The organism is Diaphorobacter sp. LI3, assembly GCF_022807955.1.
GTDB lineage: Bacteria > Pseudomonadota > Gammaproteobacteria > Burkholderiales > Burkholderiaceae_C > Diaphorobacter > Diaphorobacter nitroreducens.
This window is the reverse complement of the sequence record NZ_CP094346.1, coordinates 444,903-499,631: the sequence shown is the minus strand read 5'-3', so window position 1 is coordinate 499,631 and position 54,729 is coordinate 444,903. Positions and strand designations below refer to the sequence as shown.

General features: G+C 66.2%; 57 protein-coding genes, 1 tRNA gene, 2 pseudogenes and 1 other annotated feature (1 of these 61 cut by a window edge). Of the genes and pseudogenes, 16 read left to right on the top strand and 44 right to left on the bottom strand.

Features of this window, described 5'->3' with window-relative positions; all coding sequences use genetic code 11:
• Positions 1-123: 123 nt before the first annotated feature.
• Positions 124-693: pseudogene (gene istB / locus MRB47_RS02430) on the top strand (IS21-like element helper ATPase IstB); the annotation flags it as partial.
• 88 nt (positions 694-781) lie between these two features.
• On the opposite strand, the pseudogene MRB47_RS19920 reads toward istB, so the two are convergent.
• The 29 genes and pseudogenes from MRB47_RS19920 to MRB47_RS02280 all read right to left on the bottom strand — a co-directional run.
• Positions 782-1,048, bottom strand: a pseudogene (locus tag MRB47_RS19920) (heavy metal-binding domain-containing protein); the annotation flags it as partial.
• 180 nt (positions 1,049-1,228) lie between these two features.
• Positions 1,229-1,732 carry a c-type cytochrome gene (locus MRB47_RS02415; protein ID WP_066691679.1) on the bottom strand — a complete coding sequence of 168 codons (504 nt, stop codon included), beginning with the start codon at positions 1,730-1,732 and terminating at the stop codon, positions 1,229-1,231.
• Positions 1,729-2,169 (bottom strand): hypothetical protein, encoded by a 441-nt coding sequence (locus tag MRB47_RS02410; protein WP_252101799.1) that lies wholly within the window; start codon positions 2,167-2,169, stop codon positions 1,729-1,731. Before MRB47_RS02410 ends, MRB47_RS02415 begins: the two co-directional genes overlap by 4 nt.
• Before the next feature lie 122 nt (positions 2,170-2,291).
• Positions 2,292-3,523, bottom strand: a protein-coding gene (locus MRB47_RS02405) for an IS3 family transposase (RefSeq protein ID WP_411275686.1) whose coding sequence is annotated in 2 segments (ribosomal slippage) — positions 2,292-3,232 and positions 3,232-3,523 — 1,233 coding nt in all. Because the reading frame shifts where the segments join, the coding sequence is not laid out codon by codon here.
• Positions 3,129-3,245, bottom strand: a sequence feature (AL1L pseudoknot). It overlaps the preceding gene by 117 nt.
• 546 nt (positions 3,524-4,069) lie before the next feature.
• A tRNA-Met gene (locus MRB47_RS02400) sits at positions 4,070-4,146 on the bottom strand.
• Between the two features lie 24 nt (positions 4,147-4,170).
• Positions 4,171-4,560: a 50S ribosomal protein L17 gene (gene rplQ, locus MRB47_RS02395; protein WP_011803868.1), complete on the bottom strand. Its 390-nt coding sequence runs from the start codon at positions 4,558-4,560 to the stop codon at positions 4,171-4,173.
• 89 nt (positions 4,561-4,649) lie between these two features.
• Entirely contained in the window at positions 4,650-5,642 is a 993-nt protein-coding gene (locus tag MRB47_RS02390; RefSeq protein WP_011803867.1) for a DNA-directed RNA polymerase subunit alpha, read from the bottom strand.
• A gap of 111 nt (positions 5,643-5,753) precedes the next feature.
• Positions 5,754-6,377 (bottom strand): 30S ribosomal protein S4, encoded by a 624-nt coding sequence (rpsD, locus tag MRB47_RS02385; protein WP_012655444.1) that lies wholly within the window; start codon positions 6,375-6,377, stop codon positions 5,754-5,756.
• Between the two features lie 88 nt (positions 6,378-6,465).
• The gene (gene rpsK, locus MRB47_RS02380; protein ID WP_011803865.1) at positions 6,466-6,870 is read right to left on the bottom strand and encodes a 30S ribosomal protein S11; all 405 of its coding nucleotides are present in this window, start codon (positions 6,868-6,870) and stop codon (positions 6,466-6,468) included.
• A gap of 17 nt (positions 6,871-6,887) precedes the next feature.
• Positions 6,888-7,253: a 30S ribosomal protein S13 gene (rpsM, locus tag MRB47_RS02375; RefSeq protein ID WP_011803864.1), complete on the bottom strand. Its 366-nt coding sequence runs from the start codon at positions 7,251-7,253 to the stop codon at positions 6,888-6,890.
• A 23-nt stretch (positions 7,254-7,276) separates the two neighbouring features.
• Positions 7,277-7,390, bottom strand: a complete 114-nt coding sequence (gene rpmJ, locus MRB47_RS02370) for a 50S ribosomal protein L36 (RefSeq protein ID WP_003050535.1) — start codon at positions 7,388-7,390, stop codon at positions 7,277-7,279.
• A 144-nt stretch (positions 7,391-7,534) separates the two neighbouring features.
• Positions 7,535-8,854: a preprotein translocase subunit SecY gene (secY, locus tag MRB47_RS02365; RefSeq protein ID WP_011803863.1), complete on the bottom strand. Its 1,320-nt coding sequence runs from the start codon at positions 8,852-8,854 to the stop codon at positions 7,535-7,537.
• A gap of 23 nt (positions 8,855-8,877) precedes the next feature.
• Positions 8,878-9,309 carry a 50S ribosomal protein L15 gene (rplO, locus tag MRB47_RS02360; RefSeq protein WP_011803862.1) on the bottom strand — a complete coding sequence of 144 codons (432 nt, stop codon included), beginning with the start codon at positions 9,307-9,309 and terminating at the stop codon, positions 8,878-8,880.
• Between the two features lie 10 nt (positions 9,310-9,319).
• On the bottom strand, positions 9,320-9,502 hold the full coding sequence (gene rpmD / locus MRB47_RS02355; protein ID WP_012655443.1) for a 50S ribosomal protein L30: 183 nt from the start codon (positions 9,500-9,502) through the stop codon (positions 9,320-9,322).
• Positions 9,503-9,516: 14 nt separating this feature from the next.
• Complete coding sequence (gene rpsE / locus MRB47_RS02350) at positions 9,517-10,038, bottom strand: 30S ribosomal protein S5 (RefSeq protein ID WP_011803860.1); 522 nt, start codon at positions 10,036-10,038, stop codon at positions 9,517-9,519.
• A 17-nt stretch (positions 10,039-10,055) separates the two neighbouring features.
• On the bottom strand, positions 10,056-10,421 hold the full coding sequence (rplR, locus tag MRB47_RS02345) for a 50S ribosomal protein L18 (RefSeq protein ID WP_011803859.1): 366 nt from the start codon (positions 10,419-10,421) through the stop codon (positions 10,056-10,058).
• An 11-nt stretch (positions 10,422-10,432) separates the two neighbouring features.
• Positions 10,433-10,966, bottom strand: a complete 534-nt coding sequence (rplF, locus tag MRB47_RS02340) for a 50S ribosomal protein L6 (RefSeq protein WP_252101798.1) — start codon at positions 10,964-10,966, stop codon at positions 10,433-10,435.
• Positions 10,967-10,990: 24 nt separating this feature from the next.
• The gene (rpsH, locus tag MRB47_RS02335; protein WP_011803857.1) at positions 10,991-11,386 is read right to left on the bottom strand and encodes a 30S ribosomal protein S8; all 396 of its coding nucleotides are present in this window, start codon (positions 11,384-11,386) and stop codon (positions 10,991-10,993) included.
• Between the two features lie 20 nt (positions 11,387-11,406).
• Positions 11,407-11,712 carry a 30S ribosomal protein S14 gene (gene rpsN, locus MRB47_RS02330; protein ID WP_011803856.1) on the bottom strand — a complete coding sequence of 102 codons (306 nt, stop codon included), beginning with the start codon at positions 11,710-11,712 and terminating at the stop codon, positions 11,407-11,409.
• 9 nt (positions 11,713-11,721) lie between these two features.
• Positions 11,722-12,261 (bottom strand): 50S ribosomal protein L5, encoded by a 540-nt coding sequence (gene rplE, locus MRB47_RS02325; RefSeq protein WP_011803855.1) that lies wholly within the window; start codon positions 12,259-12,261, stop codon positions 11,722-11,724.
• A gap of 9 nt (positions 12,262-12,270) precedes the next feature.
• The gene (gene rplX / locus MRB47_RS02320) at positions 12,271-12,591 is read right to left on the bottom strand and encodes a 50S ribosomal protein L24 (protein WP_011803854.1); all 321 of its coding nucleotides are present in this window, start codon (positions 12,589-12,591) and stop codon (positions 12,271-12,273) included.
• A gap of 10 nt (positions 12,592-12,601) precedes the next feature.
• On the bottom strand, positions 12,602-12,970 hold the full coding sequence (gene rplN / locus MRB47_RS02315; RefSeq protein ID WP_011803853.1) for a 50S ribosomal protein L14: 369 nt from the start codon (positions 12,968-12,970) through the stop codon (positions 12,602-12,604).
• Between the two features lie 191 nt (positions 12,971-13,161).
• The gene (locus MRB47_RS02310) at positions 13,162-14,760 is read right to left on the bottom strand and encodes a glycerol-3-phosphate dehydrogenase/oxidase (protein ID WP_252101797.1); all 1,599 of its coding nucleotides are present in this window, start codon (positions 14,758-14,760) and stop codon (positions 13,162-13,164) included.
• Between the two features lie 101 nt (positions 14,761-14,861).
• Positions 14,862-16,595, bottom strand: coding sequence for an ABC transporter substrate-binding protein (locus tag MRB47_RS02305; RefSeq protein WP_123674860.1), 1,734 nt, complete (start codon positions 16,593-16,595; stop codon positions 14,862-14,864).
• A 174-nt stretch (positions 16,596-16,769) separates the two neighbouring features.
• Positions 16,770-17,078: a DUF2160 domain-containing protein gene (locus MRB47_RS02300; protein WP_252101796.1), complete on the bottom strand. Its 309-nt coding sequence runs from the start codon at positions 17,076-17,078 to the stop codon at positions 16,770-16,772.
• A 149-nt stretch (positions 17,079-17,227) separates the two neighbouring features.
• A complete protein-coding gene (locus tag MRB47_RS02295; protein WP_012655440.1) occupies positions 17,228-18,040 on the bottom strand; it encodes a carbohydrate ABC transporter permease in 813 nt (270 codons plus the stop codon).
• Complete coding sequence (locus MRB47_RS02290) at positions 18,033-18,929, bottom strand: carbohydrate ABC transporter permease (RefSeq protein WP_252101795.1); 897 nt, start codon at positions 18,927-18,929, stop codon at positions 18,033-18,035. Before MRB47_RS02290 ends, MRB47_RS02295 begins: the two co-directional genes overlap by 8 nt.
• Before the next feature lie 141 nt (positions 18,930-19,070).
• Entirely contained in the window at positions 19,071-20,141 is a 1,071-nt protein-coding gene (locus tag MRB47_RS02285; RefSeq protein WP_012655437.1) for an ABC transporter ATP-binding protein, read from the bottom strand.
• Position 20,142: 1 nt separating this feature from the next.
• On the bottom strand, positions 20,143-21,237 hold the full coding sequence (locus tag MRB47_RS02280) for an ABC transporter ATP-binding protein (protein WP_252101794.1): 1,095 nt from the start codon (positions 21,235-21,237) through the stop codon (positions 20,143-20,145).
• A 195-nt stretch (positions 21,238-21,432) separates the two neighbouring features.
• Between MRB47_RS02280 and MRB47_RS02275 the strand changes: the two genes are divergently transcribed.
• From MRB47_RS02275 to proC, 3 genes are all read left to right on the top strand, one after another.
• Complete coding sequence (locus MRB47_RS02275; RefSeq protein WP_041838933.1) at positions 21,433-22,200, top strand: DeoR/GlpR family DNA-binding transcription regulator; 768 nt, start codon at positions 21,433-21,435, stop codon at positions 22,198-22,200.
• Between the two features lie 49 nt (positions 22,201-22,249).
• Positions 22,250-23,746 carry a glycerol kinase GlpK gene (glpK, locus tag MRB47_RS02270; RefSeq protein ID WP_088887784.1) on the top strand — a complete coding sequence of 499 codons (1,497 nt, stop codon included), beginning with the start codon at positions 22,250-22,252 and terminating at the stop codon, positions 23,744-23,746.
• 165 nt (positions 23,747-23,911) lie between these two features.
• Complete coding sequence (gene proC, locus MRB47_RS02265; RefSeq protein WP_041836159.1) at positions 23,912-24,742, top strand: pyrroline-5-carboxylate reductase; 831 nt, start codon at positions 23,912-23,914, stop codon at positions 24,740-24,742.
• 54 nt (positions 24,743-24,796) lie between these two features.
• Here proC and ubiA read toward each other — a convergent pair whose 3' ends face one another.
• Both ubiA and MRB47_RS02255 read right to left on the bottom strand, forming a co-directional pair.
• On the bottom strand, positions 24,797-25,669 hold the full coding sequence (gene ubiA, locus MRB47_RS02260; protein WP_252101793.1) for a 4-hydroxybenzoate octaprenyltransferase: 873 nt from the start codon (positions 25,667-25,669) through the stop codon (positions 24,797-24,799).
• Positions 25,670-25,863: 194 nt separating this feature from the next.
• Positions 25,864-27,402: a CYTH and CHAD domain-containing protein gene (locus tag MRB47_RS02255; protein WP_252101792.1), complete on the bottom strand. Its 1,539-nt coding sequence runs from the start codon at positions 27,400-27,402 to the stop codon at positions 25,864-25,866.
• A gap of 230 nt (positions 27,403-27,632) precedes the next feature.
• On the opposite strand from MRB47_RS02255, the gene MRB47_RS02250 reads away from it, so the two are divergent.
• The gene (locus MRB47_RS02250; RefSeq protein WP_011804582.1) at positions 27,633-28,595 is read left to right on the top strand and encodes an IS110 family transposase; all 963 of its coding nucleotides are present in this window, start codon (positions 27,633-27,635) and stop codon (positions 28,593-28,595) included.
• Positions 28,596-28,611: 16 nt separating this feature from the next.
• On the opposite strand, the gene MRB47_RS02245 is transcribed toward MRB47_RS02250, so the two are convergent.
• From MRB47_RS02245 to recG, 3 genes are all read right to left on the bottom strand, one after another.
• Positions 28,612-29,130: a Dps family protein gene (locus tag MRB47_RS02245; RefSeq protein WP_011803840.1), complete on the bottom strand. Its 519-nt coding sequence runs from the start codon at positions 29,128-29,130 to the stop codon at positions 28,612-28,614.
• A gap of 77 nt (positions 29,131-29,207) precedes the next feature.
• Positions 29,208-30,173 carry a LysR substrate-binding domain-containing protein gene (locus MRB47_RS02240; RefSeq protein ID WP_252101791.1) on the bottom strand — a complete coding sequence of 322 codons (966 nt, stop codon included), beginning with the start codon at positions 30,171-30,173 and terminating at the stop codon, positions 29,208-29,210.
• A gap of 68 nt (positions 30,174-30,241) precedes the next feature.
• Positions 30,242-32,413 (bottom strand): ATP-dependent DNA helicase RecG, encoded by a 2,172-nt coding sequence (recG, locus tag MRB47_RS02235; RefSeq protein ID WP_252101790.1) that lies wholly within the window; start codon positions 32,411-32,413, stop codon positions 30,242-30,244.
• Positions 32,414-32,471: 58 nt separating this feature from the next.
• Here recG and MRB47_RS02230 point away from each other — a divergent pair, with 58 nt between their 5' ends.
• The 3 genes from MRB47_RS02230 to MRB47_RS02220 all read left to right on the top strand — a co-directional run bounded on the left by MRB47_RS02230 (position 32,472) and on the right by MRB47_RS02220 (position 35,822).
• Complete coding sequence (locus MRB47_RS02230; RefSeq protein ID WP_252101789.1) at positions 32,472-33,734, top strand: HD-GYP domain-containing protein; 1,263 nt, start codon at positions 32,472-32,474, stop codon at positions 33,732-33,734.
• Between the two features lie 103 nt (positions 33,735-33,837).
• Positions 33,838-34,938, top strand: a complete 1,101-nt coding sequence (gene queA / locus MRB47_RS02225; protein WP_252101788.1) for a tRNA preQ1(34) S-adenosylmethionine ribosyltransferase-isomerase QueA — start codon at positions 33,838-33,840, stop codon at positions 34,936-34,938.
• The gene (locus MRB47_RS02220; RefSeq protein ID WP_252101787.1) at positions 34,935-35,822 is read left to right on the top strand and encodes a DMT family transporter; all 888 of its coding nucleotides are present in this window, start codon (positions 34,935-34,937) and stop codon (positions 35,820-35,822) included. Before queA ends, MRB47_RS02220 begins: the two co-directional genes overlap by 4 nt.
• On the opposite strand, the gene MRB47_RS02215 is transcribed toward MRB47_RS02220, so the two are convergent.
• The 8 genes from MRB47_RS02215 to trpE form a co-directional block, all read right to left on the bottom strand.
• Entirely contained in the window at positions 35,823-36,536 is a 714-nt protein-coding gene (locus tag MRB47_RS02215) for a uracil-DNA glycosylase (protein ID WP_103738512.1), read from the bottom strand. It abuts the gene before it with no gap.
• 54 nt (positions 36,537-36,590) lie between these two features.
• Positions 36,591-39,263 (bottom strand): diguanylate cyclase domain-containing protein, encoded by a 2,673-nt coding sequence (locus tag MRB47_RS02210; RefSeq protein WP_252101786.1) that lies wholly within the window; start codon positions 39,261-39,263, stop codon positions 36,591-36,593.
• A gap of 138 nt (positions 39,264-39,401) precedes the next feature.
• Positions 39,402-40,202, bottom strand: coding sequence for an indole-3-glycerol phosphate synthase TrpC (gene trpC, locus MRB47_RS02205; RefSeq protein ID WP_252101785.1), 801 nt, complete (start codon positions 40,200-40,202; stop codon positions 39,402-39,404).
• A 70-nt stretch (positions 40,203-40,272) separates the two neighbouring features.
• A complete protein-coding gene (locus tag MRB47_RS02200; RefSeq protein WP_162844513.1) occupies positions 40,273-40,446 on the bottom strand; it encodes a hypothetical protein in 174 nt (57 codons plus the stop codon).
• Between the two features lie 10 nt (positions 40,447-40,456).
• Positions 40,457-41,491: an anthranilate phosphoribosyltransferase gene (gene trpD / locus MRB47_RS02195; RefSeq protein ID WP_011803832.1), complete on the bottom strand. Its 1,035-nt coding sequence runs from the start codon at positions 41,489-41,491 to the stop codon at positions 40,457-40,459.
• Between the two features lie 97 nt (positions 41,492-41,588).
• Entirely contained in the window at positions 41,589-42,161 is a 573-nt protein-coding gene (locus MRB47_RS02190) for an aminodeoxychorismate/anthranilate synthase component II (RefSeq protein WP_252101784.1), read from the bottom strand.
• On the bottom strand, positions 42,158-42,502 hold the full coding sequence (locus tag MRB47_RS02185) for a chorismate mutase (protein WP_011803830.1): 345 nt from the start codon (positions 42,500-42,502) through the stop codon (positions 42,158-42,160). Before MRB47_RS02185 ends, MRB47_RS02190 begins: the two co-directional genes overlap by 4 nt.
• On the bottom strand, positions 42,499-43,998 hold the full coding sequence (gene trpE, locus MRB47_RS02180) for an anthranilate synthase component I (protein ID WP_252101783.1): 1,500 nt from the start codon (positions 43,996-43,998) through the stop codon (positions 42,499-42,501). Before trpE ends, MRB47_RS02185 begins: the two co-directional genes overlap by 4 nt.
• 356 nt (positions 43,999-44,354) lie before the next feature.
• On the opposite strand from trpE, the gene MRB47_RS02175 reads away from it, so the two are divergent.
• Both MRB47_RS02175 and MRB47_RS02170 read left to right on the top strand, forming a co-directional pair.
• Positions 44,355-44,957 (top strand): chalcone isomerase family protein, encoded by a 603-nt coding sequence (locus MRB47_RS02175; protein ID WP_011803828.1) that lies wholly within the window; start codon positions 44,355-44,357, stop codon positions 44,955-44,957.
• Between the two features lie 122 nt (positions 44,958-45,079).
• Entirely contained in the window at positions 45,080-46,843 is a 1,764-nt protein-coding gene (locus tag MRB47_RS02170; RefSeq protein ID WP_252101782.1) for a methyl-accepting chemotaxis protein, read from the top strand.
• 51 nt (positions 46,844-46,894) lie between these two features.
• On the opposite strand, the gene gph is transcribed toward MRB47_RS02170, so the two are convergent.
• Positions 46,895-47,620: a phosphoglycolate phosphatase gene (gene gph, locus MRB47_RS02165; RefSeq protein ID WP_252101781.1), complete on the bottom strand. Its 726-nt coding sequence runs from the start codon at positions 47,618-47,620 to the stop codon at positions 46,895-46,897.
• Between the two features lie 166 nt (positions 47,621-47,786).
• On the opposite strand from gph, the gene MRB47_RS02160 reads away from it, so the two are divergent.
• Positions 47,787-48,152 carry a hypothetical protein gene (locus tag MRB47_RS02160; RefSeq protein WP_252101780.1) on the top strand — a complete coding sequence of 122 codons (366 nt, stop codon included), beginning with the start codon at positions 47,787-47,789 and terminating at the stop codon, positions 48,150-48,152.
• Positions 48,153-48,192: 40 nt separating this feature from the next.
• Here MRB47_RS02160 and rpe read toward each other — a convergent pair whose 3' ends face one another.
• Positions 48,193-48,873 (bottom strand): ribulose-phosphate 3-epimerase, encoded by a 681-nt coding sequence (gene rpe / locus MRB47_RS02155; protein WP_011803824.1) that lies wholly within the window; start codon positions 48,871-48,873, stop codon positions 48,193-48,195.
• A 121-nt stretch (positions 48,874-48,994) separates the two neighbouring features.
• Between rpe and apaG the strand changes: the two genes are divergently transcribed.
• From apaG to thiL, 5 genes are all read left to right on the top strand, one after another.
• Positions 48,995-49,402, top strand: coding sequence for a Co2+/Mg2+ efflux protein ApaG (apaG, locus tag MRB47_RS02150; RefSeq protein ID WP_012655416.1), 408 nt, complete (start codon positions 48,995-48,997; stop codon positions 49,400-49,402).
• Entirely contained in the window at positions 49,399-51,381 is a 1,983-nt protein-coding gene (locus MRB47_RS02145) for a site-specific recombinase (protein WP_252101779.1), read from the top strand. The genes apaG and MRB47_RS02145 overlap by 4 nt, the downstream gene beginning before the upstream one ends.
• 181 nt (positions 51,382-51,562) lie before the next feature.
• Positions 51,563-52,828 carry a cation:proton antiporter gene (locus MRB47_RS02140; RefSeq protein WP_011803821.1) on the top strand — a complete coding sequence of 422 codons (1,266 nt, stop codon included), beginning with the start codon at positions 51,563-51,565 and terminating at the stop codon, positions 52,826-52,828.
• Positions 52,818-53,942, top strand: a complete 1,125-nt coding sequence (locus MRB47_RS02135; protein ID WP_012655413.1) for a YbdK family carboxylate-amine ligase — start codon at positions 52,818-52,820, stop codon at positions 53,940-53,942. Before MRB47_RS02140 ends, MRB47_RS02135 begins: the two co-directional genes overlap by 11 nt.
• A gap of 15 nt (positions 53,943-53,957) precedes the next feature.
• On the top strand, positions 53,958-54,729 hold the 5' portion of the coding sequence (gene thiL, locus MRB47_RS02130) for a thiamine-phosphate kinase (protein WP_252101778.1). 203 nt of this gene lie beyond the right edge of the window; 772 of the gene's 975 nt are visible here — the first part of the coding sequence; it begins with the start codon at positions 53,958-53,960; its stop codon lies beyond the right edge, outside the window.

Genomic DNA, 54,729 nt, shown 5'->3' with positions numbered 1-54,729 from the left:
GGCGGACACTTCGGCTACGATTTGAGCGTCACTCAGGACACCCGCGCAACGTGTCCGCCATCGCCTGGAACGCTGTCCGCGATGGGAATGGAATCACTGTCCGCCATCAGTGGAATGCGCACCTTGGTGCGCCAACTGCACACCCTTGGCTTCGTGGACTCGGCCCATAACGTGGTGCTGGTGGGTGGCCCCGGCACAGGCAAGACCCACCTGGCCACCAGCCTGGGGATCGAGGCCATCCGCCTGCATGGCAAGCGGGTGCGCTTCTTCTCCACGGTGGAGCTGGTCAACGCCCTGGAACTGGAGAAGGCGCAGAACAAGTCCGGGCAGTTGGCACACCGGTTGATGTACGTCGATCTGGTGATCCTGGATGAACTGGGCTACCTGCCGTTCACGCAGTCGGGCGGCGCGATGCTGTTCCACCTGCTGTCCAAACTCTACGAGAGAACGAGCGTGGTGATCACAACAAACCTGACCTTCTCGGAATGGAGCAGCGTCTTCGGCGACGCCAAGATGACCACCGCATTGCTCGACCGCCTCACGCACCATTGCCATATCGTGGAGACGGGCAACGAGAGCTGGCGATTCAAGCATTCCAGTGCCGCTGGCGCGGCACCACCAAAGCAACGCAGCAAAGCTCAGAAAGGAGATCGAAAAACAGCAGACCCGATAGACTTATCCACAACCGTGTAGCCAGAACATCCATCAACCCAGTGGCTCAGTATTCGACGTGATCACTGGCTCAGTTGTGCTGATGAATCAACACCTGGTCTTCCAACACCAGGTTCATTTGGCACTTGGGGCAGCGCCCCGGGTGATCCTGGCGCACTTCAGGGAGCATGGGGCACACATAGAGCGCGCCGGCATTTTATGTACCGACCGGTGCCTCGCTCACCCTATAGCGCACAGGGTCTGCAATGAACTTGTCGCGGCAGTGCGTGCTGCAAAAGCGGTAGTGATGATCGTCATGCATGGCCTGATGAGGCGATTGGGAGGTCACGCTCATACCGCATACAGGATCCTTCAAGTCGTCCGCCTTCGGTGAGATGTCGTCAAGGGCAGCCGACTGGCCCCCGAGGGCTGGTGATGTGGGTGATGGGTGATGGGTGATGGTTCATGTCAATGCCTTTCAAGACGCTTGTTCTATTTTTTGCCTTCCCATGATGTCAAGGTCAAGTCTTTCATCATGTTGAAGCGATTCAGTCTGCTTCTGCCGTCGTCCCGACAGCTAGCGAGGCAGGGACTTGCGGTATTGGGCGTTGATCTCGTCATGGCGCTGCTGTACCTCCAGCGGCCATTGCGCTTTGATCCAGGACAGCACGGCCACGATCTCGTCATCGCTCAACACGCCGTCGTAGACCGGCATGGCGGTGCGATAGTCAGGCTGGTCGATGAGCTTGGCAAGGCCATGCTTGGTGATGGCAAAAAGTTGCGCATCAGGATGGTGCCAGGTGTGGCCGCTGGGATCGTGCGGCGGCGCAGGAAGCAAGCCATCCGATCCGCGATCACGCCAGTTGGGCTGGCCTTCGCCCTTGGTGCCGTGGCAGGCGACACAGTTCTGAGCGTATATGCGAGCGCCTACTTGCAAGACCTGAGGATCATCAGGACGCAAGGTATGCGTCAACGCTGCCTCCCGCCTGCCACCGGCACTCAAGAAGAAATAGAGGATTCCAGCCACCACGAGCAAGACCAATCCCCCTCCCACGCCAAGGACAAGTGGTCTCAATTTCATTTCAAATTCTCCGACGCCACGCCTGCGGTCATCGACCGATAGAATGGCGCACGCGCTATCGTAAAAAAAGATTCGTCGCGCGCATTCGGGCTCCGCGCAGGCGAATCGCTGAGTGCCCGCAGATCCCCTATCTGCCCACTTTTTGCATCATGGTCAAACTCGGTCTTCTCTAGGGCGAACCCCACTTCGATGTGGGAAAGACGATCAAAAAGCGCCATGTTTTGGTGATTTTCCACACGTTCAAACAAGAGTACTTCGATCGGGCGCCACATCGCCACCCAGCCAACAATCAACAGCCCTTCCCTGATGGCCGTAAGCACCTGGCTGTTGCCAGGATTACCCAATAAGGCCCGTACAAGCAGCGTCGTACCCAGAACGGCGAGTCCCGTTAACAGGAAGTGCCCTGTCGCATCCTTCGTCGATACCGGCGCCTGCACTGCGCATATTGCGCTTGAAAGTGCGCATGGATCGCTCCTGCAATTTCCACCTCGTACTCTCTGATCGACGTCGGGACATGAACTGAATCGCCCCGGGATTCGCGGAGGCTGTTTGGTTTAAGTCAGGCCACCACCTCGGTGTTCTGACTGGCGAGTTGCCGGTAGTAGTTTGCCTCAGCCTCTGCAGGCGGGATATACCCGATGGGTTCGAGCAGGCGATGATGGTTGAACCACGACACCCATTCGAGCGTTGCGAACTCCACGGCCTCCTTGGTTTTCCATGGCGCTCGGCGGTGAATCAGCTCGGCCTTGTAGAGGCCGTTGATGGTCTCGGCTAGGGCGTTGTCATAGCTGTCGCCCTTGCTGCCCACAGACGGCTCGATGCCGGCTTCTGCCAGTCGTTCGGTGTAGCGAATGCTGACGTACTGCGACCCTCTGTCCGAATGACAAACAAGGCTTCCATCGCGCTCCGGCTGCCGGGCATATAGAGCCTGCTCCAGCGCGTCGAGTACGAAGTCCGTTCGCATCGAACTGCTCACTCGCCAGCCGACGATGCGCCTGGCAAACACATCGATGACGAAGGCCACGTACAGCCAGCCCTGCCAGGTCGAGACGTACGTGAAATCGCTGACCCACAACTGGTTCGGCCGCTCGGCATGGAACTGCCGATTCACTCGGTCCAGCGGACATGGCGCCCTGGCATCGCCAATCGTGGTGCGCACGACCTTGCCGCGCATCACGCCGCGCAGGCCCAGGCGGCGCATCAATCGCTCGACCGTGCAGCGGGCCACGGTCACGCCTTCGCGAGTCAGTTGCCGCCACACCTTGTCGGCACCGTAGACCTGCATGTTGGCCTGCCAGACGCGCTGAATCTCCGGGACCAGCACATCATCGCGCTGAGCCCGGATGCAGCGTTTGTGAGGCTCACGCAGCAGCGCCGCATGCCTTCGATATGCCGACGGGGCGACCTGCAAGACCTTGCAGAGCGGCTCGACCCCGAAGGCATCGCGATGCTTGTCGATGAAATCCTTCAGGACTTGAGCCGGCGGTCGAGCTCCGCCTGGGCGAAAAACGCGCTGGCCAGCTTCAATATCTCGTTGGCCCGGCGCAGCTCCTTGACCTCGCGCTCCAGCTCCTTCATCCGCTGGGCCTCACTGGTCGTGATGCCTTCACGCACGCCAGTGTCGACCTCGACGCGTTTGACCCATTCGTACAGCGTCTGCGGCACGCATCCAATCTTCGGCGCGATGGACTCGATGGCCGCCCACAGCGACGGGTACTCCCCCCGGTGTTCCTGCACCATCCTCACCGCCCGCTCACGCACCTCGGGTGAGAACTTGTTCGACTTGCTCATGGCTCAATCCTCTCAGAGTGTTGAGCCTCCTCAAAACCCGGGGCGATTCAATTGGCGTCCCTACCCGCTGAATTGGTTGACCTGATCCGCATGGATCTTTCCGCTGAATCGAACGCCATACCGGGCGTCCCTTAGTCGGGACTCTACAAAATTGCCGACCAGATCCTGGCCACGGTCAAGGCGCTGCTAGAAGCCTAGGGGTTTTGGCTGAAGGCGAGCACTGTGGTGAGGGCCATGCTGATTGCAGTACCCGGTTCAACCAAGAAGTGGCGAGCGCTACTCCAAGATGCTCCAGCGTGAGAACTGCAACCAGGAGTGGCTTTGAATCGCCCAGCCGCCGGCTGCACCACAAGTGTGAATGTTCGAGACCAGCCTTGAAGAGTCAGTCACTAAAGTAAAATGTGCCAAATCTACCCAATGGTCGCAATAGAGATTGGCTGAATCCGCGTGGGCACAACGCGGGCACAGAGTGGGCACAACTTGGGCACAAACAAAAACGCCCACTGAAAAGTGGGCGTTTACTGTTAGCGAGAACCGCTATTTTGTTGGTTGCGCGAGAAGGATTTGAACCTCCGACCTTTGGGTTATGAGCCCAACGAGCTACCAGACTGCTCCATCGCGCGGTAGACAGAAATTATAACCTATATTTAAGCTTCCGTGGAAGAAACTTCAGGCGTCTCAGCACGATCCACCAGTTCGACGTACGCCATAGGCGCGTTGTCGCCCACCCGGAAACCCATCTTCAGAATACGGGTGTAGCCGCCGGGGCGCGTCTTGAAACGCGGACCCAGGTCGTTGAACAGCTTCGTCACGCTGTCACGATCACGCAGGCGATTGAAAGCCAGGCGGCGATTCGCAACGGAATCTTCCTTGGCCAGGGTGATCATGGGCTCGATCACGCGGCGCAGTTCCTTGGCCTTGGGCAAGGTGGTCTTGATGGCCTCATGCTCGATGAGCGAGTTCATCATGTTCTGCAGCATCGCGAGGCGGTGCGAGCTGGTGCGATTGAGTTTACGGAGACCGTGTCCGTGGCGCATGGTGCTTTCCTTTGATGTAATTAAATCGGGCAGCCGTGTCAGGTACTGCCCGAGGCACTGGCTCTTTTCAAAGAGCCCAAAATTATAACTTAACGCTTGTCGAGCCCTGCCGGAGGCCAGTTCTCGAGCTTCATACCGAGGGTCAGGCCGCGCGAAGCGAGCACTTCCTTGATCTCGTTGAGCGACTTGCGACCCAGGTTCGGCGTCTTCAGCAGTTCATTCTCGGTTCGCTGAATCAGATCACCGATGTAATAGATGTTCTCCGCCTTGAGGCAGTTGGCGGAGCGAACGGTGAGTTCCAGTTCGTCCACAGGACGCAGCAGGATCGGATCGAAGGTTGCAGCGCCACGAGAGCTTGCCGGCGCATCGAAAGCTGCCAACTCACCGCCTTCCAGCTGCGCGAACACTGCCAGTTGTTCCACCAGAATCTTGGCGGAAGCGCGGACCGCGTCCTCGGCAGTAATTGCGCCGTTGGTTTCGATCTCAACGACGAGCTTGTCCAGGTCCGTGCGCTGTTCCACACGCGCGCTCTCAACGGTGTAGCTCACGCGTTTCACCGGCGAGAAGGAGGCATCCAGCACGATACGGCCAATGGACTTCGTCGCCTCGTCCGCGTAGCGGCGCAGGTTGCCGGGCACGTAGCCGCGGCCCTTCTCCACCTTGATCTGCATGTCCAGCTTGCCGCCCGCAGACAGCGTGGCAATGACGTGCTCGGGGTTCACGATTTCAACGTCGTGCGGCGTCTGGATGTCGCGCGCCGTGACGACGCCTTCGCCATCCTTGCGCAGGCTCAGCGTGACTTCGTCACGGTTGTGCAGCTTGAACACCACCCCCTTGAGGTTCAGCAGGATGTTGACCACATCCTCCTGAACGCCGTCAATGGACGAGTATTCGTGCAAGACACCGGCAATCGTCACCTCCGTTGCTGCGTAACCCACCATGGAAGAGAGCAGTACACGGCGAATGGCATTGCCCAGCGTGTGCCCGTAACCGCGCTCAAAAGGCTCCAACGCCACCTTGGCACGGTTGGGGCCAAGTTGCTCGACATTGATTGCCTTGGGTTTCAGCAAATTGGTTTGCATGCAGACTTCCTCTCAATACCCCCAGCTCGTTACACCGGTAAGGCTGGTGAAGCGCCTAAACCGCGATGCCTCGCGGTTCAGGGACGATTTCGGCTAACTTAAAGCTATGGTTTAACGCGAGTACAACTCAACGATCAGGGATTCGTTAATGTCTGCACCGAACTCATCGCGATCCGGGACCTTCTTGAAGGTACCTTCTACCTTGTCGGCATTCACTTCGACCCAAACGGGCATGCCCACCTGCTGCGCCAATTGCAAGGCCTCAACAATACGTGCCTGCTTCTTGGATTTTTCGCGTACCGCAACCACGTCGCCGGCCTTGACCAGATAGGATGCGATGTTGACGCTTTGACCATTCACAGTGATGGCCTTGTGGGACACGAGCTGACGCGCTTCGGCACGGGTCGAGCCGAAGCCCATGCGGTACACCACGTTATCCAGGCGGCACTCGAGCAGACCGAGCAAATTAGCGCCCGTATTGCCCTTGAGGCGTTCAGCGGCCTCGAAATAGCGGCGGAATTGCTTTTCCAGCACGCCATACATGCGCTTGACTTTCTGCTTTTCGCGCAGTTGCAGACCATAGTCTGACGTGCGTGCGCCAGAAGTACGGCCATGCTGGCCTGGCTTCGAATCAAACTTGGCCTTGTCCGCGATAGAGCGGCGTGCGCTCTTCAGGAACAGGTCGGTGCCTTCGCGGCGGGAGAGTTTGGCCTTAGGGCCGAGATAACGTGCCACTTTTTATATCCTTGAATCGACTGCCGCAGCGGACTGCGGGAGCCACCATCGCGCCAGGCGATCGGTGGCGGTGGGCTTATGAAACCAATTAAATACGGCGACGTTTCTGGGGACGGCAACCGTTGTGGGGCACAGGCGTCACATCCGAGATGGAGGTGATGCGGATGCCGAGAGCGCCCAGCGCGCGCACCGAGGATTCGCGGCCAGGACCGGGACCCTTGATTTCGACATCGAGGTTCTTGATGCCTTGTTCAATGGCTGCGCGACCGGCCACTTCCGATGCCACCTGAGCAGCAAAAGGAGTCGACTTGCGCGAACCCTTGAAACCCTGGCCACCAGAAGACGCCCAGGACAGAGCATTGCCTTGGCGATCGGTGATCGTAATGATCGTGTTGTTGAAGGAGGCGTGCACGTGGGCGATGCCGTCCGAAATGTTCTTGCGAACCTTCTTGCGCACACGTTGCGCGGCGTTATTGGCAGGAGATTTAGCCATAGTGATCTTTCAGAATCTTACTTCTTCAGTGCCGCTGCACCCTTGCGCGGGCCCTTGCGGGTACGTGCGTTGGTGCGCGTGCGCTGACCACGCATCGGCAGACCGCGACGATGACGGAAACCGCGATAGCAACCAATGTCCATCAGTCGCTTGATGTTCATCGTGGTCTCACGGCGCAGGTCACCTTCGATGGTGAACTGAGCGATCTGGTCGCGAATCTTCTCCAGATCGGCATCGGTCAATTCCTTGACCTTCTTGGAATAAGCAATTCCGCATGCCTCGCAAATCTTGCGAGCACGGGTACGCCCGATCCCGTAGATGGCCGTCAGGCCAATCTCGGTGTGCTGATGGGGCGGGATATTGATACCAGCAATACGTGCCATGTTCGTCCTCTAATACTTCCCAATCAACCTTGGCGCTGCTTGTGGCGCTGATCCGTACAGATCACGCGCACAACGCCCTTGCGGCGGATGATTTTGCAGTTACGGCAAATTTTCTTGACCGAAGCCGAAACCCTCATTGCATTCTCCTAAACTTGTCCAATCGTTCCGGCCCAGTGCGCGGAACACAAAATAAGTGCCCGCGATGGATCGAAGGGCATCAATAAGCCGTTGCTTCTTGGCGAACCCGCGACTATAGCGCATTCGCCCAAGGCACACGGACATCAGGTACCTAATGTCGTCTTGAAGTTAGCCTTCTTCAGCAGCGATTCGTACTGCTGCGACATCATGTAGTTCTGTACCTGAGCCATGAAGTCCATCGTCACGACAACGATGATCAGCAACGACGTACCACCAAAATAGAACGGCACGTTGTACTTCAGGATCAGGAACTCGGGCAGCAAACACACGAAGGTGATGTAAACAGCCCCGGCCAGCGTCAGCCGCACCAGGATCTTGTCGATGTAGCGCGCGGTATGTTCACCCGGGCGGATGCCTGGAATGAATGCTCCGCTCTTCTTCAGGTTGTCTGCCGTTTCGCGGCTGTTGAAAACCAGAGCCGTGTAGAAGAAACAGAAGAAGATGATCGCCGCGGCGTAGAACATCACATAGACCGGCTGGCCAGGCGTCAGTGCCGCAGAAATATCACGCAACCACCGCATCGACTCTCCCGCGCTGAACCAATTCACAATGGTTGCAGGCAGCAGGATGATGGAAGATGCAAAGATTGGAGGAATCACACCTGCCATATTGAGCTTCAAAGGCAGATGGGAGGATTGCCCACCATAGACCTTGTTGCCCACCTGGCGCCGCGCATAGTTCACCAGTATCTTGCGCTGACCACGTTCGACGAAGACGACGAAGTACGTCACCAGTCCCACGACGATCACGATGAAGATGGCTGCCAGGATGCTCATCGCCCCCGTGCGCACCAGCTCCAACAGACCACCGATAGAACTAGGCAGACCCGCGGCGATACCGGCAAAGATCAGGATCGAAATACCGTTGCCCAGGCCGCGCTCAGTGATCTGTTCACCCAGCCACATCAGAAACATCGTGCCGGCGGTCAGGCTGACCACTGCCGTGAGCCGGAAGCCGAAGCCCGGACTCAACACGAGACCTGCGGAGCTCTCCAGAGCCACCGCAATACCCAGCGATTGGAAAATCGCCAAGCCCAACGTTCCATAACGGGTGTACTGCGTGATCTTGCGGCGCCCGGCCTCCCCTTCCTTCTTCAACTGCTCGAATGTGGGTACCACATAGGTCATCAGCTGCATGATGATCGATGCCGAGATGTACGGCATGATCCCCAGCGCGAAGACCGTGAAGCGCGAGAGCGCTCCACCCGAGAACATATTGAAGAGGTTGAGAATGCCGCCCTGCTGGCCACTGAACAACTGTTGCAGCTGCGCCGGATCAATCCCAGGAACGGGAATGTGCGCGCCGATGCGGTACACAACCAACGCGAGCAGCAGAAAGACCAGACGCCGGCGGAGATCGCCAAACTTACCGGTTTTTGCCAGTTGAGCTGCGTTAGTAGCCACAGATGCCTTTCGTCAGAACCAGATCAGGCCAGGCTACCGCCGGCCGCTTCGATGGCAGCCTTGGCGCCAGCAGTTGCGGTGATTCCCGACAGCTTCACAGCCTTGGAAATCTCGCCACTCTTGATCACCTTGACCACCTTGGCCAACTCGCCCACCAAACCTGCGTTCTTCAACGCCAGCACATCCACCTCAGCCAACCCCAGGTTTTCCAGGGCGGTCAAGGAGATTTCCGCATTGAACTTCAGCAGGTGCGACTTGAAGCCGCGCTTGGGCAGACGGCGCTGCAAAGGCATTTGACCGCCTTCGAAGCCCACCTTGTGGTACCCCCCGGAGCGGGACTTTTGTCCCTTGTGGCCACGGCCAGCGGTCTTGCCCAGGCCGGAACCAATGCCACGACCAACGCGGCGCGCGGCGTGCTTGGCACCATCTGCGGGCTTGATGCTATTGAGTTCCATCATCAACCTCTCAGAGGACTTTGACCAGATAGCTGATCTTGTTAATCATGCCGCGCACTTCAGGCGTGTCCTTGAGTTCGCTGATGCTGTTGAGCTTGCGAAGACCCAGGCCACGAACGGTAGCGCGGTGCGATTCTTTGGTGCCAATCGGGCTGCGCACCAGTTGAATCTTGATGGTTTGTTGCGTTGTCATTGCACGCCTCCCTATCAGGCAGCGAAGAGGTCTTCGACCGTCTTACCGCGCTTAGCGGCCACTTCGGCCGGCGTAGTGGAATTGGTCAGGGCGTCAAACGTGGCGCGAACCATGTTGTAAGGGTTGGACGAACCGTGGCTCTTGGCCACGATATCGGTAATGCCCATCACCTCGAACACGGCGCGCATCGGGCCGCCAGCGATGATGCCGGTACCCTTGGGGGCCGGGGCCATCATCACCACGGCTGCGCCGTGGTGGCCCGTCACGTTGTGGTGAATGGTGCCGTTCTTCAGCGACACCTTCACCATGTTGCGACGTGCCTCTTCCATGGCCTTTTGCACGGCGGCGGGCACTTCCTTGGACTTACCCTTGCCCATGCCCACGCGGCCGTCACCATCGCCAACCACCGTCAGCGCAGCGAAGCCCAGAATGCGGCCACCCTTCACGACTTTGGTCACGCGGTTGACCGCGATCATTTTTTCGCGCAGACCGTCGTCCTGACCTTCGCTCTGTACCTTGGGTTGAAATTTAGCCATTTTGTATTCCGCTCCGCTTAGAACTGCAGGCCGGCTTCACGGGCTGCATCGGCCAGGGCCTTCACGCGGCCGTGGTATGCAAAACCTGCACGATCAAATGCAACCTTCTCGACACCGGCCGCCTTCGCCTTCTCAGCGATGCGCTTGCCGATGATCTGGGCTGCAGCGGCGTTGCCACCCTTGCCCGAGCCACCGAGCGACTTGCGCACATCGGCTTCGGCCGTGGATGCGCTGGCCAGCACCTTGCTGCCATCGCCGGAGATCACACTGGCGTAGATATGGAGATTCGTACGATTGACCGTCAGACGCGCGACACCTTGCTGGGCAATGCGGATGCGGGTCTGGCGGGCACGACGAAGACGCTGCTCTTTTTTGGTCAACATGCTGCAGCTCCTTACTTCTTCTTGGTCTCTTTGATCGTGACTTTTTCGTCCGCGTAGTGGATACCCTTGCCCTTATAGGGCTCGGGCGGACGAACGGCACGGATCTCGGCGGCCAGCTGGCCCACCACTTGGCGGTCAGCACCCTTGATCACGATTTCGGTGGGCGTCGGCGTGGCAACGGTGATGCCGGTAGGCATCTCGAAGTTCACGGGATGCGAAAAACCGATGGCCAGGTTCAGCTTGTTGCCGGAGGCTGCTGCCTTGAAGCCCACGCCGATCAGCGTCAACTTCTTCTCAAAGCCCTTGCTCACACCGACCACCATGTTGTTCACCAACTGGCGCACGGTGCCGCTCATGGCATTGGCTTCACGCGAGTCGTTGACCGGCTCAAAGCTCAGCTTGCCTTCGTTGTTAGACACCTTCACCAGCGCGTTCTGCGCCAGCGACAGCACGCCACCAGCACCCTTGACACTGATCTGGTCGTCCTTGATGGACACATCCACGCCTGCGGGGATGCTTACCGGGGATTTACCTACACGGGACATTTCAGTCTTCTCCTCAATGCCACGTTAAGCGACGTAGCAAAGCACCTCGCCACCGACACCGGTAGCGCGCGCCTTGCGGTCGGTCATCACACCCTTGGGCGTCGTGACAATTGCCACACCCAGGCCGTTCATGACTTGCGGAATGGAACCACAGCCCTTGTACACGCGCAGGCCGGGACGGCTCACGCGCTCGATGCGCTCGATCACCGGGCGACCGGCGTAGTACTTCAGGGTGATTTCGAGTTCAGTCTTGCCGCTCTCGGACTTCACTTCGAAGCCGTCGATATAACCCTCGTCCTTCAGCACCTGGGCTATGGCAACCTTCACTTTGGAAGAAGGCACCGACACGGTGGCCTTGGACACCATTTGTGCGTTGCGGATGCGGGTCAGCAAGTCAGCGATGGGATCACTCATGCTCATGTTGTATCTCTCCTGCCTGCTTACCAGCTGGCCTTGGTGACACCGGGGATGTCACCGGCAAATGCCAGTTCACGGATCTTTGCGCGACCCAGACCGAATTGACGGAAAGTGCCACGGGGACGACCGGTGATTTCGCAGCGGTTACGCTGGCGCGTGGGGTTGGCGTTGCGAGGCAGTTTCTGCAGGCCCAGACGGGCCGCTTCGCGCTCTTCGTCGCTGCGCTTGGCATCGCCGGCAATCGCCTTCAGTTCCGCGTACTTGGCGGCGTACTTGGCGGCCAGTTTTTCGCGCTTCAGTTCGCGCTGGATCAAAGCTACTTTAGCCATACGCTGCCTTTAGTTCTTGAACGGGAAACGGAAAGCCGTGAGAAGCGCCTTGGCTTCTTCGTCGGTCTTGGCCGTCGTGGTGATGCTGATGTTGAGGCCGCGCAAGGCATCCACCTTGTCGTACTCGATCTCAGGGAAAATGATCTGCTCTTTGACGCCGATGTTGTAGTTGCCACGGCCGTCGAATGCGCGACCGGAGATACCACGGAAGTCACGCACGCGAGGCAGCGCGATCGTCACGAAGCGATCCAGGAATTCGTACATCTGCGCACCGCGCAGCGTCACCATGCAGCCAATGGCCTGGCCTTCGCGGATCTTAAAACCGGCGATAGCCTTCTTGGCCTTGGTCACCACGGGCTTCTGACCAGCAATCTTGGTCAGGTCCGCCACGGCGTTGTCCATGATCTTCTTATCCGCCACGGCCTCGCTCACGCCCATGTTGAGCGTGATCTTGGTCAGACGGGGAACCTGCATGGGCGAGGTGTAACCAAACTGCTTGACCAGTTCGGGGGCGATCTTGTCGCGGTAGATTTCTTGCAGTCGTGCCATGTGGACTCCTTAGGCAGCCTTGATTTCGGCGCCGCTGGACTTGAACACGCGAACACGCGTGCCGTCGGCCTGCACCTTGATGCCCACGCGGTCAGCCTTGCCGGTAGCGGCATTGAAAATGGCCACGTTGGATTGGTGGATGGGCATGGCCTTTTCCACGATGCCGCCAGTCGTACCCTTCATGGGGTTCGGCTTGACATGCTTCTTGACCAGGTTGATGCCTTCGATGACCAGATGAGAGTCATCCTTACGCAGCGACACCGTGCCGCGCTTACCCTTGTCGCGCCCGGTGAGCACGATGACTTCGTCGCCCTTGCGGATCTTGTTCATGGCGCGTCCTTTAGAGAACTTCGGGAGCCAGGGACACGATCTTCATGAAGCGCTCGGTACGCAGTTCACGCGTCACGGGGCCGAAGATGCGGGTGCCGATGGGCTCCAGCTTGGAATTGAGCAACACTGCTGCATTGCCGTCGAACTTCACGAGCGAACCGTCGCCGCGGCGGATACCCTTCGCCGTACGCACAACCACTGCGCTGTAGACCTCGCCCTTCTTGACGCGGCCACGCGGAGCAGCTTCCTTCACGCTCACCTTGATGATGTCGCCAACGCTGGCATAGCGACGCTTGGAACCGCCCAGCACCTTGATGCACAGGACGGACTTCGCGCCGGTATTGTCGGCAACGTCTAACCGAGATTCTGTTTGGATCATTTCAATATTCCCAACTTGCACCAGCGGTCGAATGCCCCGAAGCCTTTCAAGGCGGCCGACCTGCCAGTCAGTCTTGGGCCCGTCGTCCACGCCGCAAACCATTTGCGGCGCTTCCCGCTGGGCAGAAACCTCGCGCACTTAACGCGAAGCCCGGCAGTATCGCAAACTTAAAACCGGGCGTCAAGCGCTTTTTATACCGGCACCGTGGCGTAGTGTGCGGCCAACTCTAGGAACGCGGGCAGCTGCGGGTCCTGGCCGGGGATTTCCTCGCGCAGGATGTCCGCCACGCGCGGCGCCAGCGCGGCCGCCTGGCGCGCATCGAGAAACAGCACGCGCGAGCGCCGTGCGAGCACGTCCTCCACGGTGCGTGCGTATTCATGGCGCGCGGCGAAGCGCACCATGGCCTCGCTGAGCCCTTCGGCCAGTTGCACCTGCGAACCCGGCAGGGCTTGCACCCGCGCGGCCTCGTCGCCGTAGGAATGCAGACCCTGGGGCGCGTTCATTCCCTGGCGCTCCCGGGTGGCACCGGCTCCTACCAGGGGCAGCGCAACGGTGATCCCGCCCTGGCGGCGCGGCAGCAGGTGTTCGTCCATGCACTTGAGCAGTACATCCTCGGCCATGGCGCGGTAGGTGGTCCACTTGCCGCCAGTCACGGTGACCAGCCCGCTGCGGCTGGCCAGCACGGTGTGTTCCCGGCTGATGCTCTTGGTGGCGGCGGCGTCTTCGTCCGAGGGCTTGACCAAGGGACGCAGGCCCACCCAGATGCTGCGCACATCGCTCGCCTGGGGGGCGCGCCGCAGGTAGCGCGCCGATTCCCCCAGGATGAAGGCCACTTCCTCCCGCATGGCCTGGGGCTCGCGCGCCAGATCCTGGCGTGGGCTGTCGGTCGTGCCCAAAATCACCTTGCCCAGCCAGGGCACCGCAAACAGCACCCGCCCGTCGGCCGTCTTTGGCACCATCAGCGCATGGTCGGAGGGCAAGAACTCGCGGTCCACCACGATGTGCACCCCCTGGCTGGGCGCCACCATGGGCTTGGCGGGCTGGCCGCTCACATCACCGTCGCGCTGGCGCAGGGCGTCCACCCACACGCCGGTGGCGTTGACCACGCAGCGCGCACGCACCTCGTAGCGCTGCCCGGTCTCGGCATCCTGGCAAACCACGCCCGCCACCTTCCCCCCGTCGTACAACAGGTCGTCCACGGGGCAGTAGTTGAGCAGCAGAGCCCCCCGCTGCGCGGCGGTACGCGCCAGGGCCAGGGCCAGTCGGGCGTCGTCGAACTGCCCGTCCCAATACTTCACGCCGCCCTTGAGCCCGTCGGCCATGGCCGTGGGCAGGCAGCGCAGGGTTTCCATGCGCCCAAGGAATTCGGTGGGCCCCAGGCCCGCCTTGCCGGCCAGGGCGTCGTACATCTTCAGGCCCACACCGTAGAACGGCGTTTCCCACACCTTGTAGGAAGGCATGACGAACGCGAGCGGCTGCGCCAGGTGGGGCGCGTTGCGCAGCAGCGTGGTGCGCTCATGCAGCGCCTCGCGCACCAGGGCGATGTTGCCCTGCGCGAGGTAGCGCACGCCGCCGTGCACCAGCTTGGTGGCACGCGAGGAGGTGCCCTTGGCGAAGTCGTGCGATTCCAGCAGCACGACGGAAAAGCCGCGCGCCGCCGCATCCAGCGCCACCCCCAGGCCCGTCGCCCCACCTCCGACGACCGCCAGGTCGTAGGTCACGGGTTGAGCCAGGCGGGCCAGCAGGTCGGCCCGTACGGTTGCCAAAGGGGTGGAGGTGTCGCTAGTCATAAGGGGAATGGTCCGTAACCCTGGCAGAAAAATCAGGGTTTACCCTGAATTGTGACCCGATCCGCGGGATGGGCCCGGCAAAGGGCCCATCCGCTGCGGCATCAACGCACCTTGCCGTCCTTCCAGGCCTGCAGCAGGGTGTTGTAGTTGATGGTTTCGCCCTTGGGCTTCTCATTGGCGAGCTTCTTCCAGGGCGCGTGCTGGTCGCTCAGCCACTTGGCCGGGTCACCCTTGGCGTTCAGCTTGGGCGCGCAGCGCTCCATGCCGGCGCGCTGCAGGCGGGCCATCACCTGGTCCATCTCGTCGGCCAGTGTGTCCATGGCGGCCTGCGGGGTCTTCTCGCCCGTGACGGCCTGGGCCACGTTCTTCCACCACAGTTGCGCCAGCTTGGGGTAGTCGGGCACGTTGGTGCCGGTGGGAGACCAGGCCACGCGCGCCGGGCTGCGGTAGAACTCGACCAGGCCGCCCAGCTTGGGCGCCATGTCGGTCATGGCCTTGGATCGGATGTCGGACTCGCGGATCGGCGTCAGGCCGACGACGGTCTTCTTCAGCGACGTGCTCTTGGCCGTCACGAACTGGGCGTAGAGCCACGCGGCGGCCAGGCGGTCGGGGTTGTGGTCCTTGAAGAAGGTCCAGCTGCCCACGTCCTGGTAGCCGTTTTGCATGCCCTGCTTCCAGTACGGGCCGTTGGGGCCAGGGGCCATGCGCCACTTGGGCGTGCCGTCGGCGTTCACCACGGGCAGGCCGGGTTTGGTCATGTCGGCGGTGAAGGCGGTGTACCAGAAGATCTGCTGGGCGATCTGGCCCTGGGCGGGCACGGGGCCGGCCTCGCCGAAGGTCATGCCCATGGCTTCCTTGGGCGCGTACTTCTTCATCCAGTCCACGTACTTGGTGAGCGCATAGACGGCGGCCGGCGAGTTGGTGGCGCCGCCACGGGCCACGCTGGCGCCCACGGGGGTGCACTTGTCGTCGGCCACGCGAATGCCCCATTCGTCGATGGGCAGGCCGTTGGGCGTGCCGATGTCGGCGCTGCCGGCCATGGACAGCCAGGCGTCGGTGAAGCGCCAGCCCAGCGACGGGTCCTTCTTGCCGTAGTCCATGTGGCCATAGATCGGTTTGCCGTCGATGTTCTTCACGTCGTTGGTGAAGAACTCGGCAATGTCCTCATAGGCGCTCCAGTTCAGCGGCACGCCCAGGTCGTAGCCGTACTTGGCCTTGAACTTGTCCTTCAAGTCCTTGCGGTCGAACAGGTCGGCGCGGAACCAGTACAGGTTGGCGAACTGCTGGTCGGGCAGCTGGTACAGCTTGCCGTCCGGGGCGGTGGTGAACTTGGTGCCGATGAAGTCCTGCAGGTCCAGGCCGGGGTTGGTGTAATCCTTGCCCGGGCCGGCCATGTAGTCGGACAGGTTCAGGATCTTGCCGTAGCGGTAGTGGGTGCCGATGAGGTCGGAGTCGCTGATCCAGCCGTCATAGATGGACTTGCCCGACTGCATGGAGGTCTGCAGCTTCTCGACCACGTCGCCCTCTTGGATCAGGTCGTGCTTGACCTGGATGCCCGTAATCTCGCTGAACGCCTTGGCCAGGGTCTTGGATTCGTACTCGTGCGTGGTGATGGTCTCTGAGACCACCGCGATCTCCTTCACGCCCTTGGCCTGCAGCTTCTTGGCCGCGTCGATGAACCACTTCATCTCGGCCATCTGCTGGTCTTTGCTCAGCGTGGAGGGCTGGAACTCGCTGTCGATCCACTTCTTGGCCTCGGCCTCGCCGGCCCAGGCTGCCTGCCCCAGCGCCAGCGCCGCGGCGGCGAACGCGATCGCCTTGAACTGCATCTTCATTGCTGTCTCCTCACAAGAACGCTCCCCGGGGGTTGGATGGGCGCCGGTGCCGGGGGAGAGTCGGCTGGCCCCTTTTATAAAAATGTGAGCTACTGGCGCTTGTTGTTATTGGTTTTTAGATAGTTTTCTATCTCAAATCCCGGTAAATCAAGCGCAAGCAGCTATCTTTTTTGACTACCCTTTGCGCAGCACCAGCGCCAGCACCAGCATGGACAGCACGAAGCTGATCCACACCGAGGGCTCGGCCTCCAGCGAGAACCACTGCGCCATCTTCTCGCCCAGGCCCACCCAGGCCAGGTTGATGTACGCGGCGGTGAGCAGGCCGATGAATAGCCGGTCGCCGCGCGTGGTGGTCATGGGCAGGAAGCCCTTGCGCTCCACCGTGGGGGATTGGATTTCCCACACCGTCATGGCGATCAGCATGAGCACGATGCAGGTGAAGAACACCGCCACCGGGGTGGTCCAAGCCATCCAGTCAAACATGGGTACCCCCCTGAGCGCCTGCGGCGCTTCCCCCCAGGGGGACGCAGCCGGTGGCCGGGCAAAGCCCGTTCCACGGCTGCCGCTGGTATGGGACGCGTTGCGCGTGCCGCTGCGAATTGCGGTGGTTCATGTGTTGGCTTCCCTTCCCGTCAGACGCGGCCCATCGCGAACCCCTTCGCGATGTAGTGGCGCACGAACCAGATCACGATGGCGCCGGGCACGATGGTCAGTACCCCGGCGGCGGCCAGCGTCGCCCAGTCCATGCCGCTGGCGCTCACGGTGCGCGTCATGGTGGCGACGATGGGCTTGGCATTCACGCTGGTGAGCGTGCGTGCCAAGAGCAATTCCACCCACGAAAACATGAAGCAGAAGAACGCCGCCACGCCCACGCCCGCCTTGATCAGCGGCAGGAAGATGGTGAGGAAAAAGCGCGGAAAGCTGTAGCCATCGATGTACGCTGTCTCGTCGATCTCGCGCGGGATGCCGCTCATGAAGCCTTCGAGAATCCACACCGCCAGCGGCACGTTGAACAGCAGGTGCGCCAGCGCCACGGCGATGTGCGTGTCCATCAGCCCCACGGTGGTGTAGAGCTGGAAGAACGGCAGCAGGAACACGGCCGGCGGCGTCATGCGGTTGGTCAACAGCCAGAAGAACACGTGCTTGTCGCCCAGGAACTGGTAGCGGCTGAACGCATAGGCTGCGGGCAGCGCCACGGTGAGCGAGATCACCGTGTTGATGGCCACGTAGATCAGGCTGTTGATGTAGCCCGAGTACCAGCTCTCGTCGGTGAAGATGGTCTGGTAGTTGGCCCAGGTGAAGTGCTGGGGCCACAGCGAGAAGCTGGACAGGATCTCCTCGTTGGTCTTGAAGCTCATGTTGACCATCCAGTAGATGGGCAGCACGGCGAATACCAGGTAGGCGATCAGGAACAGTGTGCGTTTCTGGAAGCGGGGCTCATTCATGGCCGGCACCCTCCTTCGGCGTGGTGCCCACGCGCTGCATCCAGTTGTAGAGGATGAAGCACAGCAGCAGGATGATGAGGAAGTAGATCAGCGAGAACGCCGCCGCCGGCCCCAGGTCGAACTGGCCCACGGCCTTTTGCGTGAGGTACTGGCTGAGGAAGGTGGTCGCGTTGCCCGGCCCGCCGCCCGTGAGCACGAAGGGCTCGGTGTAGATCATGAAGCTGTCCATGAAGCGCAGCAGCACGGCGATCATCAGCACGCCGCGCATCTTGGGCAGTTGGATGTAGCGGAACACGGCGAACTTGCTCGCGCCGTCGATGCGCGCGGCCTGGTAGTACGCGTCGGGAATGCTGCGCAGCCCCGCGAAGCACAGCAGCGCCACCAGCGGAGTCCAGTGCCACACGTCCATGGCCAGCACCGTCAGCCACGCCTGCGTGGCGTTGCCGGTGTAGCTGTAGTCGAAGCCGATGGCCTCGAACGCCGCTCCCAGCAGGCCGATGTCCGAGCGGCCAAAGATCTGCCAGATGGTGCCCACCACGTTCCACGGGATCAAGAGCGACAGCGCCACGATGACCAGCACCGCCGACGACTTCCAGCCCTGCGCGGGCATGCTGAGCGCCAGCAGGATGCCCAGCGGAATCTCCACCAGCAGCACCGCCAGCGAGAACGTGAGCTGGCGCAGCAACGCGCCGTGCAGTTCCTCGTCGCGCAGCACGGCGGCGAACCATTCCGTGCCCACGAACACGCGGCGCTCGGGGCTGATGATGTCCTGCACCGAGTAGTTCACCACCGTCATCAAGGGCAGGATGGCCGAGAAGGCCACGCACAGAATCACCGGCAGCACCAGGAACCAGGCCTTCTGGTTCACGGGTTTGGTCGTACTACTCATGGCAGTGCTCCAAGGGATAGCCTGCGACGCGCACCACTGGTGCGGCGCAGACGGCGGGGCGCCCAGCAAGGGCCGCTCCGCAGCAAAGGGCGCCGTCCCCCATCCAGGGGGAAGCCGCGCTGCGGCTCAGGGGGTAGCCATTCATGGCAGCAGCTCCTCGTTCTTGTAGAAGCAGGTGTGCTCGCCCAGCACCTGCAGCCAGACCGCCTCGCCCGGCGCGGGCAGCGCCTGCTCGGGCGCGAAACGGGCCTTGAGGGACTGACCCTCTACGGTGGCCGTGAGCATCTGGTGCGTGCCCACGTCCTGCACGCGCGCCACGGTGCAGCGCAACGCACCGGGCGCATGCGCGTCGGCCAGGGCCAGGTATTCGGGGCGCACGCCCAGTTGCACGGCGCCCTCCGGCAGCGCACGCGGCAGAGCCCAGCGCTGCGCGGCCACGGTGATCTCGCCGCCCTGCACCTGCGCGGGCAGGAAGTTCATGCCCGGCGAGCCGATGAAGTGGCCCACGAAGGCGTGCTGCGGGCGCTCGAACAGATCGCCCGGCGTGCCCATCTGCACCACGCGCCCGCGCGTCATCACCACCACCTGGTCGGCGAAGGTGAGTGCCTCCACCTGGTCGTGCGTCACGTAGATCAGCGTGAGCTTGAGCTCATGGTGAATCTGCTTGAGCTTGCGGCGCAGTTGCCACTTGAGGTGCGGGTCGATCACCGTGAGCGGCTCGTCGAACAGCACGGCCGCGACGTCCTCGCGCACCAGGCCGCGGCCCAGCGAGATCTTCTGCTTGGCGTCGGCCGACAGGCCGGCCGCGCGCTGGTCGAGCTGACCGCTCATCTCCAGCATCTCGGCGATTTTCCCCACGCGCTGGCGGATGTGCGCCTCAGGCACCTTGCGGTTCTTCAGCGGGAAGGCCAGGTTCTCGGCCACCGTCATGGTGTCGTAGATCACCGGGAACTGGAACACCTGGGCGATGTTGCGCTCCTGCGGGCTCGCGCGCGTGACGTCGCGGCCGTCAAACCGCACCTGCCCCTGCGAGGGCACGAGCAGGCCGGACATGATGTTCAGCATGGTGGTCTTGCCGCAGCCCGAGGGGCCCAGCAGCGCGTAGGCGCCGCCGTCATCGAAGACCATGTCCAGCGGCAGCAGCGCGTAGTCGCTGTCCTGCTGCGGGCGGGGTTTGTAGGAATGCGCCAGGTTGAGCTCGATGCGCGCCATGTCAGTGCCCTCCCTGCGCGCGTTCCGAGGCGCGCACGGGCGCCAGGGCCAGCGCGCCATCGGGGCCGAACACATAGGCCTGCGCCGGATCGAGGTACAGCGTGACGGCGCTGCCCAGTTCCAGATAGTGCACGCCCGTGACCTGCGCCACCAGCGCGCCCCAGGGCGTGGCGGCGTGCACGAAGGTGTCGGATCCGGAGATCTCCGCCAGCTCCACCACACCCTGCACCGCCACGTCGCCCGCGCGCTGGGCCAGCCGCAGGGCACTGGCGCGCAGGCCCACCGTGAGCGTGCCGCCCGCAGGGGCCTGCAGCGGCTGGCGCAGGGCCAGCACGCTGCCGCCCGCCAGCTGCACGCCGCCGGGCACGGGCTGCGCGGGCAGCAGGTTCATGGGCGGGTCGCTGAAGGCGCGTGCCACGCGCAGCGAGCGCGGCGCGTGGAACACCTCGGCCGTGGGGCCGTACTGCAGCAGCTCACCCTCGTGCAGCACAGCGGTGTAGCCGCCCAGCAGCAGCGCCTCGCCCGGTTCGGTGGTGGCGTAGACCACGGTAGAGCCGCCGGCGGCGAATAGCTGCGACAGTTCCTCGCGCAACTCCTCGCGCAGCTTGTAGTCCAGGTTGACCAGGGGCTCGTCCAGCAGCATCAGCGGGGCGCCCTTGGCCAGTGCGCGCGCCAGTGCCACGCGCTGCTGCTGCCCGCCCGACAGCTCGGACGGCAGCCGATCGAGGAAAGGCGTGATGTGCAGCCGCTCGGCCAGTTCGCGCACGCGCGCGGCCACGTTCTTGTCGCCGCGCAGCTTGAGCGGCGAGGCGATGTTGTCCGCCACCGTGAGCGACGGGTAGTTGATGAACTGCTGGTACACCATGGCCACGTTGCGCTCACGCACGGGCACGCCGGTGACGTCCACGCCGTCCACACGCACGCGGCCCTCGGTGGGCCGGTCCAGCCCGGCCATGATGCGCATCAGGCTGGTCTTGCCCGCCTGCGTGGCCCCCAGCAGCACGGTCACGGCGTCGCTATGCAGCCGCAGGCCCATGCCATGCAGCCACACCTGCGGGCCGACCCGCTTGGTGATGCCGTCCAAAATCAGCTCCATGCGCGCTCCTCGCCTCCCCTGTGGCAGCGGGGGTGCCAGGCGTCCGCACGCCTGCCACTCCCGACAAAATCTTCGTATTCATTCATTTTTGTTCTTTTGTGATCGAAACGAATCAAGGTTTACCCTTGCTCGATTCCTTTTTGTTCGTTTTAAAGTGCATCCCACCCCATCGCCATGCCCGCCCCAGCGCCGCCCGTGAACACCAACCCCCGCCAACTCCAGTTGCTCGATGAAGTACGCCTGCGCAAGTCGCTGAGCGTGGAGCAGCTGGCCGACATCCTGGGCGTGACGCTGCAGACCGTGCGCCGCGACGTACAGCGCCTGGCCGAACTGGGCCTGGTCAGCCGCTTTCATGGCGGGGTACGCATGCCCAGCTCCACCGTGGAGAACCTGGCCTATACCCAGCGCGAGGCGCTGAACTCCACGGGCAAGGCGCGCATCGCGCGCGCCGTGGCCGCGCAGGTGCCCGACAACTGTTCGCTGATCCTGAACATCGGCACCACCACCGAAGCCATTGCTAAGGCGCTGCTGCACCACAAGGGCCTGCGCGTGCTGACCAACAACCTGAACGTGGCCGCCATCCTGTGCGCCAACCCCGACTGCGAGGTGATCGTGGCCGGGGGCGTGGTGCGCAAGCGCGACCGCGCCATCGTGGGCGAGGCGGCGGTGGACTTCATCCGCCAGTTCCGCGTGGACATCGCACTCATCGGCATCTCCGGCATCGAGCCCGACGGCTCGCTGCGCGACTACGACATGCGCGAGGTGAAGGTCGCGCAGACCATCATCGAACACGCGCGCGAGGTCTGGCTGGCCGCCGACCACACCAAGTTCAATCGTCCGGCCATGGTGCAGCTGGCGCAGCTCGCGCAGATCGACCGGCTGTTCACCGACGCGCCGCCGCCCGAGCCCTTCCCGGCCCTGCTGCACGAGGCCGGCGTGCAATGCACCGTGGCTGCCGCATGAGAGGCCCTCCCGGCGATTGAACAGCGCCCCAACACGTTACGCTCCGCCCATGACCTACCTGCTCGCACTCGACCAAGGCACCTCCAGCTCCCGCAGCATCGTGTTCGACGAACGTGGCCGCATCGTGGCCCAGGCGCAGCGCGAGCTGCCGCAGATCTACCCCCGCCCCGGCTGGGTGGAACATGACCCGCGCGAGATCTGGCGCACGCAGCTCGCCACTGCGCAGGACGCGCTGCGCGAGGCGCGCATCACCGCGCAGGACGTGCGCGCCCTGGGCATCACCAACCAGCGCGAGACCACCGTGCTGTGGAACCGCCGCACCGGCGAGCCCGTGCACCACGCCATCGTCTGGCAGGACCGGCGCGCCGAGCCCGCCTGCGCGCAACTGCGCGAACAGGGCCATGCCGCCGCCATCCAGGCCAAGACGGGCCTGCTGATCGACGCCTATTTCTCCGGCACCAAACTGCAATGGCTGCTGGACCACGTGCCCGGCGCGCGCGACGCGGCCGAGGCCGGCGAGCTGGCCTTCGGCACCGTGGACAGCTGGCTCATCTGGCAGCTCACCGGCGGCAAGCGCCATGTCACCGACGTGAGCAACGCCAGCCGCACCATGCTGTTCAACGTGCACACCAACCAGTGGGACGATGAGCTGCTGCAGCTCCTGCGCATCCCGCGCGCGCTGATGCCCGAGGTGCTGCCATCGGCCAGCGACTTCGGCGCCACCGACGCGGCGCTGCTGGGCGGCCCGATCGCCATTGGCGGCGTGGCAGGCGACCAGCAAAGCGCGCTCTTCGGCCAGGCGTGCTTCACCGCCGGCATGGCCAAGAACACCTACGGCACGGGCTGTTTCATGCTCATGCACACCGGCAGCCGCTTTCAGAAAAGCGAGAACGGCCTGCTCACCACCAGCGCGGCGCAAGCCGGCCGATCGCCCGAGTACGCCATGGAAGGCAGCGTGTTCGTGGGCGGCGCCGTGGTGCAGTGGCTGCGCGACGGGCTGCGCGCCATCTCGGCCAGCTCCGAGGTGCAGGCGCTGGCCGAAAGCGTGCCCGACTCGGGCGGCGTGATGATGGTGCCCGCCTTCACCGGCCTGGGCGCGCCCTACTGGAAGCCCGACGCGCGCGGCACCATCACCGGCCTCACGCGCGGCACCACCATCGCGCACATCGCGCGCGCCGCGCTCGAATCCATTGCCTACCAGAGCGCCGCGCTGCTGGCCGCCATGAGCCGCGACGCCGTGGCCGCAGGCGGCGCCCCGGTGAGCGAGCTGCGCGTGGACGGCGGCGCCTGCGTGAACGACCTGCTGATGCAGTTCCAGGCCGACCTGCTGGGCATTCCCGTGGTGCGCCCCGCCGTGGTGGAGACCACCGCCCTGGGCGCCGCCTACCTGGCGGGCCTGGCGAGCGGCGTGTATGCCAGCACCGACGAGCTGTCTGCCCTGTGGCAAGCCGAGCGGCGCTTCACCCCCACCCTGCCGCGCAGCCAGGCCGAGGCGTTGATGGCGCGTTGGGAGCACGCCGTCGCGCAGGCCGTGCTACCCGGTTGACGTAAAAACCATAGCTGCTGGCGCTTGCTGCAACGCATTTTCAGACACAAAACCCTCTGAATCCCCTGCATAGCAAGCGCGAGCAGCTCCTGTTTTTGAATCACTCTGAATGATGCTGGACGGCGCACAATGCCGCCTGACCCCATCGCTTCCCCGCCCAATCCCATGACAGCCAGCGCATCCCCCCTTCCCCCCATTGCCTTCATCGGCGGCGGCAACATGGCCAGCGCCATCATCGGCGGCCTGCTGCAGCGCGGCCTACCGGCCGGCCAGATCGAGGTGGTCGAACCCTTCGAGCCCGCGCGCGCCGCGCTGCGGGAGAAGTTCGGCATCACCGCGCAGCCCGCGGCTGGCGATGCGCTCGCGCGCGCCGCGCTGGTCGTCTGGGCCGTCAAGCCCCAGACCTTCAAGGAAGCCGCCGCCGCCACCCGCGCCCACACCGCCACCGCCCTGCACCTGAGCGTGGCCGCCGGCATTCCCACGGACAGCATCGCGCGCTGGCTGGACACGCAGCACATCGTGCGCGCCATGCCCAACACCCCCGCGCTGGTGGGCAAGGGCATCACCGGCCTGTTCGCCCGCCCGCAAGTGGACCCGCAGGGCAAGGCGCTGGTGGAACGCGTGATCGCCACCACCGGCCAGTTCGTCTGGGTGGAGGCCGAGGAGCAGCTCGACGCGGTCACCGCGCTGTCGGGCTCCGGCCCGGCCTATGTGTTTCTGTTCCTCGAAGCCATGACCCAGGCCGGCGTGGACATGGGCCTGCCCCCCGCGCAGGCCTACCAGCTGGCCGTGGCCACGTTCCAGGGCGCATCGGAGCTGGCCGCGCGCTCGCCCGAGAGCGCCGAGGTGCTGCGCCAGCGCGTGACCAGCAAGGGCGGCACCACGCACGCCGCCATCACGCACCTGCAGGCTGCACAGGTGCCCGCGCACTTCATCGCCGCCATGCGCGCGGCAGAGGCCCGTGCCAAGGAACTGGCGGCCGAGTTCGGCGCCTGATTCAAGCGTCAAAAATAGCTCCAGCGGTTGACAGTCAAGCGCTGGCAGCTATCACTAGCGTAGCAAATACCCTAGCGCCACGCCGGCAAAGATCGCCGCGCCGATCCAGTGGCTCTTGCTGAAGGCGGTAAAGCACCCCTCGCGCGTGCGGTCCTTGATCAGCGTGAAGTGCCATGCCACCTGCGCCGCCGCCACGCCCAGCCCCAGCCACAGCGGCCAGCCCAGGCCGTAGGGCGCGAGCACCCACGCCGTGAGCCCCAGGCACAGCACGAAGAAGCCCATGATGGCCGCCACGTCGAAGCGCCCCAGCGTGATGGCCGAGGTCTTCATGCCAATCTTCAGATCGTCGTCGCGGTCCACCATGGCGTACTCGGTGTCGTAGGCCAGCACCAGGAACAGGTTGGCCAGCCACAGCACCCAGGCCGTGGCCGGCACCCGGCCCTGCACGGCCGCAAAGGCGATCACGATGCCGAAGTTGAACGCAATGCCCAGGAACGCCTGCGGCATGGCGAAGAACCGCTTGGTGAACGGGTACAGGATGGTGAACAACACCGCGGGCACCGACCAGGCCACCGCCTCCCAGCGCGTGGTGAGCACCAGCACGAAAGCCGCCAGCGTGAGCACCACGCCCACCAGCGCGGCCTCTTTCACGCCCAGCTGGCCGCTGGTGATGGGGCGCTGCGTGGTGCGCTTCACATGGCGGTCGAAGTCGCGGTCGGCAATGTCGTTGATGGTGCAACCCGCACTGCGCATGAGCACCGTGCCGGCCACGAAAACCGCCAGCAGGTGCCAGCCGGGAAAGCCGTCCGCCGCCACCCACAGCGCCGCCAGCGTGGGCCACACCAGCACCAGCCAGCCCGCGGGGCGGTTCCAGCGGATCAGGTCGAGGTACAGGGACAGGCGGGAGCGCGGGGCGACAGCGGACATGGAGGCAAGGGAAAAGACAGGTTGCGCAGGGCGCCACGGGGCGGACACGGACACCGAAGGCACAAGGCCCGCGGACGACGCAGCACACGGGGACGGGTGCCCGCCAGCGTGCGCCAAAGCCCGCTTTTATACGCCATGGTGGCCGGCGCGCCCGCGTGGTCGCACGGCACTGCCCGTGAGCGGAAGACTGCCGTTCAACGGCGCGCGGCGTCCCGCAGGGGATCCCAGCCGCGCCCCAGCGCGGCCCCGCGCAGGAAAGCAACCACGGCGGCATCGCCCCCGCAGACAGCCACCAGAGCGGCGGCCCGCGCCCAGTCGCGCTGCGCGCCCAGGCGCTCCTGCCACTGCTCGGCCGCGCCCCGGTGGCGGCCCATGCGACGGGGCAGCAGCGGCGCCAGCGACGTGCTGCCGTAGCGCAACCGCTTGGCGAGAATGCGGGCATGGTGCAGGCCTTCGTCATCGCCCGCCGTTTTGAGCGCCGCGCCCAGGCGCCGCACCAGCCGCTGGACGCGCTTGCGCACCCAGTGCCGCGCCGGCGCGCCGGCCAGGGCATCGCTGGCACAGGCGTCCACGCCGCGCTCCCCCTGGGCGGCCAGCGCCCAGCCATGCAACCAGTCCTGCCAGGCCAGCAGCGCGGCGCCCACGGCGGGCCGATGGAGTGCGGCGCGCGTTTGCGCGCGGGCCTGGTCTGCGGCGGCATCCAGCGCGGCCTGCGCTGCCGCCCAGGCGGCGGCCTGCCGCGCGCCGCCCTGCGCGTAGTGCGCGGCCAACGCAGGCAGCGTCTGGGTGCGCGCCACATCCAGGTCGCGTAAATGTCCCAGGGACTGCAGCAGCGGCGCCAGCGCTACGGCGGCGGGGGCCGGCCGCGCGGCACAGGCCGGGGCAAAGAGGCGCGCCAGGCTGCGCAGCCGGCGCCAGCCCACGCGGGCCTGGTGCACCACCTCGGGCGCGTCGCTGCCCTGTTGCAGCGCAAACAGGTTGGCGCAAAACTGGTGGAAAGGCTCCTGCAGCACGCGTTCGGCGACCTGCGCCACCGTCATGCCGCGCTTCAGCGCGGGCGGCTGGGCCTCCACGGCCGGGCTGGCCGGCGGGTACAGCAGCGCGTAGCCGCGTGCGGCCTTGCTCGCGGCCAGCGGCAGCACCGGCACGTGCCGCGCGATGCGCCGCGCCAGCGCCAGCAGTGCCTCGGGAGGCCCCTGCAGCAACTCCAGCTCCAGTTCGCACAGCGGCGTGGCATGCGCCGCGCCGTCCACCGTGGCGGTCACGGCGCCCACGTCCAGCGCCACCTCCACCACGGCGCCGCCGCGCACCCGCACACGCCAGCGGGTGCGCACGAAGTCGGTGGTAAAGCACGGTTGCAGCGCGGCGGCCAGCACGCCATCGAGGTCCATGGCGGGCCAGGGCGTGCCCTCCAACCGGTGCAGCTCCAGCGCCGGGCCGGCCACGGGCATTTCCCACTCGCCGCGCTGGCTCAGCGCGGACGTGGTGTCGCCCGCGGTCTTGAGGGTCTGCAGCCAGCGGGCACCCGCGCCCTCAGGCCCCTCGCGGCGCAGGCGCAGGGCGACGCGCTGGCGCAGCAGGTCCTGCGCAGGCGTGTCGTGGTAGAGGCTGACCAGGTGCTCACGCACCGGCGTGGCGCGTGCCAGCGCCGGCTCGCGCATGAGGCGCACCGCCAGCGCCGCCGCATCACGCGGGGGCAGCGCCAGCTTGAGCTCTGTCTCGGTGGCGGACATGGCCCGGCCCGCGTGCACAGTTGCGCTTGTATCTTTAAACCAGACCAGCGCGGTAGAGTCTGAACGCCGTTGAGGCGGCCAGACCGGCCCGTGCAGTTTGGTAGGCGCTGGGGTGATAGAGCCCGTGACTGAGTACAGAACGCATGGCCGCCGCGCTGGTCTTCGTGAAGCCCGAACGGTTACGCGCGCCTTGATTGAGCGCGCATGCACAAGCAAGGGATCTGAAGATCATGTCTGTTACCTCAGTGACGGTGGGCATCGACGTGGCCAAGGCGCACGTGGATGTCTGTGTGCTGGGTGCCAAGAGCAGCGCCCAGCGGTTTGACAACGATGCCGAAGGCCACTCGGCGCTGGCGGCTGCCCTGCAGCCCCTGGACGTGGGTCTGGTGGTGATGGAGGCCACCGGCGGCTACGAGGCCGCGTTAGCGTGTGCCCTGCAGGCCACAGGCCTGCCCGTGGCGGTCATCAACCCGCGCCAGGCGCGCGACTTCGCCAAATCCATGGGACGCCTGGCCAAGACCGACGCGGTGGATGCGCGCACGCTGGCCGAGCTGGCAGCGGTGCTGCTGCGCCGCGACGATCTGCAGCGCTTCTTGCGCCCCCTGGCCGATGAGCGCCAGCAGTGGCTCGCGGCCCTGGTCACGCGCAGGCGCCAGTTGCTGACCATGCTCCATTCGGAGCGCCAACGGCTGCAGATCACGCCCAAGAAGCTGCACGCCAGCATCGAGGCCATCGAGGCGGCGATCAAGGCGCAGCTCGATGAGATCGAAGAGCAGATGGTCACGCATGTGCGCGAGCACTTTGGGGAGCTCGACACGCTGCTGCAGTCGGCTGCGGGAGTCGGCCCGGTGGCCAGTGCCACGATGATTGCCGAGCTGCCAGAGCTGGGCCGGCTGAACCGGCGCGAGATCGCTGCATTGGTGGGCGTGGCGCCCATGGCCAATGACTCCGGCGGCAGCAAGGGCAGGCGGCGCGTACAAGGCGGGCGCTTCGAGATCCGCCGCGTGCTGTACATGGCAACGCTCACGGCCACCCGCTACAACCCGGCCATCAAGGCCTTCTACGAGCGTCTGAAGGCCGCTGGCAAGTTGCCCAAGGTCGCCCTGGTCGCTTGCATGCGCAAGTTGCTCACCACGCTCAACGCCATGGTGCGCACTGGAAAACCTTGGGACAAGTCGCTTCATTGCGCTTGACTTCGAAGACGGTTACTCAGTCCTCCAGCAGCGAGCGCAGCATCCAGGCCGTTTGCTCGTGCACCGTGAGGCGCTGGGTCAGCAGGTCGGCCGTGGGCTCGTCGCTGGCCTTGTCGGCCAGGGGAAACAGCTCGCGCGCAGTGCGGGCCACGGCCTCATGGCCTTCCACCAGGATGCGGATCATCTCGGTCGCCTTGGGCGGCTGGGCCGGCACGTCGGGCAGGCTGGTGAGCTGGCCGAACTGCGCGTAGGAGCCCGGCGCCACATGGCCCAGCGAGCGGATGCGCTCGGCCACCGGGTCCACGGCGTTCCACAGCTCTGTGTACTGCGCCATGAACATGGTGTGCAGCGTGTTGAACATCGGGCCCGTCACGTTCCAGTGGAAGTTGTGGGTCGTGAGGTACAGCGTGTAGGTGTCGGCCAGCAGGCGCGACAGGCCCTGCGCGATGGCGGCCCGGTCCTTGTCGCTGATGCCGATGTTGATGCGCGGTGCGCCGCTCTTGGTGCTGACGGATTTGCTGCTGGGCTTGGCCATGGTGCGTCCTTTCTGGGTGGTGGGGATGACTCTGCCATGACTGTACCAACTACCGCGCCGCGCAGCATCGCCCTGCGTCAAGACAAGCGCGTGACGCCGGGCAACTCGCAGGCGTAGACAGCGTTGCGCAGCGCGGCGATGGCCTCGTAGCGCGTGAAGCTGCGCCGCCAGGCCAGGACCACGCGGCGCTTCGGCGGCGGGCTGCCGTCGCTCTCGACGATTGGCAGGTAGCGGATGTGCGTGTCGTCGCTCTTGCGCCGGCGTGCACCCGTGTGCAGCGCATCCCGCGGCACCGACAGGCGTGGCACCAGCGTCACGCCCATGCCGGCGGAGACCATGTGCTTGATGGTCTCCAGCGACGAGCCTTCGAACGTGCGGCGAATGCCTTCGGCATTGCTCGCGTAGCGCGCGAACTCGGGGCACACCTCCAGCACGTGGTCGCGAAAGCAGTGGCCCGCGCCCAGCAGCAGCATGGTTTCGTTCTTGAGTTCCGACGCCGAGACCGCATCGCGCTCGGCCAGCGGGTGGCTGCTGGGCACGGCCGCCAAGAAGGGTTCGTCATACAGCGGCGCGATGGCCAGGCCGGTGTCGGGGAACGGCTCGGCCATGATGGCGCAGTCGATCTCCCCGGTGCGCAGCATCTCCAGCAGCTTCACGGTGAAGTTCTCCTGCAGCATCAGCGGCATCTGCGGCGTGCGCGCGATGGCATGGCGCACCAACTCGGGCAGCAGGTAGGGGCCGATGGTGTAAATCACGCCCAGCGTGAGGGCGCCGGCCAGCGGGTCCTTGCCGCGCTTGGCGATCTCCTTGATGGCGGCGGCCTGCTCCAGCACGCTCTGCGCCTGGCGCACGATTTCCTCGCCCAGCGGCGTGACGGAGACATCGCCCGCGCTGCGCTCGAAGAGCTTGACCTCCAGCTCGTCCTCGAGCTTCTTCACCGCTACCGACAGCGTGGGCTGCGAGACATAGCAGGCTTCGGCGGCGCGGCCGAAGTGTTTTTCACGCGCAACGGCGACGATGTATTTGAGTTCGGTAAGAGTCATGGCGAATCCGGCCGGCAGAATCGGCCATTGTGCAACGCCCGCCGCGCTGTGCGGCCACGGGCGGCCCATCAGGCTTTGAGATAGTCCGATTTTCCGCCAAGCCAGCGCTGGATGTGGCGCTCGGCCAGCAGCGGGTGGCGGTCCAGCATCTGTGGCGCCGTCTCGCGCGCCCATTCCAGCAGCAGCGTATCGGTGGCCAGGTCGGCAAAGCGCAGCAGTGCGTCGCCCGACTGGCGAGCGCCCAGGAACTCGCCAGGCCCGCGGATCTCCAGGTCGCGCCGCGCGATCTCGAAACCGTCGGTGGTCTCGGCCATGGCCTTCAGGCGGTCGCGCGCGGTCTCGCCCAGGCGGCCCGAGTCGCCCATGGAGTACAGCAGCACGCAGGCCGAAGCCGCCGCGCCGCGCCCCACGCGCCCGCGCAGCTGGTGCAGCTGCGACAGGCCGAAGCGCTCGGCATGCTCGATGACCATGAGCGAGGCGTTGGGCACGTCCACGCCCACTTCGATCACGGTGGTGGACACCAGCACGCCCATCTGCCCGCCCTTGAACAGGTCCATCACGGCCTTCTTCTCGGTGGCGGGCATGCGCGAGTGCAGCAGGCCCACCATCACGGGCGCGCGCCCGTGCGCCGCGTCGCCCTGCAACGCCTCGCTCAACTCGGCGTGCGTGGCGGTAGCGTTGGACAGGTCCAGCGCCTCGCTCTCCTCGATCAGCGGGCACACCCAGTACACCTGCCGGCCCGCCGCCACCTGCGCACCGATGCGCTCGACCACCTCATCCTTGCGGCTGTCCGCGATCAGCTTGGTGACGATGGGCGTGCGCCCGGGCGGCAGCTCGTCGATGGTGGACACGTCCAGATCGGCGTAGTAACTCATGGCCAGCGTGCGCGGGATGGGCGTGGCACTCATCATCAACAGGTGCGGCTCCATGCCGGCGTGCTCCAGCTTTTTGCGCAGCGCCAGGCGTTGTGCCACGCCGAAGCGGTGCTGCTCGTCGATCACCGCCAGCGCCAGGTTCTTGAAACGCACCTGCTCCTGGATGACGGCGTGCGTGCCCACAACCAGCGCGGCCTCGCCGCTTTCGATGCGCGCGAGCATCTCGGCGCGCTCCTTCTTCTTCTGCCCGCCCACCAGCCACGCCACCTGGCGCCCGCGCTCGGCCAGCAGCGGCTGCAGCCAGCCGATGAGCTTGGCGAAGTGCTGCTCGGCCAGGATCTCGGTGGGCGCCATCAGCGCACACTGCCAGCCCGCGTCCATGCACACCGTGGCGGCCAGCGCGGCCACCACGGTCTTGCCCGAGCCCACATCACCCTGCAGCAAACGGTGCATGGGCACCGGCCGGGCCAGATCGCGCGCGATCTCCTCACCCACGCGGCGCTGCGCGGCCGTCAGGCTGAAGGGCAGCACGCCCAGCAATTGCTCGTGCAGCGGCGTGCCCCCTGCCTGCGTCTGCGGGCGCAGCGCCGGGGCACGCAGGCGGGCGCGCTCGCGCTTGGCGGTGAGCTGCGACAGCTGCTGCGCCAGCAGTTCCTCGGCCTTCAGGCGCTGCCACGCCGGGTGGCTGTGGTCCTGCAGCGTGGCCAGCGCCACATCGGGCGTGGGGTGATGCAAAAACAGAAGCGCCTCGCGCAGGCTCCATGGGCGCTGGAGGCCGTTTTGGTCATCAATCCGCACCCCCGAGGGAACCGCGGGGGGTTCGAGCCCCGGCGGCAGCGTCTCGGGCAATTCCACGCGCGTGAGGGCGCTCGCCACGGCGCGGCGCAGGTACGCCTGAGGCAGCTGCGCCACCGTGGGATAGACGGGGGTCAGTGCCGCGGGCAAGTCCCCTTCGGCCTTGCGGAACGCCGGGTGCAGCATCTGGCGGCCCCAGAAACCGCCCTTGATTTCGCCGCGCACGCGCAGGCGCGCGCCCACGGCCATGGTCTTCTGGTGCGAAGGGTAGAAGCTGAAGAAGCGCAGCTCGCAGCTGCCGGTGCCGTCCTCCACGGTCACCACCAGTTGCCGGCGCGGACGCATCTGCACCTCGCTGGCGGTCACCGTGGCCTCGATCTGCACCGTGTCGCCATCGCGTGCGCTGCGGATCGGCGTAATGCGCGTCTCGTCCTCGTAGCGCAGGGGCAGGTGCAGGGCCAGGTCGATGTCGCGCACCAGCCCCAGCTTGACGAGGGCCTGCTGTGCGGGGCTGGGGGCGGGCTTCGCGGAGGACGAGGCGGACGTGGAGGAACGTGTGGGTCTGGGCACGGCAAAAAGGCTACCATGCCCGCAGTTACCACACGTTACCGTCTCGTCGTCTCCCGTCATGCTCAAGCGCATCGAAGTCAAGCATCTCACCCTGGGCATGTACCTGCATGAGTTCTGCGGCTCCTGGATGGAGCACCCCTTCTGGCGCTCGCGCTTTCTGCTGCAGGATCCGCAAGACCTGGCGCGCATCCGCGCCACGGAGATCCACGAGGTCTGGATCGACACATCCAAGGGCCTGGACATCGCGCCCGGCACGGCCAGCGTGTCCCGCGCCGAAGCCGACGCGCAGGTGGACAGCGACTTCCAGCATCTGGAGGACCTGCCTACCCAGCCCGCGCCGCCTGCCCCGGCCGTGACGCCCCAGCCGGCAGGCATGGACCAGGAGCTGCGCCGGGCGGCGGCCATCTGCTCGCAGGCCAAGCAGGCCGTGGTCACGATGTTCGGCCAGGCACGCCTGGGCCGCGCCATCGATACCGCCGTGGCGCAGGAAATGGTCAACGAGATCACCGACTCGGTCACGCGCAACCCGGACGCGCTCATCAGCCTGGCGCGGCTCAAGACGGCCGACGAGTACACCTACATGCACTCGGTCGCCGTGTCCGCGCTGATGGTGGCGCTGGCCCGGCAGATCGGCATGGACGATGGAGCCGCGCGCATGGCCGGGCTGGCCGGGCTGCTGCACGACATCGGCAAGGCGGCCGTGCCGCTGGAAGTGCTCAACAAGCCCGGCAAGCTGACCGACGACGAGTTCACCGTGGTGCGCAGCCACCCCGTGGCCGGCTACGCCCTGCTGCAGGGCACCGACCTGCCCGAGCCCGTGCTGGACGCGTGCCTGCACCACCACGAGAAGATGGACGGCACGGGCTACCCCCACCGCCTCACGGGCGAGCAGATCAGCACGCTGGCGCGCATGACTGCCATCTGCGACGTGTACGACGCCATCACGTCGGACCGGCCCTACAAGCGCGGCTGGGACCCCTCAGAGTCGCTGCGCCGCATGGCGGAATGGACCCGCGACCACTTTGACAGCCGGCTGTTCCAGGCCTTCGTCAAGAGCATCGGCATCTACCCCGTGGGCTCGCTGGTGCGCCTCGCCTCGGGCCGCCTGGGCGTCGTGACAGAGCAGTCGCCAGGCAAGTTGATCGCGCCGCGCGTGAGGGTCTTCTACTCCACCCGATCCGATCTGCGCATCCCCCCCGAGGTGGTGGACCTGTCCGAGCCCGACTGCCGCGACAAGATCATCGCGCGCGAGGACCCGGCGCGCTGGCAGTTCCCCGACCTCGCGCAACTCTGGTCCGACCTGCCCGACCCTCGCTGGTAGCGCCCGAGGTGCACCAACGCGCTGCACGGCGGCGGCATCTTTGCGAGAATTGCGGGCTTGTCTTTCTGCCTTGGAACGGGCCCGTCCGGCCCTCAAGCCCCGCATGTCCTCCGCCTCCACCGCACCCCGCACCTTCACCCTGAGCGACTTCGACTTCGAGCTGCCCGAGCTGCTCATCGCCCAGCACCCGGCCCCCCAGCGCAGCGGCTCGCGCCTGCTGGACGGGCGCACCGTCCCGCCCACCGACCGCATCTTCCGCGAACTGCCCGACCTGCTGCAGCCGGGCGACCTGCTGGTGTTCAACGACACACGCGTGGTCAAGGCCCGCGTGTTCGGCGAGAAGGCCAGCGGCGGCAAGCTGGAGCTGTTGATCGAGCGCGTGCTCACCGGCAACGAGGTCGTGGCGCACATGAAGGTCAGCAAGAAGCCGCTGCCCGGCGCCACGCTCCACCTGGCCGGCGGCGCGGCCGCGGGCGGGTTCGACGCCACGCTGCTCGGCCGCTACCCGGATGCGGACGGCCCGCTGTTTCGCCTGGCCCTGCGCGGCCCCGCGGGCGAGAGCCCCTGGGAGCTCATGGAGCGCCACGGCCACCTGCCGCTGCCGCCCTACATCGAGCGCCAGCAGGCCGGCGGCAACGACCCCCATGCCGGCGAGGACAGCGAGCGCTACCAGACCGTGTTCGCGCGCGCGCCCGGCGCGGTGGCCGCGCCCACGGCCGCGCTGCACTTCGACGATGCCGTACTGGCCCGCCTGGCCGAGCGCGGCATCGAGCGCGCCAGCGTCACGCTGCACGTGGGCGCGGGCACCTTCCAGCCCGTGAAGACCGAGAACCTGGCCGAGCACCGCATGCACAGCGAGTGGTACGAGGTACCGCTGGCCACGCTGGCGGCGCTGGAGCGCTGCCGCCAGCGCGGCGGCCGCGTGGTGGCCGTGGGCACGACCACGGTGCGCACGCTGGAATCCTGGGCCGCGAGCGGCCAGGCCGCGGGCGACACCAGCATCTTCATTACGCCGGGCTTCCAGTTCCAGGTGGTCGACCTGCTGCTCACCAACTTCCACCTGCCCAAGAGCACGCTGATGATGCTGGTGAGCGCCTTTGCGGGCTACGAGCACATCATGCAGCTGTACCGCCACGCGGTCGCGCAGCGCTACCGCTTCTTCAGCTACGGCGACTGCATGCTGCTGGAGCGCCCCCGCGCATGAGCGCCGCGCCGGCCGGGCACAGCCCCCGCACCGCCCTGGCCGGCATCGCGCTCACGGTGGGCGCCTGCGCCTCGTTCGCGCTGCTGGACACCGCCACCAAGCTGGTGAGCGCCACCACGCCGCTGCTGCTGGCGCTGTGGCTGCGCTATGTGTTCCAGTCGCTGGTCACCAGCGCCTATGTGCTGCCACGCAGCGGCTGGCGCCCGCCCCGCACGGACCACCCGCGCTATCAACTGTTGCGCGCGGTGCTGTTCGCCGCGACCAGCCTGTTCGGCATCTTCAGCATCCGCGCCATGCCGCTGGCGGAGTTCACCGCCATCGTGGCCGCCACGCCGCTGTGCGTGACGCTCGTGGCCGCGTTGTGGCTGCGCCAGCCGGTCAGCGCACTGCGCTGGCTGCTGGTGGCCACGGGGCTGGCCAGCGTGCTGCTGATCCTGCGCCCGGGCGGCCAGTCCTTCAGCGGGGTATTGGTGCTGCCGCTGGGCATGCTGGCCTGCGGCACGGGGTACCAGATCTTGAGCAGCCGCATGGCCGGGCAGGAGGCCCCCACGACCACGCAGTTCTATACCAGCTGGATTGCCGCCGGGCTGATGACGCTGGCGGCGCCCTTCGTGTGGACCGCCATCACCAGCGCCCGGGTATGGCTGGGGCTGGTGGTCATGGGACTGTCGAGCGCGCTGGGCCATCTGTTGCTGCTGCGGGCCTACGCCTGCGCAGCGCCCGCCACGATCGCGCCGTTTCTCTACACCCAGATCGCGTTTGCCATGCTGGCCGGCTGGGCGGTGTACGGCCACATGCCGGACCGCTGGTCGCTGCTGGGCATCTGCCTGATCGCCGCCAGCGGCGCTGCGAGCGCGTGGCTGACGGTGCGCGAGCGGCGCTGATCAGTACCCGTGCTGCTGGCGGAACGCCCGCGCCTGGCCGAAGTGGCCGTTGCCGATGAACGGCACGGGCGGGCGCAGCGCCGACAACGGCGAGGGATGGTTGGAGGTAAGCACCAGGTGCCCCCGGTCCTGCGGGATGAAGGCACGCTTGGACTGCGCATGGCTGCCCCAGAGCATGAACACCACGGGGCGCGGCCCTTCGGCCACCTCGCGGATGACGGCATCGGTCAGCTGCTCCCAGCCCTTGCCCGCGTGGCTCGCGGCCTGGCCCTCTTCCACCGTGAGACAGGTGTTGAGCAGCAGCACACCGTTCTGTGCCCACTTCACCAGGCTGCCGCCCGGGTTGGGAAACGGTGGGAGGGGTACGCCCATGTCGCGCTGCATTTCCTTGAAGATGTTCTGCAGCGAGGGCGGCAGGCGCACGCCCGGCGCGACCGAAAAGGCCAGCCCCTCGGCTTGGCCACGGCCGTGGTACGGGTCCTGCCCCAGGATGACCACGCGCGTGTCCTCGGGGGCGGTGAGCTGCAGCGCCCGCAGCGGCTGCGGCGGGAAGATGGCGGCGCCGGCCTCCAGCCGCGCCTGCAGGAAGGCCAGCAACTGTCGGCCGCGCGCGCTGGCAAAGAACGTGTCGACCAGCGGCTGCCAGCCCGGCGCGACAGGCCAGTCGGCAGGGTCGGCGCTTTGCAGTTGCGTGGCGGCGGGAGTATTTAGCATCAAATCATGCTCCAAGGCTTATCCATTCTGCGCTGCAAGCTATATTTACGATAGCTAATCCATTCCATCATGCACCCGGTTGCGGCCTGCCGCCTTGGCGCGGTACAGGTTCGCATCCGCGCGCGCCAGCAACTGTTCGGGGGTGTCTTCGGCGCCGGGCACCACACAGGCCACCCCGGCACTCACCGTGACCACGGGCGCAATCGGCGAGCCGCGGTGTTCCATCTGCCGCGCATGCACGGCCCGGCACAGCGCCTGCGCCTTGGCGCGCGCGCCGTCCAGGTCGCACTCGGGCAACAGGCAGACGAACTCTTCGCCGCCGTAGCGGGCCACGAGGTCGTGCGACCGCCCCAGGCCGCCGCGCAGCGCGGCGGCCACGGCGCGCAGGCAATCGTCGCCCTGCTGGTGGCCATACAGGTCGTTGAACTGCTTGAAATGGTCGATGTCCACCATCACCACGGCCAGGGGCTGGCCGCTGCGCCGGCAGCGCCGCCATTCGGCTTTGAGGGTGCGGTCGAACTGGCGACGGTTGGCCAGGCCCGTGAGCCCGTCCATGAAGGCCAGCTTGCGCAGCAGTTCATGTTGCGCGCGCTGCTCGGTCACGTCCACGAACGTGGCCATGCAATGGTCTCCAAACGCGAGCCCGCCGATGGTCATCGTATGCAGCCTGCCGTCGCGGTCGGTGACGCGGTATTCCCTGTCCGCGATCTCGCCCCCCTGCGCACCTGCCTGCGCCAGGTCTGCGTGCCATGCGGCGATGACCTGTTCACGGTAGTGCGGGTCGGGATACGCGCGCGGCCACCACTGCCCCAGCGTGGGCACCTCGGCCTCGGTGTAGCCGAACAGGTCCAGGAAGCGCCGGTTGCGAAAGTAGATCACGCCCGCGGCATTGATCATGCACAGCCCGATGGGCATCTCCTGCATCAGATGCGTGAGCAGGCGCTCGGTCTCCTGCTGCTGCAGCGCCTGCTGCTTGGCCAGCGTCACGTCGTGGATATAGCCATGCCACAGCACGGCGCCCGAGGCCGTGCGCGCGGGCCGCGCCTGGCCGCTGACCCAGCGCTCGCGCTCCCCGGGCACGAGCACGCGGTACTCGGTGCGCCACAGCTCCAGGGTCTGCGCGGATGCCAGCACGCTCTCGCGCAGCGCCTGCAGGTCGTCGGGGTGGATGCGCGCGAAGACCTGCTCCGCATCCACGCACAGGGCCTGCGGGGGAAGCCCGTAGATGTCCTGCACCCCGGGGCTGGCGTACGGGAAGTGGCTGCGTCCGTCGGGCTCGCGCTGGTATTGGTACAGCGCGCCGGGCACGTTCTCGGCCAGGCGGTCCAGCGTCTCTTGGTGCTGCCGCTGCGCGGTCACGTCCGTGTGGGTGCCGATGAGGCGGGTGGGTCGGCCGCTGGCGTCGCGCGCGGTCACCTGGCCGCGGTCCTGCACCCATTTGTAGCTGCCGTCCTTGCAGCGCATGCGGTGCACGTTTTCATAGACCGCCGTTTCACCCGCCAGGTGGCGCGCCATGTCGGCGTGCACGCGCGCCAGATCGTCGGGATGCACGCGGCTTTCCCATTCCTGCAGGCCGTCGCCGATGTCGCCTTCCGCGTAGCCGAGCATGGTCTTCCATACCGGCGAGAAATACACCGTGTCCGCGGCCACGTCCCAGTCCCACACGCCCTGCTGGGTGGCGTGCAGCACCGCCTGCCAGCGGGCCTGCAGCGCGGCCTCCTGGGCGGCCAGCGCCTGCTCGCGGCGCCACAGCTGGCGGCGCCGGCGCTGCATGAAGCCCAGGCCCAGCCCAATGGCAACCCCCGTCAGCAGCCATGCCACACCCAGCGTCCAGGCGCGCGCGCGCCAGGCGGCGAACACCTGGCTCCAGTCCCGCGCAACGGCCGCAACCAACGGCTTGTCCATGTGCAGGTGGGCCGGAAAGATGGTGTGCAGCGCCACCAGCCGCTCGGTCGGGTCCGGCTCCATCGCGCCGACGAAGAGGCTTTCCATCCGCCCGCTGTCCAGGTGCGCCTGAAAGAGCGTTCCGGGCTGCGCCAGCGTGGCGCCCAGCAGCCCCGCCCGTTCGGGCACGCGCAGGAAGCGCACGCCGTCGCCGTGCACCAGGGTGCTCTCCACGTCGGGGGCGTAGCGCACGGAGTCCAGCAAGGTCTTGAACTCGTCGGGGTCCAGCGTCGCCGCGACCACGCCGCCGGGCAGCCCATCTTCCGCCACCACCGGGCGCGACAACGTGATGGCCCAGATACCCAACACCGTGCGCATGGGCGCACTGACGATCAGCGAGGGCTGCTCGCGGCTTGCCAGTCGCCGCGCCGACTGAAAGTAATCGCGGTAGGCAAAGTTCTCCCCGAGCAGTTCAGCGCGGCTGGAGGCGACCACCGTACCCTCGGCATCCAGCACGGTCAGCGTGCGCACGCCGGTCATGGCGTCGCTGAAGGCCCGCAGCCGCTCGTTGAACGGCAAGGCGCCTTCAGGGCGCGCGCGCCACTGCGCCATGTTCGCAACAATATCCCCCAGCGCCTGGTTCACAGCATGCAGTTGGCGCTCCAGGTTCTCATGGACGATATGCACCTGGTGCGCGACCTGCTGGCGCTCGCGTGCCTCGGTGTCGCGCCGCTCCAGGCTCAGCACGACTGCGATCAGCGCCCCCAGCGCCAGCCACAGGCCCGCCAGCAACCACCACTCCCTGCGAAAACGCTCGGCCTGCGTATCCGGTCTCTCGCGCAAGGCAACTCCTCCATGCGGGCACGATAAGAATGGCCGGGTAACCGCCTCAGACAAGGCTCATCGACGCGGCCCGATGACTTTCATGGGCGCAGTATGCCGCCACCGCCCCAACCCCGGGGGACGCCCGGCCTGCGGCCGTCAGGCGAACAGCTGGGCCAGCGCCCGCCCCGGGTCGGGCGCGCGCATGAAGGCCTCGCCCACCAGGAACGCATTCACGCCGGCATCGCGCAGCGTGTGCACATCCACCGGCGCAAGGATGCCGGACTCGGCCACCAGCAGGCGGTCGGCGGGCACTTCCTTCTTCAGGTCCAGCGTGGTCTGCAGGCTGACCTCGAAGGTGCGCAGGTTGCGGTTGTTGATGCCCACGAGCGGCGTCTGCAGGCGCAGCGCGCGCTCCAGCTCGGCACCGTCGTGCACCTCCACCAGCACGGCCATGTCCAGGCTGCGGGCGATCTGCTCCATCTCGGCCATCAGGCCATCCTCAAGGCAGGCGGCGATCAGCAGCACACAGTCCGCTCCAAAAGCGCGCGACTCGTAGATCTGGTACGGGTCGATCATGAAGTCCTTGCGCAGCACCGGCAGCGGGCAACTGGCGCGTGCCTGCTTCAGGTAATCGGGCTGGCCTTGAAAGAACTGGCGGTCGGTCAGCACCGACAGGCAGGCCGCGCTGACCTTGCCGTCGCCCTCGGCGTAGCTTTGCGCGATGTCGGACGGGATGAAATCCTCGCGGATCACGCCCTTGCTGGGGCTGGCCTTCTTGATTTCGGCGATCACGCCGGCCTGGCCCTGGTCGATCTTGGCGCGCAGCGCGCCCACGAAGTCGCGCGTGAGCACGCGGCTCTCGGCGTCGCGGCGCATGTCGGCGAAGGACACGCGCTTTTGCGCGGCGGCCACTTCCTCGACCTTCACGTCGCAGATTTTCTTCAGGATGTCGGACATGCTTGCTTCCTTGCTCCCCACAGGGAGCGTCAATGGTGACGTCGCGCACTGGCGCCAGCGCCCGTCCCGCTCATTCGCGCGGAGGTACCGGGCCCTCGTGGCCTTGCGTGGGCGGTGCCGGGCCGCGCACCACCTTCATGATGATGCGGTGCATCACGATGCCCACGACGATGAACAGCAGCGACACGCCCAGCACGATCCACGTCGCGGGGTCGTTCCAGATGGGAGCGTCCAGCAGGCTCATCGCCGTGCGCTCAGGCCGCGAGCTTCTGGGTGTAGGCGACCAGCTGCTGCAGCTTGGCCAGGGCCGCGCCGCTGGCCAGGGCCTGCTGGGCGCGGCGCAGGCCGTCTTCCAGCGAGTCGGCCACGTTGGCAGCATACAAGGCGGCACCGGCATTCAGGCAGACGATGTCGCGCGCCGGGCCTTCGTCGCCCTGCAGCACGCCCATCAGCATGGCCTTGGATTCGGTCGGGTTCTCCACGCGCAGCGCCCGCGTGCCCGCCATGCGCAGGCCGAAGTCCTCGGGGTGGATCTCGTACTCGCGCACCGCGCCGTCTTTCAATTCGCCCACCAGCGTGCCCGCGCCCAGGCTGATTTCGTCCAGCCCGTCACGGCCGTAGACCACCAGCGCGTGCTCGGCGCCCAGGCGTTGCAGCGCACGCACCTGGATGCCCACCAGGTCTTCGTGGAACACGCCCATGAGGATGTTGGGCGCACCTGCCGGGTTGGTCAGCGGCCCCAGGATGTTGAAAATGGTCCGCACGCCCAGCTCCTTGCGCACCGGCGCCACGTTCTTCATGGCGGGGTGGTGGTTGGGCGCGAACATGAAGCCGATGCCCACGTCGCCAATGCACTGCGCGATCTGCGCAGGCTGCAGGTTGATGTGCACGCCCAGCGCCTCCATGGCGTCGGCGCTGCCGCTCTTGCTGCTGACGCTGCGCCCGCCATGCTTGCTGACCTTGGCGCCCGCGGCGGCGATCACGAAGGTGGCGCAGGTGGAGATGTTGAAGGTGTTGGCGCCGTCGCCGCCCGTGCCCACGATGTCCACGAGGTGCTTGGTGTCGTGCACCTGCACCTTGTGGGAGAACTCGCGCATCACCTGCGCGGCGGCGGTGATCTCGCCGATGGTTTCCTTCTTCACGCGCAGGCCGGTGGTGATGGCCGCGGTCATGACGGGCGAGAGTTCGCCGCTCATGATCATGCGCATGAGGTGCAGCATCTCGTCGTGGAAGATCTCGCGGTGCTCGATGGTGCGCTGCAGCGCTTCCTGGGGGGTGATGGGGGTCATGGAAGTACCTCTATTTTGATAGCTGCTTGCGCTTGCTGTATATGCATTTCAAGCATTTTTCGCAGTGAATTCGTTGACAGGCAAGCGCTGGCAGCTATTATTTTTGATCCAGGAAGTTCTTGAGCATCGCGTGGCCGTGCTCGGTGAGGATGCTCTCGGGGTGGAACTGCACGCCCTCGATGGCCAGCTCGCGGTGGCGGATTCCCATGATCTCGCCGTCGTCCGTCCAGGCCGTCACCTCCAGCACTTCAGGGCAGCTCGCGCGCTCGATGGACAGCGAGTGGTAGCGGTTCACCGTGAACTGCTTGGGCAGGCCGGCGAACACGCCCGTCTGCGTGGTGGTGATGACGCTGGTCTTGCCATGCATGAGTTGCTGCGCCCGGATGATCTTGCCGCCGAAGGCCGCGCCAATGCTCTGGTGGCCCAGGCACACGCCCAAGATGGGGAGCTTGCCGGCGAAGTGCTGGATCGCCGCCACCGAGATACCCGCCTCGGCCGGCGAGCATGGCCCGGGCGAGATCACCAGCCGGTCGGGCGCACGCGCGGCAATGCCCTCCAGCGTGATCTCGTCGTTGCGGAACACATCGACTTCGGCGCCCAGCTCGCCGAAGTACTGCACGATGTTGTAGGTGAAGCTGTCGTAGTTGTCGACCATCAGCACGCGCGTCATGGCGTCACCTCCTGGCCCTTGCGGCCCTCTGCGCACAGGCGCGCGAATTCACGGTGTTCGTAGGCGATGTAGGCCTCCATCATGCTGCGGTAGATGGCCTCGATCACGTCGGGCTCGCCGCCCTCGGCCGCCGCACGCGCGCGCACGCGCTGCACGATGGCCTCGATGCGCGCTTCGTCGCGCACCTGGTCTTCCCGCGGCTTGTTGAGGGCAGCCTGGGTCATGTAGCCGCCGCGCTCCACGAGCAGCGGCACCAAAATGTCGTCCAGCGCGTCGATGCGCGCGCGCACCTCGGCCATGCTGGCGCAGGGCTGGGTCTTGTCGATTGCACGGGTGGTCATTCCAGCCCCTCCTCCACCAGTTCGGCCGCACGCAGCAGGGCGCGCGCCTTGTGTTCCGTTTCCTTCCATTCGAGCTCGGGCACCGAGTCGGCCACCACGCCGGCCGCCGCCTGCACGTAGAGCGTGCCGTCCTTGACGATGCCGGTGCGGATGGCGATGGCCACGTCCATGTCGCCCGCATAGCTCAGGTAGCCGCAGGCGCCGCCGTAGAGGCCCCGCTTGCTGGGCTCCAGCTGGTCGATCAGTTCCATGGCGTGCACCTTGGGCGCGCCGGTGAGCGTGCCTGCCGGGAAGGTGGCCTTGAGCACGTCCATGCTGGTCATGCCGTCGTTGAGGATGCCCTCCACGTTGCTCACGATGTGCATCACGTGGCTGTAGCGCTCCACCGCGAAGGCCTCGGTCACCTTCACGGTGCCGGTCTTGGCGATGCGGCCGATGTCGTTGCGCGCCAGGTCGATCAGCATCACGTGCTCGGCGCGTTCCTTGGGGTCGTTCACCAGCTCCACTTCGGTGGCCTTGTCGGCCTCGGGCGTGGCGCCGCGCGGGCGCGTGCCGGCCAGCGGGCGGATGGTGACCTTCTGCCCCTCGGGCGTGCTCTCCTGGCGCACCAGGATCTCGGGGCTGGAGCCCACCACCTGGAACTCGCCGAAGTTGTAGTAGTACATGTACGGCGACGGGTTCAGCGAGCGCAGCGCGCGGTACAGCGACAGCGGCGATTCGGTGTAGCGCTTGTGGATGCGCTGGCCCACCTGCACCTGCATGAAGTCGCCCGCGGCGATGAGCTCCTTGGCGCGCTCCACGGCCCTCAAGTAGTCGGCCTTGGCAAAGCTGCGCTGTGCGGTGTGGCTCTCGGTGGGCCGCACCACGGGCGCGCTCACGGAATACTTGAGCTGGTCCTTCAGCTCCCGCAGGCGCTTCTTGCCCCTGGCATAGGCCTCGGGCTGGGCCGGGTCGGCGTAGACGATGAGGTACAGCTTGCCCGAGAGGTTGTCGATGACCGCCAGTTCCTCACACTGCAGCAGCAGGATGTCGGGGCAGCCCAGCGTGTCGGACGGGCAGGTGGCCTCTAGCTTCTTCTCGATGTAGCGCACCGCGTCGTAGCCGAAGTAGCCCGCCAGCCCGCCACAAAAGCGCGGCAGCCCCGGGCGCAGCGCCACCTTGAAGCGCTTTTGGTAGGCGGCAATGAAGTCCAGCGGGTTGCCCGGGTGCGTCTCCACCACTTGGCCGTCGGTCACCACCTCGGTGCGCGCCGCATCGCCGAAGCCGCTGGACCGCAGCAAGGTGCGCGCAGGCAGGCCGATGAAGCTGTAGCGCCCGAAGCGCTCGCCGCCGACGACCGACTCCAGCAAAAAGCTGTGCTTGCCGTCGCCCTTGCCATGGGCCAGCTTGAGGTACAGGGAGAGAGGGGTTTCCAGGTCCGCAAAAGCTTCCGCCATCAGCGGGATGCGGTTGTAGCCTTCGCTGGCCAGGCTTTTGAATTCCAGTTCAGTGATCACAAGAAGATTCCCAGCTCGTGCGGCGCGGTCGCTGGCTGGCCAGTGCGCCGCAGGATCATTCAGAGGAGTCGGCCCCGTGCAGGACAGCACGTGTGGGACCACGGGCGCACGCTGGGGAGGCGCCCAGGTGCAGTCAGGGGTTCAACGACGCAGGCTTGCGCCAGGGCCAGGCTCCCCGGTCGCTGCAACCTGTGATGAACGTGTGGTGAATGAACATGGACCCGCAGTGTAGCAAAGCACTTTGTCACCTGCGCGGTGGATGCTGCAGCGCATCCACGCGAAAACCCTATTGCCGACCAGCCCTCGATGGCGCAACATTTAGAAACGAACGATCGTTCTTTTTTTGGAGTTGCGCAATGCCCTTCACCCGTCGTCGCACCCTGCAGTGGGGTGCTCTGGCCCTTCCCCTGTGCCTGGCGCTTCCGGCTCCCGCATCGACGGAGCCGACGACCGCAGCCGGCGTCAAGTTCGAGCCCACCCTCGACCTGGGCGGCAGCAAGCTGCAACTCAATGGCGCCGGTGTGCGCTACAAGGCCGTGTTCAAGGTGTATGCCGCAGGCCTGTACCTGGAGAAGAAGGCGTCCACGCCTGCCGAGGTCTACGCGCTGCGCGGCCCCAAGCGCATCAGCGTGACCATGCTGCGCGACATCGACTCCACGGAACTCGGCAAGCTGTTCTCGCGCGGTATGGAAGACAACATGGACAAGGCCGCCTTTTCCAAGCTGATTCCGGGCGTGCTGCGCATGAGCCAGATCTTTTCGGAGCACAAGAAGCTCATGGCGGGCGAACAGTTCGTCGTGGACTGGCTGCCCGGCACGGGCACGCAGGTGACGGTGAAGGGCGTCCCGCAGGGCGAACCGTTCAAGGAGCCCGAATTCTTCAACGCATTGCTGGGTATCTGGCTCGGCAGCCAGCCGGCCGACTGGAAGCTCAAGGACGCCCTGCTGGGCAAGGAATAAAGCCCATCGACCCACGCAGTGACGATGCGCAGAGAAAGCATGCCATTGACCCTCTGATGGCGTTTTCAGCCACATCCCCCTTGGCAATACACTTTATTGCAATTGCGCAGCAAGGGGCCTCTATGCATCTCAGCAACTTCAAGGTCGGCACGCGCCTGGCCTTGTCCTTCGGCTTGGTTCTGCTCATCACCGTGGTCATCGCGGCGGTAGGCATATGGCGTTTGCAGGAGTTGGCAAGCGTCACCCATCAGCTCACCAGCACGGACAACGAACGGCTGCGCGCCGCCAGCACATGGCGGCAGGCGATTGACCTGAACTGGGTGCGCACGCGCGCCGCCATCCTGGATGCGGACACCTCCCATCTCTCGAGCTGGCAAAGCGAGATTGCCAAGACCTCCGAAGAAGCATCCAAGGCGCAGGAGGTGGTGGAGCGGCTGGTGACCACCGACGAAGGACGCCGCTTGCTCGCCGACATCGCGAAGACGCGCGAAGCCTATCGCGGCCCGCGGGCTGAATTGCTCAAGCGCAAGGCTGCCGGCGAGAGTGTGGGTGAGTTGCTCGACAGCCAGCTCAAGCCGTTGGCCGACGCTTACCTACAGTCCATCGTCGCCATGGAACAGCGCCAGCGCGCGCTGTACGAAAGCACCCGCGACAACGCTGCCAAGCAGGCCACGCTCAGTCGCGCCATCCTGATGGTCGTGACCGCAGTGGCGCTGCTGGTGGGCGCGGGCGCCGCCATCTTGTTGAGCCGATCCGTGACCGGGCCCCTGCAGTTGGCCGTGCGCGGCGCAGGCTTGATCGCCGAAGGCGACCTCACCCAGTCCATCCAAGCCCACGGCCGCGACGAAGCCGCGGCGCTGCTGAAGGCACTGGGCCACATGCAGGGCAACCTCGCTCGCGTAGTGGCCGGCGTGCGCGCCAATGCGGAGAGCGTCGCGTCGGCCAGCGCGGAGATCTCGCAGGGCAACCACGATCTGTCCGGCCGCACCGAGAGCCAGGCCAGCGCCCTGGAAGAAACGGCCGCCTCCATGGAGCAGTTGGGCGCCACCGTGCGCCAGAACGCCGACAACGCCCGCCAGGCCAACCAACTCGCCATGAATGCCAGCACCGTCGCCGTGCACGGCGGCGAGGTGGTCTCCGAGGTGGTGGACACCATGCGCGGCATCAATGAGTCCAGCCGCAAGATCGCCGACATCATTGGGGTGATCGATGGCATTGCCTTCCAGACCAACATCCTGGCGCTGAATGCCGCCGTGGAGGCCGCGCGTGCCGGTGAGCAAGGCCGCGGGTTTGCCGTGGTGGCCGGCGAGGTGCGCGCGCTGGCGCAGCGCTCGGCCGAGGCCGCCAAGGAGATCAAGCAGCTCATCACCGCCAGCGTGGAGCGCGTGGAGCAGGGCTCGCAGCTGGTGGACAAGGCCGGTGCCACCATGACCGAGGTGGTCACCGCCATTCGCCGCGTGACCGACATCATGGGGGAGATCAGCGCCGCCAGCAGCGAGCAAAGCTCGGGCGTTGCACAGGTGGGCGAGGCCATCACCCAGATGGACCAGGCCACGCAGCAGAACGCCGCGCTGGTCGAGGAGATGGCCGCCGCCGCCAGCAGCCTCAGCGGCCAGGCCCGCGAGCTCGTCGAGGCCGTCGCCGTGTTCAAGCTGGCGCAGAACGCCTCCGCCCTGCCGCGCATGGCGCCCGTGCATGCCACCGCCGTGCCGACTCCCGTACCCGCCACCTCCGCGACACCCGCCGCCCCTGCCCGGCCCGCCACGCCGCCGGCGTCCACCCGGGCGCCAGCCGCCGCCTTGGCACGTCCAGCAGCAGCGCGCCCTCAACCCGCGCAGGCGGCCCGCACGGCTGCTGCCGACAACGACGAATGGGAGAGCTTCTGAGGACCCGGGCGCCCCGCGCGGCGCCCATGGCGCGCATGCGGCCGGAGGAATTCAGCTAGCGATCAGCTCGGTGAGCGCATCCACGTAGCCGTCCGCGTCCACGCCGCGCACGGGCTGGCCGTGGTTGTAGCCGTACGTCACCAGCACCACGGGGCAGCCCGCCGCACGCGCGGCCTGGGCATCGTTGCTGGAGTCGCCGATCATCAGCGTGCGCGCGGGCGAGGTTCCCACCGCCTCGCAGGCCTTGAGCAGTGGCAGCGGGTCGGGCTTCTTGCGCGCGAACGCATCGCCGCCGAACACGTGGGTGAAGAAGCCGTCCAGCCCTTTGGCGCGCAGCAGAGGCCGGGCGAAGTCGGTGGGCTTGTTGGTCAGGCACACCAGCGGCCGACCGGTGCGGTGCAGCGCAGCAAGCCCTTCGGCCACGCCGGCGTACAGCGCCGCATACTGGCCGTTAATGGCCAGGTAATGGTGCTGGTAGCGCTCCCACGCCTGGGGATACAAGGCCTCGGCCTTTGCTTCCAATTGCATAGCTTTCAGCGCTTGCTGGTCGGGCGCTAGAACGTGTTTTAGTACTGAACGCAGGAGATGCTCCGACCCCTTGCCGACCATGCGTTCGATCGCCGCGGGCGCGATGGCGGGCAGTTGCAGGTCGCGCAGCATGCGATTGAGCGCCTCGGCAAAATCGCCCAACGTATCCACCATGGTGCCGTCGAGGTCCACGATCGCGGCGTCGGTGCGCGCGAGCAGCGCGGCGAGGTCTTGTTGCACCCGTTCCATCCCTTGTCCTTGTCAGTCATGCATTGAGCGCGGGCAGTGTATGCGCTGTCCGACCCGTCCGACACACCACGGCGCCGCATGCGGACAGACGCCTTCCGGGTGGCGCCCTACGATGGACAGCCATTGTTGGAACCGTCAAAACCATCGCCCTTCAGGAGGTCATCCCATGGCATTGCATCGATTCACCGCCCTGCTTCCCGCCGCATTGCTGCTGTGCGCCGGCGCGGCGCAGGCTGCCAACGAAGTGCGCAGCCAGTACAGCAGCGATCGTGCCGCCTGCGCGTCCGTGCCCGCGGAAAGCCGCGCCGCCTGCGTACGCGAGGCAGGGGCGGCCGCCCAGGCCGCGCGCGCCGGCCAGCTGTCCAGCAGCGACACCAGCATCTATGAGCGCAACGCGCTGGCCCGCTGCGAGGCCTTCAAGACTCCACAGGACCGGTCCGATTGCGAGGCGCGCGTGCGCAGCAGCGCCACGGTGTCGGGCTCGGTGGAAGGCGGTGGCGTGCTGCGCGAAGCCACCACGCCGGTGCAATAGGCTTTTTCAGCGGATTGCGATCAAGCCGCGCGGCGGCGCCTCACGCCAGTTCGGCGCGCATGGCGTCGATCACCGCCTTGTAGTCGCTCTTGCCGAAGATGGCGCTGCCTGCAACGAACGTGTCCGCGCCCGCATCCGCCACCCGGCGGATGTTGTCGGCCTTGATGCCACCGTCCACCTCCAGGCGGATGTCCTTGCCCGAGGCCTCGATGCGCCTGCGGGCCGCTTCGATCTTGCGCAGCGTGCTGTCGATGAAGCTCTGTCCGCCAAAGCCGGGGTTCACGCTCATCAACAGGATCAGGTCGATGTCCTCGATCACCCAGTCCAGCACGTCAAGCGGCATGGCGGGGTTGAAGGTCAGGCCCGCCTTGCAGCCCTGCGCGCGGATGTTCTGAATGCTGCGGTGCACGTGCGCCGAGGCATCGGGGTGGAAGCTGATGAGGTCCGCCCCCGCCTTGGCAAACGCCGTGGCCAGTTCGTCCACGGGCTGCACCATCAAGTGCACGTCGATCGGTACGGCGTGCCCTGCGGGCGTCACGGCATGGGGCTTGAGGGCCTGGCACACCATGGGGCCGAAGGTGAGGTTGGGCACATAGTGGTTGTCCATCACGTCAAAGTGGATCCAGTCGGCGCCGGCGGCGATGACGTTGCGCACTTCTTCGCCCAGGCGGGCAAAGTCGGCAGACAGGATGGAGGGGGCGATGCGGTAGGTGCGGCTCATGGCCGCGATTGTCGCAGTTGACGCCGCCGCGGCGCGACGTTCGCATGCCGGGCACAGCCGGAGCGGGGCCTTAGCAGGCCTTGTGCGACGCGGGCCGCACCATCGCCGCTACCATTGCACGATGCCGAAATACCAGTTCCAGGTGGAGGTGCAGCCGCAGTACCTACCCGACGAGTCCGCGCCCGACGAAGGCGTATACAGCTTTGCCTACACCATCACGATCACCAACACGGGCGACGTGACCGCGCAGCTGATTTCACGCCACTGGATCATCTCCGACGCCAATGGCCACACCGAGCAGGTCAAGGGCCTGGGCGTGGTGGGCCAGCAGCCGCTGCTCAAGCCCGGCGAGGCATTTCAGTACACCAGCGGCTGCCGCCTGCGCACCGCCAGCGGCAGCATGCACGGCAGCTATTTCTGCGTGGCCGAGGACGGTGAGCCGTTCACCTGTCCGATCGAGCTGTTCGTGCTGGAGGCATTCTCGCCCGGCCAACCGGGCCAGCCCATGGCGGCAAGGGTGCTGCATTGAGCCGCAGCGGCCCTGATCTGGCGCAGCTGCTCGCCGGTATCGACCCGACCGCACCGCTGGCACAGCGGCACCTGCAACTCATCGCCGTGCTGGATTGGGTGCGCGGCGACGGCCAGTCCACAGAGGGCGCCGCAGGCCGCGTGGCCCTGCTGGTCGACGCGGCGGAACGCTCGCCCGACATCCAGGTGCGGCTGCAAGCCTGGTGGGCAGCGCTCACGCAGCAGGTGGACATCACCACGCTGCTGGCGGACTTCGGCTTTGCCCAGCGCACCTCCATGGCCAGCGAGCTGGCCGAGCGCGTGCGCTACAAACTGCTGCCCTCCAGCCCCGAAACGCTGGATGCGTCGGAGTTGTTCATGCTGGCGCTGCCTAGCGATTTCGACGCGCGCTGGCTGGCGTCGCTGGACGAAACCCTGCTGGGCCGCCTGCTGGCCGTGCTGGTGCCCGCCAGCGAGCAGGGCGGCGCCAGCCATTGGCAGCGCGCGCTGCTGGACGCCATCACCTACTGCGCCGGGCAGATCCTGTCCACCGGCTTTGCGCCCGAGCTGCGTCTGCGCATGAGCGAGGAGGCGCGCGAGGCCCAGCCCTTTCATGCGCTGATCCGCGACGTGGAGAGCCTGCGCGTGGAGGTGGAGCACCCGCTGCGCACCGGCGATCGCCTGCAGGAAGCCGTGCAGCGCCTGCGCGAGCGCCTGGACGCCTGCCGCGCCGCCACCAACACGGTGTATGCGCACTTCGAGGACAACGGCATCTCCGTGGGCCTGGTGTTTCGCCTGCGCCAGCTGCGCGAGCGCATCCTGCGCGTGCGGGAGCTGCTGGAATGCCTGCTGTCGCCCCGCCCCGCCGTGGCGGCGGCCAAGTTCCTTGCGCGCCTGGTGACCGTGGGGCGCGAGCGTCGCAGCCTGCGTGCGCTGGTGGCGTCCAACTCGTCCATGCTGGCGGCCAAGGTCGCCGAGCGCAGTGCCGAGACAGGCGCGCACTACATCACCCGCACGGCGGGCGAATACCTGGCCATGGTGCGCAAGGCGGCGGGTGGCGGGCTAGTGATGGCCTTCACCACGCTGGCCAAGTTCGGGCTGTACGCGCTGGCGCTGTCCGCGTTCTGGGGCGGCTTCATGGCGGGCGTGAACTACGCCGTCAGCTTCGTGCTGATCCAGCTGCTGCACTTCACCGTGGCCACCAAGCAGCCCGCCATGACGGCACCCGCCATGGCCGCCAAGCTCAAGGACCTGGACGAGGCGCAGGGGCTGGAGTCCTTCGTGGACGAGGTCGCGCACCTCGTGCGCTCGCAGGTGGCCGCCGTGCTGGGCAACGTGCTGCTGGTGTTCCCCGGGGCGCTGGCCCTGGCGCTGCTCATCGCGCAGATGCTCGGGCAGCCGGCCATCGGCACGGCCCAGGCGGAACACGTGCTGCAGTCGCTGCACCTGCTGGGCCCCTCGCTGCTGTTCGCGGCCTTCACCGGCGTGCTGCTGTTCGCGTCCAGCATTTTCGCGGGCTGGGTGGAGAACTGGTTCGTATTGCGCCGGCTGGACTCGGCCATCCAGTACAACCCGCGCATCACGCACATGCTGGGTGCTGCACGCGCCGCCCGCTGGGCGCGCTTCCTGCGGGGCAACATCTCGGGCTTTGCGGCCAACATTTCGCTCGGCTTCATGCTGGGGCTGACGCCGGCCTTTGCCGCGTTCTTCGGCCTGGGCCTGGATGTGCGCCACGTTACGCTGTCCACCGGGCAGATCGGCGTGGCCAGCGCCACGTTGGGCATGGACGTGCTGCACCAGCCGGCTTTCTGGTGGGCCGTGGCCATGGTGCCCTTCAACGGTGCGCTCAACGTCCTCGTCAGCTTCTACCTGGCGTTCCGCCTGGCATTGCGTGCGCACAACGTGGGCAGCGTGGACCGCGCGCGCATCTACCGCGCGCTGCTGGCGCGCTGGCGCAGCGCGCCGCTGGGCTTTTTCCTGCCCCGGCGCCGCACCGTCTGATAAGGTGCGCCCACCGCAGGCTGCGCGCCGTCCTACAGAAGTAACGCGACCGCTGCAGATACATTCAGTTAACAGCCTGGGAACGTAGTCACGTTCCACGCAGCTGCAGCGCGCGCCCTTGGTGCAGGCTGCGCCCGGGCATCCAGCGGGCCTGCCCGCACGAGACAGAGGATCTACAACAATGAATGAGCTGATGAGCTTTTGGGCGCAGTGGCTGCGCCCATCGGCGGGGTTGCCCACGGTGCAGTGGTCGCTGCTGCTGGCCGTGGCCTCCATCACGGGCTATCTGGTGCAACGCTACAGCGGCCTGCCCAAGGTCGTGGGTTACACGCTCGTGGGCACCATCGTGGGCCTGCTGGGCTTTGGCGGCGCCGTGTGGCCGCTGCAGGGCATTGGCCTGTTCCTGGTGGAGCTGGGCGTGGCCGTGGTGCTGTTCGAGGCGGGCGGTCGCATTCCGCTGCGCTGGTTCCGCCATAACCCCATGGTGCTGGTGCAGAGCATCGCGGAGTCCGCCTTCACCTATTTCGCGGTGTACTGGACGATGCTGTGGTTCGACGTACCCGAGCGCGCCGCCGGCCCACTGGCCCTGGTCGCGATGGCGGCATCACCGGCGGTTCTGACGCGCGTGGTGTCCGACACGCGCGCCGCCGGCCCCGTGACCGACCGTGCCGTGGTGCTCGCAACGCTGTCGTCCCTGTATGCGCTGGCGCTGGGCAGCGCGCAGGCCGAGCTCATCAACCGCCCCGGCGTGGGCCTGGTGGGCACGCTGTATCCCGCGCTGGTGGTGCTGGGCGTTTCTGTGGCCGTGGGTGCACTGCTGTCGCTCATCCTGCGCCTGGCGTTGCGCGTGATGAGCCCGACGAGCGAGAACACCTCCATGCTGCTGATGGCCCTGATCGCCGCCAGCACCGCCGTCACCGCGCACATGGGCGGCTCGGCCCCGCTGGCCGCGCTGCTGGGCGGCATGCTGCTCAAGCAACTGCACCCGCGCCCCTGGGCCTGGCCGCGGCAGATGGGCACCGCCTCTTCGCTGCTGACGATGCTGATGTTCGTGCTCGTCTCCACCGTCGCCGCGCAGGCCGACTGGAGCGGCCCGGTGGTCGGCGCCGTGCTGGCGCTGATCTTCGTGCGCCTGCTGGCCAAGGCGCTGGGCGTGGGCGTGGGCAACGTGGGCAGTGGCGCCAGCTGGCGCCAGGCCCTGTGGCTGAGCTGCGCCATGGCGCCGATGTCGGCCATCGCATTGCTGGTGGCCTCGCAGTTCGTGGTGGCCTCGGCCTCCACGGGCCACCTGATCGCGCGCATCGCCCTGCCGGCCATCCTGGTGATGGAAGTGCTGGGCGCGGTGATCGCCACCGTGGCCATCTACCGCGCGGGCGAAAGCTCCAAACCCTGGGCGCCCCTGAGCAGCCGCGGCAGCAACACCGGAGACACCCAACGTGAGTCTTGAAGCCTTCCACCATTCCGAGCCCCTGACGCTGGGCGTCGAGCTGGAACTGCAGCTCGTGAGCACCAACGACTACGACCTCGCGCCCTACGCCGAGGACATGCTGCGCCTCATGAAGAAGGTGCCGCTGCCCGGCAGCGTGGTGCCCGAGATGACCAACAGCATGATCGAGATCTCCACCGGCGTGTGCCACAGCAGCTCCGAGGTGCTGGGCCAACTCACGCAGATCCGCGACGCGCTGGTCAAGAGCGCGGACAAGCTCAACATCGCCGTCGTCGGCGGCGGCACGCACCCCTTCCAGCAATGGCACGAGCGGCGCATCTACGACAAGCCGCGCTTTCAGGAGCTGTCGCAGCTGTACGGCTACCTGTCCAAGCAGTTCACCATCTTCGGGCAGCACGTGCACATCGGCTGCCCCGACGCCGACTCCGCCCTGCTCATGCTGCACCGCATGAGCCGCTACATCCCGCACTTCATCGCGCTGTCGGCCTCCAGCCCGTACGTGCAGGCGCAGGACACGCAGTTCGACTCCGCGCGCCTCAACTCGGTGTTCGCGTTCCCGCTGTCGGGCCGCGCGCCCTGCGTACTCACCTGGAGCGAGTTCGAGCAGTACTTCAACAAAATGACGCGCACCGGCGTGGTCAAGAGCATGAAGGACTTTTACTGGGACATCCGCCCCAAGCCCGAGTACGGCACCATCGAAATCCGCGTGTTCGACACGCCGCTCACCATCGAGCGCGCCGCGGCCCTGGCCGGCTACGTGCAGTCGCTGGCCGCGTGGTTCCTGGCCGAGCAGCCCTTCACCCCCACCGAGGACGACTACCTCGTCTACACCTACAACCGCTTCCAGGCCTGCCGCTTCGGGCTGGACGCGGTGTACGTGGACCCTGCCAGCGGCGACCACATGCCGCTGCGCGACCACATCCTGCAGACGCTGGACCACGTGGCGCGCTACGCCGGCACGCATGGCGCATCGGGCGCGCTGCACATGCTGCGCGGTGAGACCGCGCTGGGCCAGAACGACGCCCGCTGGCTGCGCGAGCGCCAGCGCGAAGAGCAGTTGCTGGCCGAGGTCAGCCGCCAGGCCGCGCTGCGCTTTCGCGGGCACGACATCTGAACGCGGCAGCCGCCCATGGGTGAGTTCGACCTGATTGCGCGCTATTTCACGCGCCCGGTGCGCCGTGCGACGCTGGGCGTGGGCGACGACTGCGCGCTGCTGTCGGTCGCACCCGGCATGCAGCTGGCCGTGTCCAGCGACATGCTGGTCGAGGGCCGCCATTTCTTTGCCGACGTGGACCCCGCGCACCTGGGCCACAAGGCGCTGGCGGTGAACCTGTCGGACCTGGCCGCCTGCGGCGCCAGGCCGCTGGCCTTCACGCTGGCGCTGGCGTTGCCGCGCGTGGATGCGCCCTGGTTGCAAGCGTTTGCGGACGGCCTGCTGCGGCTGGCCGACGCGCACCAGTGCGAGCTGGTCGGTGGCGACACCACGCAGGGGCCGCTGAACCTCTGCGTCACCGTGTTCGGCGAAGTGCCCACGGGCCAGGCCCTGCTGCGCAGCGGTGCGCGGGTGGGCGACGACATCTACGTGAGCGGCACGCCCGGCGAGGCGCGCCTGGCGCTGGATGCGCTGCGCGGCCGCCTGGCGCTGCCGCCCGCCGCCCTGCAGCAGTTGCGCCCACGGCTGGAGCAGCCCACACCGCGCGTGGCGCTGGGTCTGGCGCTGCGCGGCGTGGCCAGCAGCGCCATCGACGTGAGCGATGGCCTGCTGGGCGACCTGGGTCACATCCTGAAGGCCTCGGGCGTGGGCGCCAGCGTGGACGCCACCGTCGCTACCAATTTACTAGCTGCTAGCGCCCAGCAGGCGGGCGCTACAGCCGGTTTTGGCGCACAAACGCTGATGCAAT

What these genes read in the sequence shown, in the direction of transcription:
- gph (WP_252101781.1), bottom strand. Translation starts at nt 47,620, where the DNA reads ATGGAACGGGTGCAACAAGACCTCGCCGCGCTGCTCGCGCGCACCGAC.
- rplX (WP_011803854.1), bottom strand. Translation starts at nt 12,591, where the DNA reads ATGAACAAGATCCGCAAGGGCGACGAAGTCATCGTGCTCACCGGGCGC.
- MRB47_RS02310 (WP_252101797.1), bottom strand. Translation starts at nt 14,760, where the DNA reads ATGACTAGCGACACCTCCACCCCTTTGGCAACCGTACGGGCCGACCTG.
- glpK (WP_088887784.1), top strand. Translation starts at nt 22,250, where the DNA reads ATGACCTACCTGCTCGCACTCGACCAAGGCACCTCCAGCTCCCGCAGC.
- MRB47_RS02290 (WP_252101795.1), bottom strand. Translation starts at nt 18,929, where the DNA reads ATGAGTAGTACGACCAAACCCGTGAACCAGAAGGCCTGGTTCCTGGTG.
- MRB47_RS02185 (WP_011803830.1), bottom strand. Translation starts at nt 42,502, where the DNA reads ATGACCACCCGTGCAATCGACAAGACCCAGCCCTGCGCCAGCATGGCC.
- trpC (WP_252101785.1), bottom strand. Translation starts at nt 40,202, where the DNA reads ATGTCCGACATCCTGAAGAAAATCTGCGACGTGAAGGTCGAGGAAGTG.
- rpsK (WP_011803865.1), bottom strand. Translation starts at nt 6,870, where the DNA reads ATGGCTAAATCTCCTGCCAATAACGCCGCGCAACGTGTGCGCAAGAAG.
- rplN (WP_011803853.1), bottom strand. Translation starts at nt 12,970, where the DNA reads ATGATCCAAACAGAATCTCGGTTAGACGTTGCCGACAATACCGGCGCG.
- ubiA (WP_252101793.1), bottom strand. Translation starts at nt 25,669, where the DNA reads ATGTCCGCTGTCGCCCCGCGCTCCCGCCTGTCCCTGTACCTCGACCTG.
- rplQ (WP_011803868.1), bottom strand. Translation starts at nt 4,560, where the DNA reads ATGCGCCACGGACACGGTCTCCGTAAACTCAATCGCACCAGCTCGCAC.
- MRB47_RS02140 (WP_011803821.1), top strand. Translation starts at nt 51,563, where the DNA reads ATGAATGAGCTGATGAGCTTTTGGGCGCAGTGGCTGCGCCCATCGGCG.
- rplO (WP_011803862.1), bottom strand. Translation starts at nt 9,309, where the DNA reads ATGGAACTCAATAGCATCAAGCCCGCAGATGGTGCCAAGCACGCCGCG.
- apaG (WP_012655416.1), top strand. Translation starts at nt 48,995, where the DNA reads ATGCCGAAATACCAGTTCCAGGTGGAGGTGCAGCCGCAGTACCTACCC.
- MRB47_RS02230 (WP_252101789.1), top strand. Translation starts at nt 32,472, where the DNA reads ATGCTCAAGCGCATCGAAGTCAAGCATCTCACCCTGGGCATGTACCTG.
- MRB47_RS02215 (WP_103738512.1), bottom strand. Translation starts at nt 36,536, where the DNA reads ATGCTAAATACTCCCGCCGCCACGCAACTGCAAAGCGCCGACCCTGCC.
- rplR (WP_011803859.1), bottom strand. Translation starts at nt 10,421, where the DNA reads ATGTTGACCAAAAAAGAGCAGCGTCTTCGTCGTGCCCGCCAGACCCGC.
- MRB47_RS02250 (WP_011804582.1), top strand. Translation starts at nt 27,633, where the DNA reads ATGTCTGTTACCTCAGTGACGGTGGGCATCGACGTGGCCAAGGCGCAC.
- MRB47_RS02245 (WP_011803840.1), bottom strand. Translation starts at nt 29,130, where the DNA reads ATGGCCAAGCCCAGCAGCAAATCCGTCAGCACCAAGAGCGGCGCACCG.
- rpmD (WP_012655443.1), bottom strand. Translation starts at nt 9,502, where the DNA reads ATGACAACGCAACAAACCATCAAGATTCAACTGGTGCGCAGCCCGATT.
- MRB47_RS02255 (WP_252101792.1), bottom strand. Translation starts at nt 27,402, where the DNA reads ATGTCCGCCACCGAGACAGAGCTCAAGCTGGCGCTGCCCCCGCGTGAT.
- MRB47_RS02295 (WP_012655440.1), bottom strand. Translation starts at nt 18,040, where the DNA reads ATGAATGAGCCCCGCTTCCAGAAACGCACACTGTTCCTGATCGCCTAC.
- proC (WP_041836159.1), top strand. Translation starts at nt 23,912, where the DNA reads ATGACAGCCAGCGCATCCCCCCTTCCCCCCATTGCCTTCATCGGCGGC.
- MRB47_RS02305 (WP_123674860.1), bottom strand. Translation starts at nt 16,595, where the DNA reads ATGAAGATGCAGTTCAAGGCGATCGCGTTCGCCGCCGCGGCGCTGGCG.
- rpsH (WP_011803857.1), bottom strand. Translation starts at nt 11,386, where the DNA reads ATGAGCATGAGTGATCCCATCGCTGACTTGCTGACCCGCATCCGCAAC.
- MRB47_RS02390 (WP_011803867.1), bottom strand. Translation starts at nt 5,642, where the DNA reads ATGCAAACCAATTTGCTGAAACCCAAGGCAATCAATGTCGAGCAACTT.
- rplF (WP_252101798.1), bottom strand. Translation starts at nt 10,966, where the DNA reads ATGTCCCGTGTAGGTAAATCCCCGGTAAGCATCCCCGCAGGCGTGGAT.
- rplE (WP_011803855.1), bottom strand. Translation starts at nt 12,261, where the DNA reads ATGGCACGACTGCAAGAAATCTACCGCGACAAGATCGCCCCCGAACTG.
- MRB47_RS02415 (WP_066691679.1), bottom strand. Translation starts at nt 1,732, where the DNA reads ATGAAATTGAGACCACTTGTCCTTGGCGTGGGAGGGGGATTGGTCTTG.
- MRB47_RS02190 (WP_252101784.1), bottom strand. Translation starts at nt 42,161, where the DNA reads ATGACGCGCGTGCTGATGGTCGACAACTACGACAGCTTCACCTACAAC.
- MRB47_RS02170 (WP_252101782.1), top strand. Translation starts at nt 45,080, where the DNA reads ATGCATCTCAGCAACTTCAAGGTCGGCACGCGCCTGGCCTTGTCCTTC.
- MRB47_RS02300 (WP_252101796.1), bottom strand. Translation starts at nt 17,078, where the DNA reads ATGTTTGACTGGATGGCTTGGACCACCCCGGTGGCGGTGTTCTTCACC.
- MRB47_RS02160 (WP_252101780.1), top strand. Translation starts at nt 47,787, where the DNA reads ATGGCATTGCATCGATTCACCGCCCTGCTTCCCGCCGCATTGCTGCTG.
- MRB47_RS02220 (WP_252101787.1), top strand. Translation starts at nt 34,935, where the DNA reads ATGAGCGCCGCGCCGGCCGGGCACAGCCCCCGCACCGCCCTGGCCGGC.
- queA (WP_252101788.1), top strand. Translation starts at nt 33,838, where the DNA reads ATGTCCTCCGCCTCCACCGCACCCCGCACCTTCACCCTGAGCGACTTC.
- MRB47_RS02200 (WP_162844513.1), bottom strand. Translation starts at nt 40,446, where the DNA reads ATGAGCCTGCTGGACGCTCCCATCTGGAACGACCCCGCGACGTGGATC.
- trpD (WP_011803832.1), bottom strand. Translation starts at nt 41,491, where the DNA reads ATGACCCCCATCACCCCCCAGGAAGCGCTGCAGCGCACCATCGAGCAC.
- rpmJ (WP_003050535.1), bottom strand. Translation starts at nt 7,390, where the DNA reads ATGAGGGTTTCGGCTTCGGTCAAGAAAATTTGCCGTAACTGCAAAATC.
- MRB47_RS02280 (WP_252101794.1), bottom strand. Translation starts at nt 21,237, where the DNA reads ATGGAGCTGATTTTGGACGGCATCACCAAGCGGGTCGGCCCGCAGGTG.
- rpe (WP_011803824.1), bottom strand. Translation starts at nt 48,873, where the DNA reads ATGAGCCGCACCTACCGCATCGCCCCCTCCATCCTGTCTGCCGACTTT.
- rpsM (WP_011803864.1), bottom strand. Translation starts at nt 7,253, where the DNA reads ATGGCACGTATTGCTGGTATCAATATCCCGCCCCATCAGCACACCGAG.
- rpsN (WP_011803856.1), bottom strand. Translation starts at nt 11,712, where the DNA reads ATGGCTAAAGTAGCTTTGATCCAGCGCGAACTGAAGCGCGAAAAACTG.
- MRB47_RS02240 (WP_252101791.1), bottom strand. Translation starts at nt 30,173, where the DNA reads ATGACTCTTACCGAACTCAAATACATCGTCGCCGTTGCGCGTGAAAAA.
- MRB47_RS02285 (WP_012655437.1), bottom strand. Translation starts at nt 20,141, where the DNA reads ATGGCGCGCATCGAGCTCAACCTGGCGCATTCCTACAAACCCCGCCCG.
- MRB47_RS02175 (WP_011803828.1), top strand. Translation starts at nt 44,355, where the DNA reads ATGCCCTTCACCCGTCGTCGCACCCTGCAGTGGGGTGCTCTGGCCCTT.
- rpsE (WP_011803860.1), bottom strand. Translation starts at nt 10,038, where the DNA reads ATGGCTAAATTTCAACCCAAGGTACAGAGCGAAGGTCAGGACGACGGT.